Origin of the sequence: Pseudomonas batumici (assembly GCF_000820515.1) — a bacterium.
GTDB classification, from domain to species: Bacteria; Pseudomonadota; Gammaproteobacteria; order Pseudomonadales; family Pseudomonadaceae; genus Aquipseudomonas; species Aquipseudomonas batumici.
The window spans coordinates 1-57,671 of record NZ_JXDG01000082.1; the positions used below are offsets into that span (position 1 = coordinate 1).

At 62.8% G+C, this 57,671-nt stretch carries 45 protein-coding genes, 1 tRNA gene and 2 pseudogenes (1 of these 48 running past the window's edge); 38 read left to right on the forward strand and 10 right to left on the reverse strand.

Going from position 1 to position 57,671, the window contains the following annotated elements; genetic code table 11:
• From UCMB321_RS31120 to UCMB321_RS28030, 4 genes are all read left to right on the forward strand, one after another.
• The coding region (locus UCMB321_RS31120) for an Ig-like domain-containing protein (protein ID WP_040071944.1) at positions 1 to 2,384 on the forward strand (2,384 nt) is incomplete at its 5' end.
• 76 nt (positions 2,385 to 2,460) lie between these two features.
• Positions 2,461 to 3,975, forward strand: a complete 1,515-nt coding sequence (locus UCMB321_RS28020; protein WP_040071945.1) for a TolC family protein — start codon at positions 2,461 to 2,463, stop codon at positions 3,973 to 3,975.
• A 93-nt stretch (positions 3,976 to 4,068) separates the two neighbouring features.
• Entirely contained in the window at positions 4,069 to 4,860 is a 792-nt protein-coding gene (locus UCMB321_RS28025) for an aspartyl/asparaginyl beta-hydroxylase domain-containing protein (RefSeq protein WP_040071946.1), read from the forward strand.
• On the forward strand, positions 4,848 to 5,837 hold the full coding sequence (locus UCMB321_RS28030; RefSeq protein WP_052451375.1) for a sulfotransferase family protein: 990 nt from the start codon (positions 4,848 to 4,850) through the stop codon (positions 5,835 to 5,837). Before UCMB321_RS28025 ends, UCMB321_RS28030 begins: the two co-directional genes overlap by 13 nt.
• A 155-nt stretch (positions 5,838 to 5,992) precedes the next feature.
• Here the strand turns inward: UCMB321_RS28030 and UCMB321_RS28035 are convergent, their stop codons facing one another.
• Positions 5,993 to 6,760, reverse strand: a complete 768-nt coding sequence (locus tag UCMB321_RS28035; RefSeq protein ID WP_040071947.1) for a slipin family protein — start codon at positions 6,758 to 6,760, stop codon at positions 5,993 to 5,995.
• An 11-nt stretch (positions 6,761 to 6,771) separates the two neighbouring features.
• A complete protein-coding gene (locus UCMB321_RS28040; RefSeq protein WP_052451376.1) occupies positions 6,772 to 7,347 on the reverse strand; it encodes an NfeD family protein in 576 nt (191 codons plus the stop codon).
• A 250-nt stretch (positions 7,348 to 7,597) separates the two neighbouring features.
• Here UCMB321_RS28040 and UCMB321_RS28045 point away from each other — a divergent pair, with 250 nt between their 5' ends.
• The 14 genes from UCMB321_RS28045 (at position 7,598) to UCMB321_RS28110 (ending at position 28,115) form a co-directional block, all read left to right on the forward strand.
• On the forward strand, positions 7,598 to 8,059 hold the full coding sequence (locus UCMB321_RS28045) for an aminoacyl-tRNA deacylase (RefSeq protein ID WP_040071948.1): 462 nt from the start codon (positions 7,598 to 7,600) through the stop codon (positions 8,057 to 8,059).
• Positions 8,060 to 8,170: 111 nt separating this feature from the next.
• Positions 8,171 to 8,416: a DUF2789 domain-containing protein gene (locus UCMB321_RS28050; protein ID WP_040071949.1), complete on the forward strand. Its 246-nt coding sequence runs from the start codon at positions 8,171 to 8,173 to the stop codon at positions 8,414 to 8,416.
• A 91-nt stretch (positions 8,417 to 8,507) separates the two neighbouring features.
• Positions 8,508 to 8,966: a MarR family winged helix-turn-helix transcriptional regulator gene (locus tag UCMB321_RS28055; protein WP_040071950.1), complete on the forward strand. Its 459-nt coding sequence runs from the start codon at positions 8,508 to 8,510 to the stop codon at positions 8,964 to 8,966.
• Entirely contained in the window at positions 8,963 to 11,047 is a 2,085-nt protein-coding gene (locus UCMB321_RS28060) for an FUSC family protein (protein WP_040071951.1), read from the forward strand. The genes UCMB321_RS28055 and UCMB321_RS28060 overlap by 4 nt, the downstream gene beginning before the upstream one ends.
• A complete protein-coding gene (locus UCMB321_RS28065; RefSeq protein WP_040071952.1) occupies positions 11,044 to 11,253 on the forward strand; it encodes a DUF1656 domain-containing protein in 210 nt (69 codons plus the stop codon). Before UCMB321_RS28060 ends, UCMB321_RS28065 begins: the two co-directional genes overlap by 4 nt.
• Positions 11,250 to 12,149: an efflux RND transporter periplasmic adaptor subunit gene (locus tag UCMB321_RS28070; RefSeq protein ID WP_040071953.1), complete on the forward strand. Its 900-nt coding sequence runs from the start codon at positions 11,250 to 11,252 to the stop codon at positions 12,147 to 12,149. Before UCMB321_RS28065 ends, UCMB321_RS28070 begins: the two co-directional genes overlap by 4 nt.
• Positions 12,146 to 13,594 carry an efflux transporter outer membrane subunit gene (locus tag UCMB321_RS28075; RefSeq protein WP_040071954.1) on the forward strand — a complete coding sequence of 483 codons (1,449 nt, stop codon included), beginning with the start codon at positions 12,146 to 12,148 and terminating at the stop codon, positions 13,592 to 13,594. The genes UCMB321_RS28070 and UCMB321_RS28075 overlap by 4 nt, the downstream gene beginning before the upstream one ends.
• A 102-nt stretch (positions 13,595 to 13,696) precedes the next feature.
• Positions 13,697 to 14,332: a hypothetical protein gene (locus UCMB321_RS28080; RefSeq protein WP_040071955.1), complete on the forward strand. Its 636-nt coding sequence runs from the start codon at positions 13,697 to 13,699 to the stop codon at positions 14,330 to 14,332.
• 118 nt (positions 14,333 to 14,450) lie between these two features.
• Entirely contained in the window at positions 14,451 to 15,962 is a 1,512-nt protein-coding gene (locus UCMB321_RS28085) for a YdgA family protein (protein WP_040071956.1), read from the forward strand.
• A 370-nt stretch (positions 15,963 to 16,332) separates the two neighbouring features.
• Positions 16,333 to 18,816: a poly-beta-1,6 N-acetyl-D-glucosamine export porin PgaA gene (gene pgaA / locus UCMB321_RS28090; protein ID WP_040071993.1), complete on the forward strand. Its 2,484-nt coding sequence runs from the start codon at positions 16,333 to 16,335 to the stop codon at positions 18,814 to 18,816.
• Positions 18,817 to 18,828: 12 nt separating this feature from the next.
• Positions 18,829 to 20,826 (forward strand): poly-beta-1,6-N-acetyl-D-glucosamine N-deacetylase PgaB, encoded by a 1,998-nt coding sequence (pgaB, locus tag UCMB321_RS28095; protein ID WP_040071994.1) that lies wholly within the window; start codon positions 18,829 to 18,831, stop codon positions 20,824 to 20,826.
• Between the two features lie 3 nt (positions 20,827 to 20,829).
• The gene (pgaC, locus tag UCMB321_RS28100; protein WP_040071957.1) at positions 20,830 to 22,185 is read left to right on the forward strand and encodes a poly-beta-1,6-N-acetyl-D-glucosamine synthase; all 1,356 of its coding nucleotides are present in this window, start codon (positions 20,830 to 20,832) and stop codon (positions 22,183 to 22,185) included.
• Positions 22,182 to 22,694 carry a poly-beta-1,6-N-acetyl-D-glucosamine biosynthesis protein PgaD gene (pgaD, locus tag UCMB321_RS28105; protein ID WP_040071958.1) on the forward strand — a complete coding sequence of 171 codons (513 nt, stop codon included), beginning with the start codon at positions 22,182 to 22,184 and terminating at the stop codon, positions 22,692 to 22,694. Before pgaC ends, pgaD begins: the two co-directional genes overlap by 4 nt.
• A 135-nt stretch (positions 22,695 to 22,829) precedes the next feature.
• Positions 22,830 to 28,115 (forward strand): dermonecrotic toxin domain-containing protein, encoded by a 5,286-nt coding sequence (locus UCMB321_RS28110; protein ID WP_040071959.1) that lies wholly within the window; start codon positions 22,830 to 22,832, stop codon positions 28,113 to 28,115.
• A 179-nt stretch (positions 28,116 to 28,294) separates the two neighbouring features.
• On the opposite strand, the gene UCMB321_RS28115 is transcribed toward UCMB321_RS28110, so the two are convergent.
• Positions 28,295 to 29,302: an Abi family protein gene (locus UCMB321_RS28115; protein ID WP_040071960.1), complete on the reverse strand. Its 1,008-nt coding sequence runs from the start codon at positions 29,300 to 29,302 to the stop codon at positions 28,295 to 28,297.
• A gap of 448 nt (positions 29,303 to 29,750) precedes the next feature.
• Between UCMB321_RS28115 and UCMB321_RS28120 the strand changes: the two genes are divergently transcribed.
• On the forward strand, positions 29,751 to 30,011 hold the full coding sequence (locus UCMB321_RS28120) for a hypothetical protein (protein ID WP_040071961.1): 261 nt from the start codon (positions 29,751 to 29,753) through the stop codon (positions 30,009 to 30,011).
• Between the two features lie 225 nt (positions 30,012 to 30,236).
• On the opposite strand, the gene UCMB321_RS28125 is transcribed toward UCMB321_RS28120, so the two are convergent.
• Positions 30,237 to 30,313, reverse strand: a tRNA-Arg gene (locus UCMB321_RS28125).
• A 252-nt stretch (positions 30,314 to 30,565) separates the two neighbouring features.
• On the opposite strand from UCMB321_RS28125, the pseudogene UCMB321_RS28130 reads away from it, so the two are divergent.
• The 4 genes and pseudogenes from UCMB321_RS28130 to UCMB321_RS28145 all read left to right on the forward strand — a co-directional run bounded on the left by UCMB321_RS28130 (position 30,566) and on the right by UCMB321_RS28145 (position 35,426).
• Positions 30,566 to 30,861, forward strand: a pseudogene (locus UCMB321_RS28130) (RebB family R body protein).
• Positions 30,862 to 31,181: 320 nt separating this feature from the next.
• Positions 31,182 to 32,624: an NADP-dependent succinate-semialdehyde dehydrogenase gene (gabD, locus tag UCMB321_RS28135; protein ID WP_040071962.1), complete on the forward strand. Its 1,443-nt coding sequence runs from the start codon at positions 31,182 to 31,184 to the stop codon at positions 32,622 to 32,624.
• Between the two features lie 174 nt (positions 32,625 to 32,798).
• The gene (gene gabT, locus UCMB321_RS28140) at positions 32,799 to 34,082 is read left to right on the forward strand and encodes a 4-aminobutyrate--2-oxoglutarate transaminase (RefSeq protein WP_040071963.1); all 1,284 of its coding nucleotides are present in this window, start codon (positions 32,799 to 32,801) and stop codon (positions 34,080 to 34,082) included.
• Positions 34,083 to 34,214: 132 nt separating this feature from the next.
• Positions 34,215 to 35,426, forward strand: a complete 1,212-nt coding sequence (locus UCMB321_RS28145; protein WP_040071964.1) for an HDOD domain-containing protein — start codon at positions 34,215 to 34,217, stop codon at positions 35,424 to 35,426.
• Positions 35,427 to 35,442: 16 nt separating this feature from the next.
• Here UCMB321_RS28145 and UCMB321_RS28150 read toward each other — a convergent pair whose 3' ends face one another.
• The gene (locus UCMB321_RS28150; protein WP_040071965.1) at positions 35,443 to 36,432 is read right to left on the reverse strand and encodes a GGDEF domain-containing protein; all 990 of its coding nucleotides are present in this window, start codon (positions 36,430 to 36,432) and stop codon (positions 35,443 to 35,445) included.
• A gap of 148 nt (positions 36,433 to 36,580) precedes the next feature.
• Positions 36,581 to 37,765: a delta-9 fatty acid desaturase DesA gene (gene desA, locus UCMB321_RS28155; protein ID WP_040071966.1), complete on the reverse strand. Its 1,185-nt coding sequence runs from the start codon at positions 37,763 to 37,765 to the stop codon at positions 36,581 to 36,583.
• A 167-nt stretch (positions 37,766 to 37,932) separates the two neighbouring features.
• Between desA and dibA the strand changes: the two genes are divergently transcribed.
• The 9 genes and pseudogenes from dibA to UCMB321_RS28200 form a co-directional block, all read left to right on the forward strand.
• Complete coding sequence (gene dibA / locus UCMB321_RS28160; protein ID WP_040071967.1) at positions 37,933 to 39,852, forward strand: phosphodiesterase DibA; 1,920 nt, start codon at positions 37,933 to 37,935, stop codon at positions 39,850 to 39,852.
• 304 nt (positions 39,853 to 40,156) lie between these two features.
• Entirely contained in the window at positions 40,157 to 40,339 is a 183-nt protein-coding gene (gene oscA / locus UCMB321_RS28165) for a sulfur starvation response protein OscA (RefSeq protein ID WP_040071968.1), read from the forward strand.
• A 155-nt stretch (positions 40,340 to 40,494) separates the two neighbouring features.
• Entirely contained in the window at positions 40,495 to 41,505 is a 1,011-nt protein-coding gene (locus tag UCMB321_RS28170; RefSeq protein ID WP_040071969.1) for a sulfate ABC transporter substrate-binding protein, read from the forward strand.
• Positions 41,506 to 41,665: 160 nt separating this feature from the next.
• Positions 41,666 to 42,484, forward strand: coding sequence for a sulfate ABC transporter permease subunit CysT (gene cysT / locus UCMB321_RS28175; RefSeq protein WP_040071970.1), 819 nt, complete (start codon positions 41,666 to 41,668; stop codon positions 42,482 to 42,484).
• A gap of 12 nt (positions 42,485 to 42,496) precedes the next feature.
• Complete coding sequence (gene cysW / locus UCMB321_RS28180) at positions 42,497 to 43,369, forward strand: sulfate ABC transporter permease subunit CysW (RefSeq protein WP_040071971.1); 873 nt, start codon at positions 42,497 to 42,499, stop codon at positions 43,367 to 43,369.
• Between the two features lie 3 nt (positions 43,370 to 43,372).
• Positions 43,373 to 44,362, forward strand: coding sequence for a sulfate/molybdate ABC transporter ATP-binding protein (locus UCMB321_RS28185; RefSeq protein WP_040071972.1), 990 nt, complete (start codon positions 43,373 to 43,375; stop codon positions 44,360 to 44,362).
• A 259-nt stretch (positions 44,363 to 44,621) separates the two neighbouring features.
• A complete protein-coding gene (locus tag UCMB321_RS28190) occupies positions 44,622 to 45,989 on the forward strand; it encodes a hypothetical protein (protein WP_040071973.1) in 1,368 nt (455 codons plus the stop codon).
• Positions 45,986 to 46,498 (forward strand): sorbitol dehydrogenase, encoded by a 513-nt coding sequence (locus UCMB321_RS28195; RefSeq protein ID WP_040071974.1) that lies wholly within the window; start codon positions 45,986 to 45,988, stop codon positions 46,496 to 46,498. Before UCMB321_RS28190 ends, UCMB321_RS28195 begins: the two co-directional genes overlap by 4 nt.
• Positions 46,495 to 48,366, forward strand: a pseudogene (locus UCMB321_RS28200) (GMC family oxidoreductase); the annotation flags it as partial. The gene UCMB321_RS28195 and the pseudogene UCMB321_RS28200, both read left to right, overlap by 4 nt.
• A gap of 80 nt (positions 48,367 to 48,446) precedes the next feature.
• On the opposite strand, the gene UCMB321_RS28205 reads toward UCMB321_RS28200, so the two are convergent.
• A complete protein-coding gene (locus tag UCMB321_RS28205; protein ID WP_040071976.1) occupies positions 48,447 to 48,971 on the reverse strand; it encodes an Mpo1 family 2-hydroxy fatty acid dioxygenase in 525 nt (174 codons plus the stop codon).
• An 81-nt stretch (positions 48,972 to 49,052) separates the two neighbouring features.
• Between UCMB321_RS28205 and UCMB321_RS28210 the strand changes: the two genes are divergently transcribed.
• Positions 49,053 to 49,739: a Crp/Fnr family transcriptional regulator gene (locus tag UCMB321_RS28210; RefSeq protein ID WP_040071977.1), complete on the forward strand. Its 687-nt coding sequence runs from the start codon at positions 49,053 to 49,055 to the stop codon at positions 49,737 to 49,739.
• A gap of 47 nt (positions 49,740 to 49,786) precedes the next feature.
• On the opposite strand, the gene UCMB321_RS28215 is transcribed toward UCMB321_RS28210, so the two are convergent.
• Entirely contained in the window at positions 49,787 to 50,791 is a 1,005-nt protein-coding gene (locus UCMB321_RS28215) for an AraC family transcriptional regulator (protein ID WP_040071978.1), read from the reverse strand.
• A 96-nt stretch (positions 50,792 to 50,887) separates the two neighbouring features.
• Here UCMB321_RS28215 and UCMB321_RS28220 point away from each other — a divergent pair, with 96 nt between their 5' ends.
• The 5 genes from UCMB321_RS28220 to UCMB321_RS28240 all read left to right on the forward strand — a co-directional run bounded on the left by UCMB321_RS28220 (position 50,888) and on the right by UCMB321_RS28240 (position 55,613).
• Positions 50,888 to 51,961, forward strand: coding sequence for a fatty acid desaturase (locus UCMB321_RS28220; protein WP_040071979.1), 1,074 nt, complete (start codon positions 50,888 to 50,890; stop codon positions 51,959 to 51,961).
• Positions 51,962 to 52,262: 301 nt separating this feature from the next.
• Positions 52,263 to 52,586, forward strand: coding sequence for a hypothetical protein (locus UCMB321_RS28225; RefSeq protein ID WP_040071980.1), 324 nt, complete (start codon positions 52,263 to 52,265; stop codon positions 52,584 to 52,586).
• Positions 52,587 to 52,996: 410 nt separating this feature from the next.
• On the forward strand, positions 52,997 to 53,578 hold the full coding sequence (locus UCMB321_RS28230; protein ID WP_040071981.1) for an alpha/beta hydrolase: 582 nt from the start codon (positions 52,997 to 52,999) through the stop codon (positions 53,576 to 53,578).
• 58 nt (positions 53,579 to 53,636) lie between these two features.
• Entirely contained in the window at positions 53,637 to 54,545 is a 909-nt protein-coding gene (locus tag UCMB321_RS28235; protein WP_040071982.1) for a sigma 54-interacting transcriptional regulator, read from the forward strand.
• A 285-nt stretch (positions 54,546 to 54,830) separates the two neighbouring features.
• Complete coding sequence (locus tag UCMB321_RS28240) at positions 54,831 to 55,613, forward strand: MetQ/NlpA family ABC transporter substrate-binding protein (protein WP_040071983.1); 783 nt, start codon at positions 54,831 to 54,833, stop codon at positions 55,611 to 55,613.
• A 292-nt stretch (positions 55,614 to 55,905) separates the two neighbouring features.
• Here UCMB321_RS28240 and mgrA read toward each other — a convergent pair whose 3' ends face one another.
• Positions 55,906 to 56,943: an L-glyceraldehyde 3-phosphate reductase gene (gene mgrA / locus UCMB321_RS28245; protein WP_040071984.1), complete on the reverse strand. Its 1,038-nt coding sequence runs from the start codon at positions 56,941 to 56,943 to the stop codon at positions 55,906 to 55,908.
• A 103-nt stretch (positions 56,944 to 57,046) separates the two neighbouring features.
• On the reverse strand, positions 57,047 to 57,671 hold the 3' portion of the coding sequence (locus UCMB321_RS28250; protein WP_040071985.1) for a LysR family transcriptional regulator. The gene runs 266 nt beyond the window's last position; only the last 625 of its 891 coding nucleotides appear in the window; its start codon lies beyond the right edge, outside the window; its stop codon occupies positions 57,047 to 57,049.

Here is a 57,671-nt window from a genome sequence, read left to right on the forward strand (position 1 = left end):
CCGTGCTCCCCACGGCGACCATCGTGGTGGCGAATCCGGCGTTGAACATCGGCTCGAGCTCTCTGGTGACCATTACCTTCAGCGAAGCGGTGACCGGCTTCAGCAACGCCGACCTGACGGTGGCCAACGGCACCTTGAGCGCGGTGAGCAGCAGCGACGGCGGTATCACCTGGACGGCGACCTTCACCCCGACCAGCAATATCACCGATACCAGCAATGTCATCGCCCTGGACAACACCACGGTGCACAACGCATCGGGCAACGCCGGCAGCGGCATCACCGACTCCAACAACTACAGCATCGACACCCAGCGGCCGACGGCGAGCATCGTGGTTGCCAACAACGCCCTGAATATCGGCGGCACGTCCCTGGTGACCATTACCTTCAGCGAGGCGGTGACCGGCTTCAGCAATGCCGACCTGACGGTCGCCAATGGCACCCTGAGCGCGGTGAGCAGCAGTGACGGCGGCATCACCTGGACGGCGACCTTCACCCCGACCAACAACATCACCCACACCGGCGACGTGATCAGCCTGAACAATACGGCTTACACGGACCTGGCCGGCAACACCGGGACGGGCACCACCGATTCCAACACCTACGCCATCGACACCCAGCGTCCGACGGCGAGCATCGTGATGGCGAATCCGGCGTTGAACGTCGGCTCGAGCTCCCTGGTGACCATTACCTTCAGCGAGGCGGTGACCGGCTTCAGCAACGCCGACCTGACGGTATCCAATGGCACCCTGAGCGCGGTGAGCAGCAGCGATGGCGGCGTCACCTGGACGGGGACCTTCACCCCGACCAACAACGTTCACGCCACCAGCAACGTCATCAGCCTGAACAACACGACCTATACCGACCTTGCGGGCAACGCCGGCACTGGCGTGACCAACTCGGCCAACTACACCATCGATACGGTGCGGCCGACGGCGACCATCGTGATGGCGAATCCGGCGTTGAACATCGGCTCGAGCTCTCTGGTGACCATTACCTTCAGCGAGGCGGTGACCGGCTTCAGCAATGCCGACCTGACGGTCGCCAATGGCACCTTGAGCGCGGTGAGCAGCAGCGACGGCGGTATCACCTGGACGGCGACCTTCACCCCGACCAACAACATCAGCCACAGCGGCAACGTGATCAGCCTGAACAACGCGGCCTACACGGACCTGGACGGCAACGCCGGGGCGGGCACCACCAACTCCAACACCTACGCCATCGACACCCAGCGTCCGACCGCGACCATCTCCGTGGCGAACAACAACCTGGGCATCGGCCAGACCACCACGGTGACCATCGCCTTCAGCGAAGCGGTGACCGGCTTCAACCTGTCCGAGCTCAGCGTGCCCAACGGCACCCTGTCCAACCTGGCCAGCGCCGACGGCGGCAAGACCTGGACCGCGACCTTGACGCCGACGGCGAATATCACCGATGCCACCAACCTGATCGTGCTGGACACCAGCCTGGTCAGCGATACCGCCGGCAATGCCGGGAACAGCATCGCGATTTCCAACAACTACGCGGTCGATGGCGATCGGCCAACGGCGACCATCAGCGTCGCCAACCCGAACCTGACCGCCGGCCAGACCACCGTCGTGACCTTCACCTTCAGCGAGAAAGTCAGCAACTTCGACCTGTCGGAGCTGAGCGTGGCCAACGGCGTCCTGTCCAACCTGGTCACCCGCGATGGTGGCAAGACCTGGACCGCGACCCTGACGCCGACGGCGAACATCAACGACCCGAGCAACTTCATCACCCTGGACAACAGCCAGGTCACGGACCTCGCCGGCAACGCCGGCACCGGCTTCGCCAACTCCAACAACTACACGATCAACACGATCTCGTTGGGCGGCGATCCGCAGTTCCGGGTGGATGGATCGGCGGCGCAATCGGTCGGGCCGAACCAACCGTTGCTGCCGTCGATCAGCATCGTGCCGACCGGCAACCTGGGTGCGCCGTTGGGCTTCCCGCCGTTGTTCGAACAGCGCACCTCGGGCGATGGCCTGCCGCCAGTGGGCAATATCTTCATCAACCACAACGCGCTGGCGCCGAGCTATATCGCCCAGGTGTTCAGCACCGACGGTGCCGGCAATGGCAACGCCAGTGGCTTCCTCGGTTTTGGCGGCGGCGATGGCGGGGTGTTCGGCAACAGTACCGTGTCGACGGTCTTCCACCACGAATCGACCAGCAACGATATCTCCAACGGCCAGGTCTTCGACCGCAACGGCAAGGGTCTGGGTGATCCGGCCCAGGGCGGGCGCGGCGCTTTCGGTGCGCCAACCCTGGGGCAGCAATTGCAGAAGATCAAAGATAACGAGCAGAAACAGCTGCATGAACTAGCCTGGGCGTTGGAACAAGTCGGCATCAGCGAAATGTCGGCCTGAACAATTTTGGGGATCTGCGCCGACGGTTGTCGGCGCCTATAAAAAAGAATGCGGTAGTCAGGGGGCGGTGCAAGGGATGAGAAGAAGTCATAAGTTGTTCAGCGTCAGTATGCTGGCGCTGGTAGTCAGTGGTTGTGCCGTCACCAGCCAGCCGATCGATCGTAGCGTCAGCGAACAACGCGCCAAGAGTGATATGCAGACCATGTTCAAGGATCAGGAGCCGTTGAGCGGCCCGCTGACCCTGCACGAAGCCATGGCCCGCGCGGTGAAGTACAACCTCGAAGGCCGGCTCAAGGTCATGGAAGAGGCCCTGGCCAAACGCCAGCTCGACCTCGCCAGCTTCGACATGCTGCCGCGCATGGCGCTGGACGCCGGTTATGCCGGGCGTAACAACGTCAGTGCCTCCAGCAGCCAGAGCGTCAGGACCGGGACCCAGTCCCTGGAACCGTCGACCTCCCAGGACCGTGACCGTCGCGTCGCCGACCTGACCATGGTCTGGAACGTGCTCGACTTCGGTGTGAGCTACATCAACGCCAAGCAGCAGGGCGACCAACGGCTGATCGTCCAGGAACGGCGGCGCAAGGTGGTCAACACCATCGTCCAGGACGTGCGCTCGGCCTACTGGCGTGCGGTGGCCGCCGAACGCCTGCTCAAGCAGATCGACAGCCTGATGGCGAGGGTCGAGCAGGCCCAGGGCAACAGCGAGAAAATGAGCGAACAGCGTATCGGCGATCCGGTCCAGGCCCTGGGTTACCAGCGTGCGTTGATCGTCGCCACGCGCGAGTTGGAAGAACAGCGCAAGGCGCTGACCCTGGCCAAGACCGAACTGGCGACCCTGATCAACCTGCCCATGGGCACCGAGCTGACCCTGGCGACCCCGGACAACTACGAGATCCCGGAACTCAAGGTCGACATGGCCAAGCTGGAACAGGAAGCCCTGGCCAGCCGTCCGGAACTGCGTGAACAGGACTACCAGACCCGCATCAGCGCCAACGAAACCCGCAAGGCCATGCTGCGCCTGCTGCCAGGCCTGGAGTTCTCCGCCGGCGGCCATTACGACAGCAACTCCTTCCTGGTCAACGACAAGTGGGCCGACTACGGCGTCAAGGTCACCTGGAACCTGTTCAACGTGATCTCCGCCCCGGCGGCCATCGACGTCGCCAAGGCCGGCGAAGAAGTGGCCACGGCGCGCCGCCAGGCCATGTCCATCGCGGTACTGGCCCAGCTTTACGTGGCCAATGCCAACTACCGTGAAGCGCTGCGCCAGTTCAATACCAGCCAGCAACTGTCGAGCATCGACGGGCAGATCGTCGGGCAGCTGCGCAACCGCTACAAGGCGGCGGGGTTGGGCGAACTGGACCTGATCCAGGGCGAACTCAACACCTTGCAGGCCGACCTGCGCCGCGACCTGGCCTATGCCGACCTGCGCAACGCCTACGGGCAGATCTTTGCCAGCGCCGGGCTCGACCCGCTGCCGCCGGAGGTGTCCTCGACCAAGATCCAGGCGATTGCCGGGGCCTTGGCCGCGCGTGAATCCGAGTGGGCGGCGGGCAAGATCGATGAGCCTGTGAGCCATGCCCAGGGGCAATGACCGACTGGCCCCGGGAGCCAGCCTCCAGCTTGGTCCGCGCGAGGCCCGTGGCGGGTGCCGACTCGACGGCGCACGCGCGGACGGAGCCGGCTTTTGAGCCTGCCGGCGTTTTCCCGCCTGCCTGTCGCCGTGGACCTGCCACTGTTGCTGCAGGCCTTGACGCAGTTGGGTGAGAGCGCCTGGGTGGCGCATTTCAATAGCGATTACTACGCGGGCGAGTGGAGTGGGGTGGCGCTGATTTCCGCCAGCGATGCCCTCGGCGAACTGGCGCCGGGCAAGGGCGAAGCCGTTGCGCGCAAGCCCTGGCTGGAAGACCCGAAATGGTCCTATGGCTTGCAGGGCCTGCCCCTGGAAATCCGCTCGGCGCGCCTGCTGCGACTGGGGCCAGGCGGGCGGATCCATGAACACCGCGATTATGATCTCGGTGCCCCGGACGCCGATCGGCGCCTGCATATTCCCCTGCTCAGCCCGCCCGACGTGGAGTTCATGCTCGATGGGCAACGCATTCCCATGAAGGCCGGCGAATGCTGGTTTCTCGATCTGTCGCGGCCCCACAGCGTCGACAATTGGGGGGATCGGGCGCGGGTCCATCTGGTGCTCGACTGTCGTCCGAATGCCTGGCTGGAACAGCAGATCGCCGCGGGCTTGCCGAGTACCCCGGCCCCTGGCCTGGGGCGGGCCGCCGTGGCGCTCGAGCAGTTTCGCCAGTGGCTGGAGCGTGACCCGCAACTGTGTCGGGAACTCCAGGCGCAAACGGACAGCGAGGGCTTTATTACCCGCACCCTGGAGCGAGCCGCCGCCCACGGCCTGCATTTCGCCCGTTCGGACCTGTGCGCGGCCATGGCCCGGGGCCGTCGCAACTGGAATCAACCATGGACGGCCTGAAGGACTGGTTGCCGATTCGCGTCTGGCGCGAAGACGCGCATTGGCGTGTCGACTGGTGCTGGTTCGGTGAGCACCGGCTGGACCAGCCGTTCTTTGGCGATTCGGTGGACGACGCCCTGCAGCTGCCGTTCAACCAGGCCTTCCGGCGTGAAACGCCGCTGGCGGTGCTCAGCGAATGGCAGGTGCCGGCCGTGGCGCCGAGCGCATTCATCTACCACGCCTCGCGGTGCGGTTCGACGCTGATCGGCCAGATGTTGGCGCAGTTGGACAGCCATATCGTGATCAGCGAGCCGCCGCCCCTGGACCGGCTGTTGCGTGACCACCTCGATCCGCAGGAGCGGCGTGCGGCGTTGCACGGCCTGCTGGCGGCCTACGGCCAGCGGCGGCGTGGCGGCGAGGAGGCACTGGTGATCAAGCTGGATGCCTGGAATATCGGCGAGTTGCCGTTGTTGCGCGAATGCTTTCCCGAGACGCCCTGGCTGTTCCTGTACCGCGATCCGCTGGAAATTGCCGTGTCCCACGTGCGCCGGGCCGGCATGCACATGGTCCCGGGGATGCTCGGCAGCAGCTCGCTGGACACCCCGGGGCAGGACGATTCGCGGGAAGACTATATCGCCGCGCGCCTGGGGCGGATCCTCCAGCAGGGCTGGGAGCACTGTGTGGCCTTTGGCGGTTTGCCGGTCAACTACAGCGAGTTGCCGGGGGCGTTTGACGGACACCTGGGGGCGTTCTTCGGGCTCGATTCCGGGCAACGCGACCAGTTGTTTTCCGTGGTACGGCAGCATGCCAAGCAGCCGGACCAGGTGTTTGTGCCGGATGGTCAGGACAAGCACCGGGAAGCGTCCGAGCGGCTCAGGGAACGGGTGGCGCACTGGGCCGAGGGGCCTTATCAGGCACTGGAAACCTTGCGAGCGGAACGCAACCCTCCAGGTGCAGCCGGCCGACGCCCTCTTGTGCGCAATGGCCGTCAACGCTGACCCGGGCTTTCTTTGTGGGAGCCGGCTTGCCGGCGATGGCGGCCGGACAATCGACGCAAGACTTGCGGGCCTCATCGCTGGCAAGCCAGCTCCTACAGTGACCGCGTTCGCCGTAGCTGCGAGTTAAGGGGCAATACCGTATCTCCAAGGTGGCGTCAGGCCTGACCTTTCGCCGACAAATCCGCCATGCCTTTGAGCAACTCGATCGGCAGCGGAAACACGATGGTCGAACTCTTGTCCCCGGCAATCGACGACAAGGTCTGCATATAACGCAACTGCATGGCCCCCGGCTGGCGCCCGAGCATCTCGGCGGCCTGCATCAGTTTCTCCGAAGCCTGCAATTCACCTTCGGCATGGATCACCTTGGCCCGCCGCTCCCGTTCGGCCTCGGCCTGCTTGGCGATGGCGCGGATCATCGATTCGTTGAGGTCGACGTGCTTGATCTCGACGTTGGCCACCTTGATCCCCCAGGCATCGGTCTGGGCGTCCAGCACCTGCTGGATATCGGCGTTGAGCTTTTCCCGCTCGGCCAGCAGTTCATCCAGTTCGTGCTTGCCCAGCACCGCGCGCAACGTGGTCTGGGCCAGTTGGCTGGTGGCGGCGAGGAAATTTTCCACCTGGATAATCGCCTTCTGGGGATCGAGCACGCGGAAATACAGCACCGCATTGACCTTCACCGAGACGTTATCGCGGGTGATCACGTCCTGCGGCGGGACATCGTGGACCACGGTGCGCAGGTCGACCCGGACCATTTGCTGCACCAGCGGAATCAAGATGATCAGTCCAGGGCCCTTGACCTGCCAGAAGCGTCCGAGCTGGAACACCACGCCGCGCTCGTATTCGCGCAGGATGCGAAAGGTCGACGCCGCGAGCATCAGCAGCAGGAACGCGAGTAGCGCGCCTGAACCCAATTGCAGGACCATGATCAATCTCCTCACCCGGGCGGGTCGTCAACGGCTTTCACTTCCAGCAGCAGGCCCTTGCGCGCGATCACCTGGACTTGTTGGCCGGGATGCAGCGGGGTTGGGCTCTGGATCTGCCAGTTTTCGCCTTGCAAGCGCACCCAGCCGGCACAGGCATTGTCGGTTTTCAGGGCGGTCACCAGGGTCCGGCTGCCTTCCAGCCCGGCGTCGCCGCTGACCACCTGGCGCTGGCGGGCCTTGTAGACCGCGCCGATCAAGCCGACCAGCAAGAGCACCGCGATCAGCAGCAGAGTGAGTTTCAACGGGCGCGAGGTGTTGTCGCCGAATACCTGTGGGTCGAGCAGGATCAGCATGCCCATCACGACCGCGACGAGACCGCCGAAGCCGATTGCGCCGAAGCTTGGCATCAGGGCTTCGGCCACGATAAGGGCGATGCCCAGCAGGATCAGCCCGGCACCGGAGTCGTCGATGGGCAGCACAAGCAGGGTCACGACGGAGTCGGCCCCTTCGGCAAGCTGGGGCCCGACCGGCCAGACGATCAGCCACCCGAACAACAGCCAGGCCCACCAGTAGTAACGATGGCTCACTTGAGTTCTCCGCGAGTTTCGTCACCCCCATTAGTCAAAGTCTAGTCGAGCCGTGGTGCTGCGCCGGATAAACGCCGGCCCACGGCCTTCCACCGGGCTTTTAGACCTGACCCGACTATCGAGCGGCGGTGATAGCGAGAACGGTTACTGAGGTTAAGCCGACGCCTGGCGATGAACTGCCTAGACTCTTATCCAAGGAATGCAGCAAACCCATCGCCCTGGGGCATTCGGCAGGGCTCGGAGGTGCATCATGCGCATGGCAAAAACTGTACAACGCAGCCTGGAACAGGCGCGTTGCGAATTCGACATCGTCACTCACCCTCATTCGTCCAGCAGCCTGGAAACTGCCCGTTTGGCGGGTATTCCGGCCGAACGCATGGCCAAGTCGGTGGTGCTCGACGACCAACACGGTCATTACCTGATGGCGGTACTGCCCGCCAGCCAGCACCTGGACCTGAGCAAGGTCCGCGGTGCCAGTACCTGGCAGATCAGCCGGGAAAGCACCCTGGCCTATCTGTTCCAGGATTGCGAACGCGGGGCCGTGCCGGCGCTGGGTGAGTCCTATGGCCTGAAGATGGTGGTCGACCCGATGCTGACCCGTCAGCAGGACATCTACCTGGAAGCCGGCAATCACAACAACCTGGTGCATATGCAAATGGACCAGTTCCTGAAACTGGTGCCCCATGCCGAGGTGTGCGAGCTCTCTCAATGAGCCTCGTACGCTGTCGGCTTTCCACTCACGCGGTGCTGCACGGCGGGGACGCGCTTGTTCGCGAAACCGCCTGACCGGCATCGCCCTTTCCTTGAATCCCGGAGCCCCCCGATGGAATCACCTGAGCACAGCCTGCCGTCCCTGTTCAAACAACTGGGCCTGCCCGATGACCCCGTCAGCATCGACCGCTTCATCGCCACCCATTCGCCGCTCAAGCCGGAGCTGCATCTGGCGGATGCCTTTTTCTGGACCCAGTGCCAGGCGGACTTCCTGCGTGATGAGATCCTGGACGATGCCGACTGGGCGGAAGTGGTGGACCAGTTGGATGTGTTGTTGAGGAAGGGGCGAGGCGTTTGACGCGCAGGATGAAGTAATTGTTTCAAAACTTGACGACCCACCGGCTGATGCGAGATATTGATAGTTAGCAAACTAACAATGCGAATCTGCCGTGTCCAAGCCCCTCGAACAGCTGCACAAGCACATCAGTGCCGGCCTCGTTGTCGCCTCGCGCCATTGGCGCCGGGTGTGCCAGGCCACGCTGGTCAACTATGGGATCTCCGAAGCCTGTGCCATGCCGTTGTTGCTGGTTGGTCGCATGGGGCCGGGCGTACGCCAGGTGACCGTGGCCCAGGAGGCGGGGATGGAAAGCCCGTCGTTGGTGCGCCTGCTCGACCAGTTGTGCAATGCCGGCTATGTGCTGCGCAGCGAAGACCCCAGCGACCGCCGGGCCAAATGCCTGAGCCTGACCGAGGCCGGCGAGCGCCTGATGCAGGACATCGAAATCGAATTGATACGCCTGCGCTCTGAAGTGCTCGACGGTATCGAACCGGGCGACCTGGAGGCGGCGCTGCGGGTGATTCGCGCCTTCGAGGCGGCCGGGCAGAACCTGGGAGTGGCGAACCCGTGAACGGTTTCTGGACCGGCATGCCCCCCGCTCGCGACTGGTTCTACGGCGTGCGCACCTTCGCCGCCTCGATGATCGCGCTGTATATCGCCTTGCTGATGGAGTTGCCACGTCCGTACTGGGCCATGGCCACCGTCTACATCGTCTCCAGCCCCTTTGTCGGCCCCACCAGCTCCAAGGCCCTGTACCGTGCGGTCGGGACCTTTCTCGGCGCCTCGGCGGCGGTGTTTTTCGTCCCGCTGTTCGTGCAGACCCCGTTCCTGCTGGCGGTGGCGATCGCGCTCTGGACCGGCATCCTGCTGTTTCTCTCGTTGCACCTGCGCACCGCCAACAGCTACGCGCTGATGCTCGCCGGCTACACCATGCCGATGATCGCCCTGCCGGTGGTGGACAACCCCCTGGGAGTGTTCGATGTGGCGGTGTCGCGGACCGAGGAAATCTTCCTCGGCATCGTCGTGGCGGCGGTGGTCGGCAGCATGTTCTGGCCCCGGCGCCTGGCGCCGGTGTTCATCGATGCGGCCGGCAAATGGTTCGGCGACGCCTCCACCTACAGCCTGCGCTTTCTCTCGCGCAACGTGCAGACCGATGAAGTCAGCGCCCTGCGCGCGTCGATGGTCGCCACCTTCAACAGCCTGGAGCCGATGATCGGCCAGTTGTCCCACGAAGGCGCCAGGCCGCAGACCGTGCGCAACAGCAAGGAACTGCGCGGACGGATGATCCACCTGCTGCCGGTGGTCGATGCCCTCGACGACGCCCTGTACGCCCTGGAACGCCGCACGCCGGAACTGGTGGCGCGTTTCACGCCCTTGCTCGAAGCCGCCGGCGAGTGGCTGGCGGGCACTGTGCAGGACGCCTCGGTCGAGCGTTGGCAAGCCTTGCGCGGCCAGTTGGAAAGCCTGCAACCCAGCGCGGTCGAACTGGACGACCGGCGCCAGTTGCTGTTCTCCAATGCGCTCTACCGCCTCGGCGAGTGGATCGACCTGTGGCAGGACTGCCGCAGCCTGCAACACGCCATCCAGTGTGAAAGCCAGGACAACTGGCGCGCGGTCTACCGGCACTGGCGCCTGAGCCGGCTGACCCCCTTCCTCGACCGCGGGCTGATGCTCTATTCGGTGGCCTCGACCGTCGCTGCGATCATCCTCGCCTCGGTGCTGTGGATCCTGCTGGGCTGGACCGACGGTGCCAGCGCGGTGATCCTGGCGGCGGTGGCCTGCAGTTTCTTCGCGGCGATGGACGACCCGGCGCCGCAGATCTACCGGTTCTTTTTCTGGACCGCGCTATCGGTGATCTTCGCCAGCCTCTACCTGTTCGTGGTGCTGCCCAACCTGCACGACTTCCCGATGCTGGTGCTGGCCTTCGCCGTGCCCTTCATCTGCGTCGGCACCCTCACCGTGCAGCCGCGTTTCTACCTGGGCACCCTGCTGACCATCGTCAACACCTCGTCCTTCATCAGCATTTCGGGCGCCTACGACGCCGACTTCCTCAACTTCGCCAACTCCAACCTGGCCGGTCCCGTGGGGTTGCTGTTCGCCTTTGTCTGGACCCTGGTGGCGCGACCCTTCGGCGCCGAGTTCGCGGCCAAGCGCCTGACCCGCTTCAGTTGGCGCGACATCGTCGGACTGACCGAGCCCGCGACCCTGGCCGAGCACCGGCACATGGGCGTGCAGATGCTCGACCGCCTGATGCAGCACCTGCCGCGCCTGGCCATGACCGGCCAGGACACCGGCGCGGCGCTGCGTGAGCTGCGGGTGGCGCTCAACCTGCTCGACCTGCTGGCCTACACGCCGCGCGTGACGGGGGTGGCCAATGGGCTGCTCAAGCAGGTTGTGGAGGAGGTCGGCGAGTATTTCCGTGCCTGTCTCAAGGCTCGTGAACGTCTGCCGGCGCCCGCCGCGCTGCTGATGACCATGGACCGCACCCGCCGGGCCCTGGGTTCCCAGGGGCTGGACGACGGCGAAACCCGCCTGCACCTGCTGCACGCCTTGAGCGGACTGCGCCTGGCGTTGCTGCCGGGGGTCGAGTTCGTGGCGAGCGCCGAGCAACAGGAAACCCTTCCCCATGGGATCGATGGAGCGCCTTTATGATCGGTGACCTGGATATCAGCGGGGTGTTCCTGCCCACGCTGCTGGTGCTGATGGGCATTACGTACGCGCTGTACCTGGTGGTGCACGGGCTGTTGACGCGCCTCCACTTCTACCGCCTGGTCTGGCACCGGGCCTTGTTCAACGTCGGTCTCTACGCTTTGTTGCTGGGCGTTGTGGATTCGTTCAGTCGATACCTGATGACATGAAAAAACCTCTTTTGACCATTGGCCGTGTAGTCCTGACTTCGCTGGTGGTGATCTTCGCCTGCCTGGTGGTCTGGCGCATGGTGATGTACTACATGTTCGCGCCCTGGACCCGGGACGGGCATATCCGCGCCGATATCGTGCAGATCGCCCCGGACGTGTCCGGCCTGATCCAGCAGGTGCAGGTGCGCGACAACCAGCCGGTGAGCCGCGGCCAGGTGCTGTTCAGCATCGACCAGGACCGCTTCAAGCTGGCGCTGCGCCAGGCCAAGGCCGCCGTGGCTGACCGTCAGGAAACCCTGGCCCAGGCCCAGCGCGAGAACAAGCGCAACCGTGGCCTGGGCAACCTGGTGGCCGGCGAGCAGCTGGAAGAAAGCCAGTCGCGGGTCGCCCGCGCCGAACTGGCCCTGGCCGAGGCCCAGGTGGCGGTGGACGCCGCGCAGTTGAACCTCGACCGCTCGGTGATCCGCAGCCCGGTGGACGGCTACGTCAACGACCGCGCACCCCGTGAACAGGAGTTCGTCACGGCCGGGCGGCCGGTGCTGTCGGTGGTGGACAGCAGTTCCTTCCATATCGATGGCTATTTCGAGGAAACCAAGCTCGATGGCATCCAGGTCGGCCAGGCCGTGGACATCCGGGTGATCGGCGACAATGCGCGGTTGCGCGGGCATGTCGAAAGCATCGTCGCCGGTATCGAGGACCGTGACCGCACCAGTGGCTCGAACCTGCTGCCCAACGTCAACCCGGCGTTCAGCTGGGTGCGCCTGGCCCAGCGGATTCCGGTACGGATTGCCTTCGACGACGTGCCGGCGGACTTTCGCATGATCGCCGGGCGTACGGCCACGGTGTCGATCATCGATGACGCCAAGGTCGCGCCGAAGAAAGAGGCCGCGCAATGAAACCGTTGGCGCAAGTCGCGACCCTCGGCCTGGGCCTGATGTTGTCGGCGTGCTCGATCGTCGGCCCGGATTATCACCTGCCCGCCGATTCGGCGATGCAACGCAAGGACCTGCAAGGGAACATGGCCGGCGAAGGCGACAATGTGGTGTCGGCGCCGGTGCCGAGCGATTGGTGGCGCCTGTACCAGGACCCGCGCCTGGATGAGCTGGTGCGCCAGGCGTTGGCGTCCAACACCGATCTGCGGGTGGCGGCGGCGAGCCTGTCGCGGGCCCGGGCCCAGGTGGAAGAGGCCGAGGCGGCCGGCGGCTTCAGTGCCGGGGTGAAGGCCGGTGCCGAGCGTTTGCAGGAGTCCGGCCAGGCCTTCCTGCTGCCGGAAAAGGTTCCTGTGGCCAACGTCGGCGATATTGCGCTATCCGTGTCCTATCAGTTCGATCTGTGGGGGACTTTGCAACGGGGTATCGAGGGGGCGAAGGCCAATGCCGACGCGACCCAGGCGGCGGGCGACGTGGCCCGGATCACCCTGGTGGCGGATGTGGTGCGTTCCTATACCCAGATCTGCGCGGCCAACGAAGAGCGCGAGATCGCCGAGAAGTCCGTCGAGCTGCAAGCCCAGAGCACCGAGCTGACCAAGCGTCTGCGTGATGCCGGGCGCGGCGACGAAACCCAGGTCACCCGGTCCCAGACCCAGTTCAAATCCCTGCGCGCCGAACTGCCGCGCTACCAGGCCGCGCGCCAGGCCGGCTTGTTCCGCCTGTCGATGTTGCTGGCCAAACCCCTGGACCAGTTGCCGGCCGGTGTCGCCGATTGCGCGTCGCTGCCGCATATCGCCCAGTTGCTGCCGGTGGGCGACGGCGCCGAGCTGCTCAAGCGCCGTCCGGATATCCGCCAGGCCGAACGCCGGCTGGCGGCGGCGACGGCCGGTATAGGCGTCGCCACGGGCGAGCTGTACCCGAACATCAGCATCGGCGCCACGGTGGGCTCGGTCGGTATGCTGAAGGATCTTGGCCAGCCGTCGACCAATCGCTGGGGCTTCGGACCGGCGATCAGCTGGACGGTGCCGACCAACGGCGCGCGGGCGCGCATCCGCGAAGCCGAGGCCACCACCCAGGGTGCCCTGGCGCATTTCGACGGCGTGGTGCTCAATGCCGTCCGCGAAACCCAGACCAGCCTGGCCCAGTACACCGCGCAGCTCGACCGCCGCGATGCCCTGGCCGATGCCGAGCAGTCGGCCAGGCAGGCGGCGGACCAGACGCATCGCTTCTACACCGCCGGTCGCGCGTCATTCCTGGCGGACCTGCAGGCGACCCGCACCTACACCGATGTGCGGGCACAGCTGGCGGCGGCCAACACCCAGGTGGCGATGAGTCAGATCGAACTGTTCCTGGCCCTCGGCGGCGGTTGGGAAAGCGGACGAACGCCACCTGCCGAGCACGCGAAACCCTGAGTCCGTTGCTATGCTCCTAACTATCGGCTGGTCGCCGTTGGTTGGGAGTGTTGGGTGAATCCTAACCATCGTGGTCAGCATGGCTCGATGGGGATTCTCATAATGAAAAACCCTTATGCTCCTGGTTTCTGGTGTGCCGTGGTGGCACTGGTTCTGCTCTCGGCGACGTATTTTTATGGCGTCATGCTGGCGCAGCAGATCGATAAGGCGTTGATCTTTCTCGACAGCGCCACGGCGTTGATCGCGGTGATGTCCATCAGCATGGTGGCCTGGGCCAGCTACCAGGCGCAGCAGGTGAAGAAACGCCAGTTGTCCCAGAGCAAGACCCTGGTGTTGGTCTGGGACACCAAGGTCGCCCTGCGTCGTGTCGAAACCGTCTTCGACCGGTATTTCTGGGGCAGCTATTGGCAACCGGGCCGGACCTTCCAGGAGGTCATGGGCGAACTCACCGGGACCCCGCTGGAAAAAAGCCTTGAAGCGCTGAAAAGCCAATGCCTGAAACTCGACCGCGAAGTGGCCCATGACGAGCGCCACTGGCTGAGCAACGCCCGCGAATTGTCCGATGTCGCCACGGCCATGGCCCGCGAACGCTATCAGCTGGACGTCTGCGACCCGCGTAACGACTCGCCGAACGGGGTGGTGATCAACCGCGACTTCGAGGTGCTGGTGTACACCTGGACCGCACGGCTGAAAACCTTCGATCATCAGTTGGATGAGATGGAAGTCCAGTATTCCTGAGCAACCCCGTCTCGGCAAATGCTACCCTAGGCGCCTTCGGGCATTGTCGAGCCGGCTCCGATCAGGGGTCAGGAAGACCAGCATTTCTCCATGCAACGGATATCGATCGGATCAATTCATGAATAAATCAGCAGGATTGCTTTTAGGTTTTGTCGTGGTGGTCGGCGCGGTGAGCAGCGTCGGCGCGTGGTACACCGGCAATCAGTTGGAAGGGGTACTGAACACCTCGATCCAGGATGCCAACCAACAGTTGAAAATCGCCCTGGCCAGCACCGGCGGCAGCGCGAATGTCGAGCTGGTGTCGCTGGATCGCCACCTGTTCAGCAGCACCGCGCACTACCGCGTCAAGCTGCAGAACCTGCAGGCCGGTGAACAGAAGAAGGACATCGAGCTGCTGTTCGTCGACCATATCGAGCACGGGCCGTTGCCGTGGTCGCGTCTCAAGGCCCTGAAGCTGGCGCCGGTGATGGTCTACAGCAACTACGAGCTGGAAAAGAGCGACACCACCGCCCCGTGGTTCGACGCCGCCAAGGGCGCCGCGCCGCTCAAGGGCCAGATTGCCCTGGGCTACAACCGCTCGGTGGAGGGCAATATCGAACTGGTGCCGCTGGACTTCGCGCCGGACGCCACCACCCACCTGAAATTTTCCGGGCTGAGCCTGGCGCTGAGCGCCAGCGACCAGGCGGCCAAGATCAAGCTCAACGGCTATATGGACAACCTCAAGGTGTCCGCGGTGTCTCCAGAGCAGGGACCGGTACAGGTCGAACTGAACGGCCTGACCCTGGCCAGCGACCTGGCCAAGAGCGGTTTGGGTTTCTACCTGGGGCAGAACATCCTGGAGCTGAGCGAGACCAAGGTGACCTACGGGGTCAAGCCGGCGGTGGTCACGATCAAGGGTTTCGAGCAGAAGGACTCGACGGAAGCGGCGGGCAATGTGCTCTCCGGACGACTGGCCTATAACGTGGCCTCCATCGACTACAACGACAAGCCGGTGGGCAGCGCCCAGATGAGCTGGACGGCGAAGAACCTGGATTTTCCGGCGATGCAATCGCTGATCAAGCTGTACCAGGTCCAGTTGGAGGCGCTGCAAAAGGCCCAGGCGGCAGGGGTTCAAGACCCTGAGGCGGCGGTACCGGAACTGACCCCGGCCCAGCAGACCCAGGCCGAAGCCGACATCAAGCAATTGTTGGCCGGCAAGCCGCAGATCGCCCTGGAAAACTTCTCGTTCAAGACCGCCAACGGCGAGAGCCGCGCCAGCCTGCTGGTGGACCTGACCAACCCGTCCTCCACCGAGCTGCCGCCGGTGGAGTTGGGCAAGCAACTGGTCTCGCAGCTGGATGCCAAGGTGTTGCTGTCCAAGCCGATGATCTCCGACCTGGCCGGCCTGCAGGCGCAGATCCAGGGCCAGAGCGACCCCAAGGCCGTCGCCCAGCAAGCCTCGACGGCCAGTGAAATGGCCGGCACCATGGCGTTGTCCACGGAGATGGCGACCGTGCAAGGCAACGACATCGTCTCCGCGCTGCACTACGCGGGCGGCCAGGTGGACTTCAACGGGCAGAAGATGCCGGTGGAAGACTTCATCACCCTGCTGCTGACCAAGTTCGGCGGCCAGGGTGGCGAACAGCCTTGAGCCTGGTGTCCAACTTGGGGGTGACGCTGTCCAGCCGATACCCATAGGGCACCCTCGGCGCAACTCAAGGGCATCGAGTTGCGCCGTCGGCTCGACGAGGCCGATGAAAGCCTGGTCCGGGCCGATGGCCCACTGCTGACCCTCTTCGATCCCTACAGACGCTTTGCCTGCCACTGTGGCAGGACTGACGCAGAGGCGCTCCAGGTCTTTTTGGCAACGATGTCCGAATAACGCTTGGCGCTGATTTTTTCGTCTAACCTTCGTGATAGGCAGTGGGGGGGCTGCATGGCCACTGTCGTTAAGCTCCATGCTGAGTTTCTGGATCAGGCAGGAGCATTGGACTCCGGCTATCACTGGGGAAATGGACGATATGCCGCGTAACGCTCTTTTCTGCCTGGGGGGCAGATTGCACCCGTTGCTGGGGGTGGCGCTGTGTAGCCAGCTGCTGTGGCCTCTCAATGCCTTGGCCGACACGGCCTACGACCAACTGATCCGGCAAGCCCGTGACGGCAGTTACACGCCGGCGCTGGTGCACTTGCGGCAACTGCCCGCCGCACAACAATCCACCGGTCAGATCAGCGATCACCTGCTGATCGCCAGTTGGGCCGGGTTGGATGCCGAAGTGGTCAGCGTCTATGAAACCCAGGGCGCCCAGCGGACCCTGCCGACCCAGGCCCTGAGCGCCGTCGCCCATGCCTATCGCAACCTGAAACGCTGGAATGATGCCGAGCGCCTTTATCGCCTGGCCCTGCAGCGCGACCCGCAGAATGCCGACCTGCAACTGGGCCTGGCGGTTACCGAGGCCGATGGCGGTGATCCCCAGGATGCAGTGCGCCGGGCGCGCGAGCAGGTCGCCAGGCAGCCCAATGATCCGGCCCGGCGCATGGCCCTGGGGTACGCGCTGACCCGTTCGGGTGCCAACAATGAAGCCTTGTTCGAGTACGACCAGGCCTTTGTCCGCGCCTCGGACAAACCCGAGGTCATTCGTGAATACCTGTTCGCCCTGGAGCGCGTGCGCATGCCGGAACCGGCCTTGCGCCTGGCCCAGCGGTATCCCGGGCTGATCGATGCGGCGGCGACCCGACGCCTTGAAGGCGAACTGGCTGCCGAGCGCGTGCGCCTGGCCGAATTGCCGACCCGCAGTGAGACAGAACGGTTTGTCATCGCCGATCGGGCATTGGCCGACTATGACCATTTGCTCGCCAGCGCGGCCGCGGACCCGCAAGCCCATGACGATGGGGTGCGCTGGCGGATTGACCGCTTGGGCGCGCTCAAGGCCAGGGCACGCAACGCCCAGGTAGTGGCCGAGTACCAGGCTTTGCTCGACGAAGGCGTGACGATCCCGGTCTACGCCCTGCGCTGGGTGGCGGCGGCCTATCTTGGGGTCCGCCAGCCGGAGCAGGCCGTGGTGCTGTATCGCCAGGTCCTCGCGTCGCCGGAGGCGGATCCCGCAAACCGGGTGGAGGACACCTCGGCGCTGGCCTATGCATTGGTTGAAACCGACCAGCCGGATGCAGCGCGTACGGTGGCGGACGATCTGGCCAAAGAGGTGCCGCCGCGCCATTTCCTCAAGGGTGGACCGGATGGCGTGGCCAACGACGAGTGGGTGGATGCCCGGCAGCTGGCGGCCCAGATGGGGCTCCATGACGGAGCCCTGCCAACCAGCGAGAAAAACCTGGAGGAACTGGCCGTGCGGGCGCCAGGGGCGGTCGGCATGCGTGCGGCGGAGGCCGACATGTACCTGGCGCGTGACTGGCCGCGTCGTGCCGAGGCGCTGAACAAGGAAACCGAAAGTGCGGTACCGCGCGACCTGTCGCTGGAAATCTCCCAAGGCAATACCGCACTGGCGTTGCAGGAGTGGCGTCAGCTCGACGTGCTCACCGACGACGTCTCCCAGCGCTTTCCAGAGAGTCCGCGGGTCCAGCGCCTGGAGCGTCTGCGTGACGTTCATGATATGGCCGAACTGCGGGTGGAGGCCTATACCGGCAAGAGCTTCGGCGGCGGCAACGGCACCGATCCCGGGGTGGTCACCGGCACCCGTGACTACGGTATTGAAAGCGTGCTCTACAGCCCGCCGATCAACGAAAACTGGCGACTGTTCGCCGGGGCCGGCTACGCCTTCGCCCGCTTCTCCGAAGGCGACGCCCGGCGTCGCTGGCAACGCCTCGGGGCGGAGTATCGAGCCCGCGACATGACCCTCGAAGCCGAGGTCTCCAACCAGTCCTTCGGCTACGGCGACAGGCTCGGGGCGCGCCTGGCGGCTGCCTTCGATATCGACGATCACTGGCAATACGGCGCCAGTCTCGAACGTCTGGCGGCGGCCACGCCCTTGCGTGCCTTGAAGCACGACATCACGGCCGACTCGGCGAGCGGTTTCCTGCGCTGGCGCGCCAACGAAAGCCGCGAATGGAAGCTGGCCGTGACGCCCTCGCATTTCAGCGATGGCAACAATCGCACCGAGGTGCTGTTGACAGGGCGCGAGGGCATCTACAGCACGGCTCATGTGCACGTGGATCTGGGTCTGGAGGTCAGTGCCAGTCACAACAGCGAGAACCAGGACGTGCCGTACTTCAACCCCAAGTCCGATTTCAGCGTGTTGCCGACGGTGAATGTCGACCACGTTCTTTATCGCCGTTACGAAACCCAGTGGAGCCAGCAGTTCCAGGTGGGGGCCGGGAGCTACAGCCAGCGCGACTTCTCGACCGGGGCGATCGCACTGTTGGGCTATGGCCAGAAGGTGAGCTGGAACGATGTGCTTGAGGTCGGGGCGAACCTGAGCTGGATCAGCCGCCCCTATGACGGCAACCGCGAACGCGACGTGCGGTTGCTCGTCGACTTGACCTACCGTTTCTAGGAGGGGTTGATGATGCCCACGTTGATGCGTTGCATCCTGCTACTGGGAGCCTTGCTGGTCAGCGCCTGCGCCCAGAAGCCGATGCTGTTCGTCGAACCCGCGCAGCGGCCGGTGCCGATCAATCAAGCCCCCTGGCCGAAGAACCAGGTGCTGGCCCTCACCTACCATGACATCGCGGACAGCGATCCCGATCAGGCCGTGGTGGGCGTGCGGACCGAACGGCTGATCCAGCAGCTTGCGTGGTTGCGGGAGAACAACTATCGGCCGGTGAGCGTGGATCAGATCCTCGCGGCCCGCAAGGGCGGCCCGGAGTTGCCGCCCAAGGCGGTGCTGTTGACCTTCGATGACGGTTATTCGAGCTTCTATACCCGGGTGATGCCGGTGCTCAGGAGTTATCAATGGCCTGCCGTGCTGGCGCCGGTGGGGGTGTGGATCGATACCCCGGCGGACAAACCGGTGGATTTCGCCGGTCAGTTGCGTCCGCGCTCCGAGTTCCTGACCTGGGCGCAGATCAAGGAAGTCGCGGCTTCCGGGCTGGTGGAAATTGCCGCTCACACCAACGCCGGCCACCATGGCATGGTTGCCAACCCCCAGGGCAGCCTGCAACCGGCCGCGACGACCCGTGGTTATGACATGGCAACCGGTCGTTATGAAAGCGAGGCCGACTTCCGGAACCGTCTGCAGGAGGACGTTACGGCCATCTCGACGAAGATCCGTGCGGCCACCGGTTACTCGCCGCGTGTCTGGATCTGGCCCTATGGTGCCGCCGACGGCACCGCGTTGAGCGTGATCGCCGACCAGGGCTACACGATGGCGCTGACCCTGGAAGACGGCCTCGTCCGTCCCGATCAACTGATGAACAGCCCGCGTTTTCTCGTGGCCGCGGACCCCGATGGCGCCAGCTTCGCCAGCAATATCGTGGCGGTGCAGACCGTGACGCCGCTGCGCGTGATGCATATCGACCTGGATGATGTCTACGACCCGGACCCGGCCCGGCAGGAGATCAATCTGGGCAAGATGATCCAGCGCGTCGTGGACATGGGCGCCAATAGCGTTTTCCTGCAAGCGTTCGCCGATCCCGAAGGCGACGGCCTGGCGCGCTCGCTGTACTTCCCCAACCGTCATCTGCCGGTGCGCGCCGACCTGTTCGACCGTGCCGCCTGGCAACTGCGCACCCGCGCCCACGTCAAGGTCTTCGCCTGGATGCCGGTGCTCGCTTTTGCCCTGGATGAAAAACTCCCCCGCGTGACGCGCTGGGACCCGGCTAGCGGGCAGACCTCGATTGACCCGAAACAGTACAAGCGCCTGTCGCCGTTCGACCCGAACGTACGGCGGATCATTGGCGAAATCTACGAAGACGTCGCCCGCCTGTCCTCGGTCGACGGCATTCTCTACCATGACGATGCGCTGCTGTCGGATTTCGAGGATGCCGGCCCTCAAGCGCTGCGCACCTATGCGGCCAACGGCCTGCCAGGCTCGATGAGCGCCTTGCGCGCCGACCCGGCGACCCTTCAGCGCTGGAGCCGTTTCAAGAGCCGCTACCTGGTCGACTTCACCGACGAGCTGACGGCCAAGGTCCGCGCGATTCGCGGGCCCCAGATCCAGACCGCGCGTAATCTGTTCGCCGAACCGGTGATCGATCCGCAAAGCGAAGCCTGGTTTGCCCAGAACCTCGATGACTTCCTGGCCAGCTACGACTGGACCGCGACCATGGCCATGCCGTTGATGGAGGGGCAGAGCGAGAAACACTCGGGTGACTGGCTGGAGGCATTGGTCGGTAAGGTCAAGCAACGCCCGGGTGCCCTCGACCGCACCGTGTTCGAACTGCAGGCCCGGGACTGGCGCCACAAGCCCGCGACGGACCTTGACGGCGAACAGCTGGCGGAGTGGATGGGCCAGCTCAAGCGCCAGGGCGCCACCAGTTTCGGCTACTACCCGGACAACTTTCTGGACGGCCGCCCGGCTGTCGATGTCGTGCGCCCCGCGCTTTCCAACTACTGGAATCCTTAGATCATGATGGATCGAATCCTGGCACTGATCGTCCTGGCGCTCGTCCTGGGGGTTCCCCTGGGCGTGGTTTTCCTGGTCACCGGACAATTCCTGATGGACTTCGTGTTCTTCTACCCGTTGTTCATGTCGGGGTTGTGGATTGCCGGCGGCTTGTACTTCTGGCTGCACTGGGAGCGCCATTGGCCCTGGGAGGCCGATACCTTGCCACCGCCGCTGCCGGGTGAACCGCTGATCTCGATCCTGATCCCTTGCTTCAACGAAGAGGATAACGTCGCCGAGACCATCGAGGCCGCATTGGCCCAGCGTTACCCGAACATCGAAGTGATCGCCATCAATGACGGTTCCAAGGACAACACCGGCCAACTGCTGGATGAACTGGCGTTGCTGGACCCGCGCTTGCGGGTCATCCACTTGGCGCAGAACCAGGGCAAGGCGGTGGCCTTGCGGATGGGCACCGTGGCGGCGCGCAGCGAGTATTTGCTGTGCATCGACGGCGACGCCTTGCTGGCGCCGAACACGGCGGCCTACATGGTGGCGCCGTTGCTGCAGAACTCGCGCCTGGGGGCCGTCACCGGCAACCCGCGGATCCGTACCCGCTCGACCCTGGTCGGGCGGGTCCAGGTCGGCGAATTTTCCTCGATCATCGGCTTGATCAAGCGCACACAGCGGGTCTTGGGGCGGATCTTCACCATCTCCGGGGTGATCTGCGCCTTCCGCCGCACCGCGCTGGACCGGGTGGGCTACTGGAGCCCGAACATGATCACCGAAGACATCGATGTCAGTTGGAAGCTGCAACTGGACCACTGGAGCATTTTCTACGAGCCGCGGGCCCTGTGCTGGATCCTCATGCCGGAAACCGTGCGCGGGCTGTGGAAACAGCGGTTGCGCTGGGCCCAGGGTGGGGCAGAAGTGTTGTTCAAGAACATCCGGGGTATCTGGCAGTGGCGCCATCGTTACCTGTGGCCGCTGTTGTTCGAATACTGCCTGTCGACGGGCTGGTCGTTCATCCTGCTGTTGTCGATCGTTTTCTATTGCCTGGGGCATTTTATCGAGATACCGGCCGCGATTGCCGTGCATCGCATTGTGCCACCGGCCTTTACCGGGCTGCTGCTGGCGACGGTCTGCCTGGGACAGTTTGCGGTCAGCGTGTTGATCGACCGCCGCTACGAAAGAGATCTCTGGAAAATCATGTTCTGGGTGGTCTGGTATCCGCTGGTGTTCTGGTTCATCAGCTTTTTCACCACCCTGGTCAGCTTTCCCCGGGTGTTGTTCGGTCAGACCAACAAGCGAGCCCGCTGGGTCAGCCCGGATCGGGGGATCAAGCCTGTCGATGATGACAAGCAGAAGGTGCGCTCATGAAAATCATCAGAACCCGCCAGCGGCCTTTCCTGGTGGTAGTCGACACGATCCTGACCCTGCTGGCCTGGACCGGCCTGTTGTATCTGCTGATCCAGGGGTTGTGGCCGTTGTTCGACGGGCATACGGGGCCGCGAATCGATGTCTCGTTCTTCGATGCCCTCAATACCCTGGAGGTTTATCTGTGGATCGGCCTGTTGAATGCGGTGGTGTTGGTCAGCTGGGCGCGGTATCAACAGCGCAAGAGCCGTAGTTTCTCCCAACGCCGTTTGCCGGCGCCGGTGGTCGGGGATGAGGGGTTGAGTCGCAGCTTCAAGCTCAGTGAGGACAAGTTCGCCCGGATGCGCCAGTCCGCAAGGATGGTCGTGCACAACGATGAGCAGGGCGGGGTGCGTGAAGTGTTTACACACCTGTATCGTGTTGAGCCGCAGGAGCAACCGCGGCCGCTGGCGCCGCCGGCTCATCCTCACGTCATCCGGCTGTCGTCGGAGGATGAAGGCGACCGCGCCTGAGATTGTTCCAGGCTTGACCCGAATGCCATGGGCACCGCGCAGTGAACTCGAACGCGGTCCTTAACTATCTAATGCACGGGCACGATAGGCTGCGCTCTACGCTTTTCCCTTTTTCCATGGAACAAGGGAAACCGTATGAACACCCGCGTAGAGGATCCTCGCAGGGAGGCCGCCGAGTCGGCCAATGAGGATGCAACGGCGGTTTTACCCGCCCCTGACGCCGCGCTGAAGCGCTTGGCCGAGAAACTCTCGGAGCGTCTCGCAACCTCGGAACGCCCCAGTCTGCTGCTCAACCGGCTCCAGGCGGCGCTGGTGCGTGGGCTCGATAGCCAGCACCGGCTCAAGAGGCTCTTCGAGCGGGCGCCGCAGATCGGCGCCGTGCTCAAACACTTATTGACCGAGACCTTCGGCCACGATCCGCACCGGCTCCTGTTCACCCCGCCATTGCGCAGCGGCGACGGGCAAACGGCGCGGACCCTGGCGCAGGTGGCCATGTCGCTGTTGCGTAATCCGTTTCTGTCCCTGGAGCCGGGCCATGGGGTTCGATTGAGCCTTGCCGACGAACCGGACAGCGTCCTGCGGCTGGACCCGGAGCAGGTCCTGGGGAGTCTGAAGGCCCTGGGGCTGTCTTCCAGGATCGACAACGCCCTGCGCAGCTATTGGCATCAGCCGGCCGACGATAGCAATGTCTCGCGGCGGGACCGGCTGATCGAACTGCACAAGCTGCTGTTTCACGACAAGGCCTTGCTGGCCTATGGCGTCGACGAGTTGTCCATTGCCGGGTTCAACATGCTGATGGGCTTGCTGGATGCACCGACCCCCGAAGCGCGGACGCTGGCCGGTGGTCGGTGGGCCCGTCTTGCGGTGTCGGAGCTGGTCTGGCCGGGAAAGGCGCAGGCGACGGTGGCGTTGAGCGGAGCCTTGCACTTGCAGGATGCCAGCAGGGCCGAGCGTGGCAGGCAGGTGGTTTTCGTACCCGGTATGTCGGCGGAGTTCTTCGAGTTTGCCAGCCCCGCCGAGCTGCAACGCGGGCTTGCGCAACTGTTCAACGCACCGGGCAACTATCGGCTCTGGCAGTTGCTGGCGTTGTCAGAGCGTCATCAGCTGTTTCCCCAACCGGATGGCCCGGCCCTGGCCTACCACTTCCAGGCCTGCGCGGCGCTCGCCGGCGATGCCCTGGCCCATAGCGCCCTGAGTCGGCTGGATACGCAATTGGCTAATGAATGGGCCGCCGCGCTGTTGCTCAACACGGTGTGCATGCTGCCCGGGGGATTGACCGATGCCGGGCGTCTGACGCCGCTGCAGGCGGTCGAGGCCATGCAGGAGTCGCGCACGGCATTGACACGCTTGCCGCCCCTCGGGACGACGCTTGCGCATCTGCTTCGGCGCGACGAACTGCGCAGAATGTTCGAGATCACTTTCGGCAGCCTGGTGGCGGATCTTCCCGTGCGCCTGCGCCAGGGCAAGGTCCGGCAGCAGGAACGCGGCCTTCTCAAGCTGCTCGATGAGCAAGACCCGGGACGCGACACCCCGGCCTATAGCGAGCTGCTGGCGCGCCATAAGCTTTGGCGACAGCAGGCGGCTGATGTCCAGGGTCTGCTCCAGAACCGGGAAGGGCATTTCCAGTCGGCATTCTGGAGCACCCGGGACCAGGAGGGCCACGATCTTCCCGGCCAGTTGTTCAAAAGGCGCAGCCAGGGGCTTTTGCACGAGGCGCAGATGCAGCATCAGCTCGGGTTGATCGATCAGAAGGAGTTGGAGCGTGTGCTCGATGTGCTGCCGCCACCCCTGGTGGAGGTGCGGGTTGCCAATGACACACGGATCGCCGCCATCAGCCTGGGGCCAGCGAACTCGCCCTGGTCGCTGACGGGGGCCTGCGTCATCAGTACCCGGCAAGCGTTGGCCGATCCGCGCGCGGGCACGTCGGCGCTGCTGTTTGTGCCGGGCCGGCTGGGCGGGCTGCAACGCTTCATGAGCCTCGACAGTCTCTCGCAACGGCTGGAGATCACCTTGCGCAGTCCGGAGTGCGACACCCTCTGGCCACTGATCCCCCGGGACCAGCGTGGCGAGGCGCGCAGTTGGGTGCGGAGTCGGCCTGTCGGCGAACCGATACCCATCCACTATCAGTCCATTGAAACGGACGCCCTGCGGCAGGGACTCCAGCAACAGGTCCAGGACCACCTTCGGGTTTGTCGGCTGATCGAGGGTGGCTTGCGGCCCTTCTCGGAAATCGGCGACGCCCGCAGCTCCCTGCAAATGCTGGCCCATGAGTTGGAGGAGAACCTCGGCGTCCCGGGTCACGATGCCCGGGAGCGCGCGCTGGACAAGGTGGCCGTCCTGCAACTCGGTGCCGTGCAGGCGCAGGGGCTTCCCGGCTGGTTGTCCGCGGCATCACGCGCGGACCGCCAGCAGTACGCACGACTGCTGGCCCGTTACCAGAAACATGTGCAGGCCCTGGAGCTCAAGCTGGAGCGTCAGTTGCCGGATCTGGATGACTTTGCCCGTGGGAAAATCATCGAGCGGCTCAAGCAGGACGGCTTTTATCCGGGGCTGGATATCGACAAGCCGCTGTTCGATCTGCCCGACAGCGTCGAGCGGGTGTGGGTCGGGCATCCTGAACGCACGGTGGCTGAGGCGGGTCCGAAGACGGTGGTCAGTGAGGCGCGCACTACCTACAGCCTCTTGCGCCTGGCCCTGGAAAACCTCGACCCGCAAGCGCCCTGGAGCAAACGTCGGTTGCAGCACGGACGGGTACTGGATCGTGCCTGGCAGCAGCGACTGACGCCGGGTTATCTGATGAGCACGATTTCGGCACTCGATCTTGGCGGCCACTACGACACCCTGATCCAGCGGGCTTTTTACGGTGTCGATGATCCCAGGCTCGAACCGCTACGGGCGTTCGATCAGGCGCTGCTGTACCGGCTGGTCAGGCAACGCGCCCGAATGGAGTTGTTCAGTGCCCGGCAACAGGGATTGAGCGACTGGGCCGCCGAGGTGTTCGAGAGGGCCCTGAGTGCGGAGTGCGCCACGGACCTGCGCAACGAGCGCCTTGAACTCGAATTGCACTTTGTCACCTTCGCCGGCCGGGCGTTTGCCCGGGCCCGGCATGTGGGCAATGCCGTGGCCATCCACGACAAGGTTTGCGCAAGAACGCTCATCTATTTGCCGGGCGCTGCGCATGAGCAGGTGCTGACCGAGCACACTGACCTGGCGGCGGCGCAACGGGCACTGGTCGATATCGGGCGAGCGCCGCAGCGGGTGGTGGACGTTGTGCAAAGGCTGGCGGTCGGCTGGGAGGCGGAAGTCATCGAGGGTTATCCTGCCGAGCGAGACCCGGAGGCGGTGCGCTCAAGGCTCCTGAGTCCTGCGCGCGATGATGGGCTTCCAAACGACCTGATGCCTTTGGGGGCCGATCCGATTGCCACGGTCAATTCCACGTTCAAGGTGGCCAAGAGCTGGTGGACGAGCGAGCCGGAGCAACCGGTGCCGGATCCTGCGGCGCTGGAAAAGGAGGTCAGGCGCGAGATCGCGGAAAATCCCGAACACTGGTTGCGGCTCAGGAAAACCCAACGCTGCGACCTGTCGCTGGTGCTGGCGCATGCCTTTGTCCTGCGGGCGCAGCAACGGGCCCGGACGCTATCGAACTCGGCTCGGCAATTGGCGCAGCTACGCGAGATACGTGAACGCGAACAGCGCTCGGCCTACTGGCTCAGGGTGTTGTCGGTGGTGCCGGTCGTCAGTATTGCGGTCAATGTGCATGAGACGGCCGTGGCTTTGCGCCGGCTTCACCGCAGCGGTGATCCGCACGATGCCTTCGAACTCTTCAAGGCGGCGCATATGACGCTGGTCGATGCCGTGCTGACGTTCTACCCGATGGGCAAGGTGGGCGGTGCGGTCTCCCGGCCGCTACGGGTCGGTCATGGGGGCTGGTCGCGCGCGGCCTTGCGGACCCTCGATCGGCGGCAGAGCCTGTCTCACAAAGGCGCGATGGCCCTGAAAACGAAGGTTGCCGCAAAGCCCAGACCCCTGCTACCCGGGTACGAAGCGACGATTACCCCGGACGATGCGGTGGCCCTGCAGGGTCCGACCAATGCCGGCAGCTATGTGAAAAACGGTGTGCAGTTCATCACCGATGGCAGCAACCGCTACGAGGTCTACCGGCCGAAGGGCGAGAATGCCTTGCGCTTGAAGAAAACCGCTGCCCAGGACAATGAGCTGGTTCTGTATATCCACGAGCCGGGCGAATACCTGTTGCGTGCCGATGCGCCTGAGCCCCAGCCGGGTCCCAGTCGCGCGATGTGGCAACCCTGGACGCGGCCTGCGTTGCCCGAGGCGGTGGGGGCGCCCGTGTTGCAACTGGAGTGGATGACGCGCCGGCCGGCCCTGTTGTCCACGGACTGGAAGGCGTGGGGATTGGCACTGGAGAACGAACAGGTCCTGGAGTTGTCGGCGAGCCGAGGGATGTATGTGAGGCGGGGGGCTGAACACGTTCGGCTGCTGAAGCTCGATGATCGTTATTTCGAACTGCTTCCCGAGGGTTCCCGGATCCATCCCGATATCGTTTTTCTGAAGCGTTCCGTTCCGTTGTCCACCTATGCCGAGGCGGACTTCAAGCTTTGGTGGAGGCACCTGGACGAGCAGCCGATACCGGCCACTTTTGATCAACGCCGCCAGGCCTGGACAGTGCGTGCCCCCTTGTTCAACGAGCCTCTGGAGCGGACCCTGGCGCAACCCCTGGAGGGCATGACGCCGGCCAGCCTGCAGAGGACGATCAGCCGGCTGATCGAGCGAACCGATGTGGAACATACGTCGGTTACGGCAACCCGGATGGTAGCGCTCAAGCGCACGCAGGAAGCCTGGAGTTCACGGGGCGTGCACCTTGATGTGCTGTTGCGCGAACTCGATGCCCAGTCCCTTGGGCGGACTCACTTTCCCATCGGTCGTGCGACCGGTACAACGAGCTTTTACCGGTTGGACTTTGATCCGCCCCAGGCCGTGGACCCTCGGCTTTTCGACACCAGGGGGGCGGCGCGCATTGCCGAGTTGGCCTCGAACAGCGAGAACGCCGTTATCGGCGTCTTGCGTCGTCATGGCTTTGTCGTGACCGAGATCCCGAAATCCCAATCCTTCAACACGGTCAACCTGTTCTGTACCCACCCTGGCTCGGACCATCTCTACTACATCATGCTCAAATGGACCGACAAGCTCTCGGTGCCCATGACCCGCTACCAAGGGGGCCCACGGCAGTTGACGGATGGCTGGTTCAACCGGCATTTCGACCTGAGGCCCCTGGGTCAGCGCGCGCTGCTCAAACCGGTCAAGGAGGCCCTGAACCAGGGGCGTTTGGTGAAGATCATCGCGGGGTTGCAGCGGTCGGGGGATACCGGGCTGGTGACGGTGTTTTTTGCCAGGGCGCAATAGGGGGGCAGTGTGCGGCAGCCATAGCGGTTACCCGAGGTGGGTTTGCTGGAGCGATTGTGTTTACTGGTGTTGACGGGAGGGCTCTCGCCTTTATAATCGTCCGTAACACGGCCCCTCTCGGTTGATGCGCTTCGGTGCTGAGACTGCTTAGGGGTTTTTTATTGCCTGGATTTTTCCGTTTACCAGCCATGCCTCTGCCAATCGTGGTTGACCCCTATGCCCTCCAGATTGAGATCGAGGTGGGACAAATTCGGGAAATCATTCTCCAGCAGCGCTTTTAGTCGTCTCCCCCAGCTTGATGAAGGGTTAATGACTTTCATCAGATGTTGGGTGATGCACAAGAGCATGAACGGACGAGCACGTCGGTGTGGGTCGTCATGGAACGCGGATAACGAAGGAACCTGCTCTGCAGGTGGCAGCTTCGGTTGATCAACGATGTTCCGGTTCCACAGGCGACTGTGATGGGCGCATACGTTTCGCAGATAGTTTAGGCTGCGCAGCCAACTGGCGAAGATCCTGCCGTTGCTGATGCCGTATGCCTGAGATATAGCGTCTTGATCAGCCTCGGTCATGCCTGCATAAAGGGTCGATAACGTACCAAAGTCCCAAACCTCGCAGGCTACCCAGACAGCCAGCGGAAGGCCGTATTTTTCCTTGTTGTGACGGATAAAATCTTCGTTCGAGCGGTTGATCAAAGCGGCGTGTTTACCTACCCAGACATGATGCTTGGTTAACCCGGTTTTACCATCCAGCCGGGTGGAGAAGCTCTCATGGAACAGCTCCGGCTTTAGATAGGCAAACTTTTCGTGCTTGCCCAGCCCATGGGATATGTCGACTCGTAAGGCGATTTCGATGCGTTCCAGCGCGTCCAGGGTCAGTAGGCGAAGTTTCTTATCGAAGACATAAAGGTCGACTGCATTTTGGAAAGTGGTACCGGGTTTGAAATTCTCCAGGGGAAACCGGGTAGGTTTGGTCTTGGATGGCTTCTGATTTTTATGCTGGACCAGTGGGCAGCAGATCTCCGTGCGCTCGCGAAAGGCGAACCAGTAACCGCTGAGGCGGTAATAACCGATGCGTTCCAAGTACTCCAAAGCTTTGGGTTGATCAGTCACGACCACTCCCCGAGTCATCAGCAATTCAAGCTGCTCTTGATAGCTCTGCCAAGGTTTGGGATAGCCCTGCGTCATCTGTAAATCATCCTGGTAGTCCTTTTGGCAGCCTTACGTTTTTTAATCGATGGCTCAACACTTGGGAGCGTCAATTGTGTTTCGCAGGATGTCGGAGATGTAACCGCCAGGGACGCCTGGTGAGAATGGTCGCGGGCTTGTAGCGTGTGCTGGTTACGGATCGGGTAGTGGTGTTTTTCGTCAGGGCGCTATAGGTCGTTCAGCGGGCAGCGGTCATCGACGTCGCCCAAGTTGACTTGCGTACTTTGGGTACTGGCCCCTATAGTTCAGTCTGTCACTACACAAGTCAGTGACCGGATTTGGCGATCCGAAACAAGTTAGGTGCAGTCCTGTTTTCTCCTTTCGTAAGTGCTATTGGCATGAGAGGTTTATCGCGGCTGTTCGGGGAGACCTTCGAGTCTGCCGGGTTTACTCACTTGCCGGATCGTCAATTCAGGAGTTACGCAATATGACGCAATACATTTCGCTGCAAACCAACTTCCCCGACCGCCCCGTCCTGCTGATCGACAGCCGCGCTCCTATGGCACAGTTGTTGGAGTGCGCGCAGCAGCGCATCAAGGCGGGTACCGATCTGCTGGAAAGCATCACGTCCGTGAGCATCACCGGCCTTGAAGATAACGACCTGTACCGATTCACCAGTGCCGCGTATCTGCTGCTCCGGGAGGGGGCGGATTTGCTGGAGGTGGTGAGGCGGCGGATTGACGAATAGCCGGCGTTCACCGCTCGTCACAGATTTGAAAGCAAGCTCTGGCGTTTTTTCAGTTTGATAAGCACCAGAACGTCTTGACCCTTCATCGTAGCCTCTGTTAGCGACTGTCCTTTGTCCTAGGACAAAGGACAGTCGCTAACACTGAGGACAGATAAATGCAAAATCCCGATTCTGAAAACCAAAAAAGCCCCAGGTCATCGACCTGAGGCTTTTCGTTGTTGCGTATGGTGCACCAGGCGGGATTCGAACCCACGACCCCTGCCTTCGGAGGGCAGTACTCTATCCAGCTGAGCTACTGGTGCTTATGCGGGCGACATCATACCCATGTCGGCTCGGGGCGTCCATTCAGGTTTTGTCGGGAAATTCTCTTCTTCGGTTTTCAGCGCTCATGGCCCCGGCCCGCCTCGGTTCGAGCAGCCCGTCTGGCAACCATTGACGCCCTCCAGATCCGGGATCACCCTCAGGCAACGCCGGTTTTGCGTGCCGATCCGGCGCCCGCTCCGGTTTCACCCCTGAACCCGGCACGTACTCGTACTGACAAAGGAAGTTAAAGTATGGCTACCGTTAACGATCAAATCACCGATACCGTGACCCAGAGCAACGTCAAGGTGCTGGGCGAAGCCCCTGCCGAGGTGCTGGGCAACCTCTATCAAACCGCGGCCCACTCCACCGGCATCCGGCTCGAAAACGCCGCTGAGGAACAGCAACAGCTGAGCACCGACAGCCAGGCCGCCACCAATCAGGGCGTGATGCAAATCTACAGCCTGGATACCACCGAGAAGATCGCCCAGGCCGGTGTCGCGGATAATCCACCAGCCCGCTGACAGTACTGAAGCCATTCAAATCTTGAACCCATGGCCGGCCACCCCGCCTTCGCGATTTCGAAAGGCATCGCGAAGGCCCCGGGGTACGTTGATCAGAAAAACTCCGCAAAAGCGTCTTTTTCGTTCTTTTTTTCGAACAGACTATTGTCCTTTACCCTAGGCGGCCCTAGGATTCGTTTGAGATTTCAAACGCTCTTGTCTGGGTGCTGAACCGCACATCCATCTCATGTGCGCTATTTATGTGCTTCGGCCCGGTGAATGAATTTCCTGACGGCAGCCCCCAAGGCGCCTTTCTACAATCAATAATTCGCTGCGCGCAAGCGCGGTGCTGTTAAGGAAAGCCTACATGCAGCTCAAAGACACCCAGTTGTTCCGCCAGCAAGCCTTCATCGATGGGGCTTGGGTCGATGCGGACAATGGTCAGACGATCAAGGTCAACAACCCGGCCACCGGCGAAATCCTCGGGACCGTGCCGAAAATGGGCACTGCCGAAACCCGCCGTGCCATCGAAGCCGCCGACAAGGCCCTGCCGGCCTGGCGTGCACTGACCGCCAAAGAGCGTGCGAACAAACTGCGTCGCTGGTTCGAACTGATCATCGAGAACCAGGACGACCTGGCCCGCCTGATGACCCTCGAACAAGGCAAGCCATTGGCCGAAGCCAAGGGCGAAATCGTCTACGCCGCCTCCTTCATCGAATGGTTCGCCGAAGAAGCCAAGCGTATCTACGGCGATGTGATTCCGGGCCACCAGCCGGACAAGCGCCTGATCGTGATCAAGCAGCCGATCGGCGTCACCGCCGCCATCACCCCGTGGAACTTCCCGGCCGCGATGATCACCCGTAAAGCCGGCCCGGCCCTGGCCGCCGGTTGCACCATGGTGCTCAAGCCCGCTTCGCAAACCCCGTTCTCGGCCTTCGCCCTGGCCGAACTGGCCCAGCGTGCCGGTATCCCGAAAGGCGTGTTCAGCGTGGTCACCGGCAGCGCCGGCGACATCGGCAGCGAACTGACCAGCAACCCGACCGTGCGCAAGCTGTCCTTCACCGGCTCGACCGAGATCGGTCGCCAGCTGATGGCCGAATGCGCCAAGGACATCAAGAAGGTTTCCCTGGAACTGGGCGGCAACGCGCCCTTCATCGTGTTCGACGACGCGGACCTGGACAAGGCCGTCGAAGGCGCGATCGTCTCCAAGTACCGCAACAACGGCCAGACCTGCGTCTGCGCCAACCGCCTGTACATCCAGGATGGGGTCTACGACGCCTTCGCCGAGAAACTGAAGGCGGCTGTGGCCAAGCTCAAGATCGGCAACGGTCTGGAAGAGGGCACCACCACCGGTCCGCTGATCGACGAGAAAGCCGTGGCCAAGGTCCAGGAACACATCGCCGATGCCCTGGGCAAGGGCGCGACCCTGCTGGCCGGCGGCAAGTCCATCGAAGGCAACTTCTTCGAGCCGACCATCCTGGTCAACGTCTCCAAGGACGCCGCCGTGGCCAAGGAAGAAACCTTCGGTCCATTGGCCCCGCTGTTCCGCTTCAAAGACGAAGCCGAAGTGATCGCGATGTCCAACGACACCGAGTTCGGCCTGGCCTCGTACTTCTACGCCCGTGACCTGGGCCGTGTGTTCCGTGTGGCCGAGGCCCTGGAATACGGCATGGTCGGTGTCAACACCGGGCTGATCTCCAACGAAGTCGCGCCGTTCGGCGGCATCAAGGCTTCGGGCCTGGGCCGTGAAGGCTCCAAGTACGGCATCGAAGACTACCTGGAAATCAAATATCTCTGCCTGGGCGTGTAATCCAGTCAGGTGGTTCAGCGAGAGGGGCACGAGAGCGCTGCCCCTGTCGCGTTTCAAACGATACTTCAGTGTGGCCGGAACGCTGTGCCAGTCGATCATCGTATGCTGGTGCAGTGCCTCCCTGCCGCGTCATCCTTGAATCACGCCGCCCGATGAGCGGTGAATGAGGACACCATGAGCAAGACCAACGCATCCCTGATGAAACGCCGCGAAGCCGCTGTACCCCGCGGTGTCGGCCAGATCCACCCGATTTTCGCCGAGTCGGCGAAGAACGCCACTGTGACCGACGTCGAAGGCCGCGAGTTCATCGACTTCGCCGGCGGTATCGCCGTGCTGAACACCGGCCACGTGCACCCGAAAATCATCGCCGCCGTGACCGAACAGCTGAACAAGCTGACCCACACCTGCTTCCAGGTCCTGGCCTACGAACCCTACGTAGAGCTGTGCGAGAAAGTGAACGCCAAGGTGCCGGGTGATTTCGCCAAGAAAACCCTGCTGGTCACCACCGGTTCGGAAGCTGTGGAAAACGCCGTGAAAATCGCCCGTGCCGCTACTGGCCGTGCCGGCGTGATCGCCTTCACCGGCGCCTACCACGGTCGCACCATGATGACCCTGGGCCTGACCGGTAAAGTCGTGCCTTACTCGGCCGGCATGGGCCTGATGCCTGGCGGCATCTTCCGCGCGCTGTACCCGAACGAACTGCACGGCGTGAGCATCGACGACTCCATCGCCAGCATCGAGCGCATCTTCAAGAACGATGCCGAGCCACGTGATATCGCCGCGATCATCATCGAGCCGGTCCAGGGCGAAGGCGGTTTCTACGTCGCGCCAAAAGAATTCATGAAGCGCCTGCGTGCCCTGTGCGACCAGCACGGCATCCTGCTGATCGCCGACGAAGTGCAGACCGGCGCCGGTCGTACCGGTACCTTCTTCGCCATGGAACAGATGGGCGTTGCCGCCGACCTGACCACCTTCGCCAAATCCATCGCCGGCGGCTTCCCGCTGGCCGGTGTCTGCGGCAAGGCCGAATACATGGACGCCATCGCCCCAGGCGGCCTGGGCGGCACCTACGCCGGTAGCCCGATTGCTTGCGCCGCGGCCCTGGCCGTGATGGAAGTGTTCGAGGAAGAGCACCTGCTGGATCGCTGCAAAGCGGTCGGCGAGCGCCTGGTGACCGGCCTGAAGCGGATTCAGGCCAAGCACCCGGCAGTGATCGGTGAAGTGCGTGCCCTGGGCGCGATGATCGCCGTGGAACTGTTCGAAGGCGGCGACAGCCACAAGCCGAACGCGGCCGCCGTGGCCCAGGTCGTGGCCAAGGCCCGTGACAAGGGGCTGATCCTGCTGTCCTGCGGCACCTACGGCAACGTGTTGCGCGTACTGGTCCCGCTGACCTCGCCGGACGAGCAACTGGACAAGGGCCTGGCAATCATCGAAGAGTGCTTCGCCGAGCTCGCCTGAGTTGTGACGTGATCAACAAAAGGACCCGCTTCGGCGGGTTTTTTTGTTTTCTGGCGTCGCAATAGTGGCTTTTGGCTGTATCTGCCCGCGCGCATTGACTAAGGTATCAGGACTGCCCTCGGAGAGTGCTTGATGACTGCTGTGGATTTACCTGCTGCACCCCGTGTATTGATTGCCGAGGCGGACCCTTGGCCACGGGATTTGCTGAAGCAGGTGCTGTTGAGCGTGCGTTGCGATGCACAACTGGAAATCTGTGCCGATGGCCACGAGGCGCTGGAGCTGCTTAACGAGCAAGCGTTCGACCTGGTGATCGCGGACTGGGAGCTGCCGGGTGTCGACGGCCTGAGCCTGCTGCGCGGCTTGCGCCAGAAGAAACGCAATCCGCCGCTGCCGTTCATTCTGGTGGGTGCGCGCAACGACGTGGCCAGCGTGCGGGAAATCCTGCCGCTGCACCCGACTGCCTACCTGACCAAGCCCCTGAGCATGGAAAGCCTGACCCAGCGCCTCCAGGATCTGCTGCTGGATGCCGGGCAGGCGGTCTCGTGCGAAGTTCCGGCGCTGGGGCCGGGCATGAGCCTGGAGAAGTTTCTCGAACACCGCCGCGGGGAGTCGGACGGTGCGCCGTTGATGGCGGACGTGCAGATGGCGGTCAATCGCAGCCTCAATCCCGGCGACCTCGACCTGAAGGCGCTGGAGCAGGATGTTCGCACCGACCCGCAAATCACTGCGGTGTTGATCGCCGCCGCCAACAGTGCGGCGCAGCATCACGGCAGTGGGGTTCAGACCCTGGCCCAGGCGTTGCAACGGCTCGGTGTGGCGCAGAGCATGAACCTGATCCTCGGCCTGACCCTCAAGCGCAGCGCCCGGCTCAGCGACGCGGCCCTGGGCGACTACGCCGAGCGCTACTGGGACCTGTCGCTGCACACGGCCGAATACGGCTACTCCCTGGCACGCTTGCTGGATCTGGACCCGGAGCGTTGTTACTGCGCCGGGCTGTTGCATCGTCTGGGCGACCTGGCCTTGCTGCGTTGTCTGCAAGAGTGGCTGAGCGCGGGAGGTGAGCTGGATGACGAACTGATCGGCGAATCGCTCCATGCCCTGGGCGCGAGCTTCGGTTCGGCGCTGCGCACGCGCTGGCGCCTGCCGCTGGAGCTGCGGGAGCTGATTGCGGCGGTCTACCAGCTTGGTGGCGGGGTTTACTCACGCGAGGCCCTGGTGATGAACCTGGCGGCGCAATTGGCGCGGCTGACACCCCATGAGGGCGTTGAGGACATCGCCAAGGGGCGCACGGCCCGCTTGCTGAAGGTCGGGTTGCCGGAGCTGGTGCGTTTGCGCAAGAACTGACGCTCGCGCCGCCGTGCTACGCCAGCACGATCTGGTTCTTGCCCTGGCGCTTGGCCTGGTACATGGCGCTGTCCGCCCGGGCGAACAGCGGGTCGAGGGTTTCATCCTCCGGCGTCACCCCGGCCAGGCCCTGGCTGACGGTGACGCCAAAGCCCTTGCCATCATGGCTGAAGCTCAGGCGCTGGATTTCCCGTTGCAAACGTTCGGCGATCTGCCGGGCCATTTCCGGTGTGCAACCGGGCAGCAGGGCGGCGAATTCTTCACCGCCGATGCGCCCGAACAAATCCCCGACCCGCAACGCTCCGCGCCCGGTTTCAGCGATCCGTTGCAACACCAGGTCGCCTTCGGGGTGACCGTAGGTGTCATTGATCAGCTTGAAGTCATCGATGTCCAGCAGCAGGAACGCCAGGGGCGAGTCTTCCAGCCGTGCCTCTTCGAAGGCCCGCTGGGCGCTGTCGAAGAAGTGCCGGCGGTTGCTGCTGCCGGTCAGCACATCGGTGCTGGCCAGGCGCTGCAACTCATCCTCCAGCGCTTTCTTCTCGGTGATGTCCTCGGCCATGCCGACCACGATCAGCCGCTGTCCCGGTTCGGCGTGGCGACTGATGAAGCACTTGTCGCTGAGCCAGCGCAGCTGCCCGTCGGCACTGATGATGCGGTACTCGCGGTCTTCCACCGCCCCCGTTTCCAGCACCTGGGCCAGGCTGCGTTCGGCATAGTCGAGGTCGTCGGGGTAGATGCTGTTGCGCCATTCGTTGTAGTCGGCCAGCAGCAGGCCGGCCGAGCGGCCGAAGATCCGCTCGTAGGCGGGGCTGACGTAGAGCATCTGCCGGGTGTTCCAGTCGAGGGCCCAGAGCACCGCATTGACGCTGACCAGCAGGGAACTGAAGAGCTGTTCGCGTTCGCTCAGGCGCGCGACTTCACCTTGTGCGTGCATCAAGGCCAACAGGGTTTCAGCGGCTTCAGGCCACTGGTGAAGGGAAGGCGGTTTCGGGTTCTTGTTGACCATCGGCACTGATCTCACAGGGCGTGCCGTACGTTATGGAGCAACGGCCACGCTACAGCCCGCCGGGACGGCGACGTGCAGTTTGAGATAGGGGCGGGGCCGCTAAGTTCCCGATCGGCACGCCCTGGAAGGGGCGCGCCGATCAACGGCATCAAGCGACGGTAGGACGCAGCGAGTAGGTTTTCAGCTGGTTGGCGAAGTCGCGCAACGACTGGATGCCGCTGGCTTCGGCCTCGTGGACCCAATCCTTGATCGCGGCGAGCATGTCGTGGCCATTTGAGCTGGTCTTGACCCAGATCTGTTGCAGGGCCAGGCGTTTCTCGTAAATTACCTTGAGTGCCTGGCTGTGGGCCAACATGGTTTCGATGCGGTCCTGGTGTTTCTCGCTGAGCAGGCTGGTTTCCCGCGACAGCAGGCGCTTGGCGCGATGGAACTGATGGCGGACCGAATGATCGACCTTGGCCAGCTCCTGTTTCACCAGCGGCGCGATCACCAGCTTGCGGTACTGGGCCATGATCTGGAAACGGTTGTTGAGGATCGCCATGGCCGTGTCCATGTCCAGGTGGCCCTTGCCTTCGACCCGGTGGGCGATGGGCGCCACGCGTTGCACCTTGGCCAGGCGCAGGAAGCTGAAGACCTGGATCCAGGCCCAACCCAGGTCGAACTCCCACTTCTTGACCGACAGCTTGGCCGAATTGGGGTAGGTATGGTGGTTGTTGTGCAGCTCTTCGCCGCCGATCAGGATGCCCCAGGGCAGCAGGTTGGTGGCGGCGTCACGGCATTCGAAGTTGCGATAGCCGACCGCGTGGCCCAGGCCGTTGATCACGCCGGCGGCCCAGAACGGAATCCACATCATCTGGACGGCCCAGACGGTGATGCCGATGGCGCCGAACAGCAGCAGATCGATCACCGCCATGAGGGCGACGCCGAGCAGTTTGTAACGCGAGTAGAGGTTGCGTTCGAGCCAGTCGTCCGGGCAGTTCTTGCCGTAGATGCGCAGGGTCTCGGGGTTGCCGGCCTCGGCCCGGTACAACTCGGCGCCGGTGCGCAGGACGGTGGACAGGCCGAGGATCACCGGGCTGTGGGGGTCGTCGACGGTTTCACATTTTGCGTGATGTTTACGGTGGATAGCCGTCCACTCGCGCGTATTCTGTGCCGTGGTCAGCCACAGCCAGAAGCGGAAAAAATGTTTCAGGCCGCCGTTGAGCTCCAGGGAGCGATGGGCCGAATAGCGGTGCAGATAGACCGTGACGCCGACAATGGTCACGTGGGTCATCAACAGGGTGACCGCCACCACTTGCCAGGCTGACAGGTCAAGAAAACCGTTGTACCACATAGGCTGTATGGCCCTCGATAAAGTAAAGAACAGCGAGTGCATTATCACCGAGCCCACAGAGAAAACCAGTCGCTGTTTCAGATAAGAGTGGCGGGATGTTTCTTACTCTATAATTCCGGCCAGTTTGTAGGGCAATTTGGCGTTTCTAGAGGGAATTAGTACCGTTTATGTCGATTTCAAATCGTAATGCTCTGAAGGTGGGCCTGTTGTACCTGCTGTTGTCGATCCTCTGGATCCAGGTCAGCCAGCAGCTGTTGAGCAGCTTTTTCGATGACCCCGAGCAGTTGGAGCACTGGCAGATCGTTCGCGGCTACCTGTGGGTGAGCGTCAGTGCCGTGCTGATCTTCCTGATCCATGCGCGTTACCAGGGTTTCATCCATGCCGCCCAGGCGTTGAAGCCCAGGTCCGAGGATCGCGAGCGTTTGCGCCAGGCCGCCGCGGTGTTCGATTGCACCCGCGAGGGGGTGCTGGTCACGGACAAGGAGGGCTTGATCGTCCACGTCAACCGCGCCTTTGTCGCCATTACCGGTTATCAGGAAGCCGAGGTGCTGGGGGAGCGGCCGAACCTGTTCAAGTCCGGTCGGCATTCGGCGGAGTTCTACCAGAAGGTCTATCAGGCGCTGGAGGCCACGGGCGAGTGGAGCGGCGAGATCTGGAACCGGCGCAAGAGCGGCGAAATCTACCCGCAATGGCAGACGATCCGGGCGATCCGCGACGACCATGGGCAACTCAGCCAGTATGTCGCGGTGTTTTCCGATATCAGCGCGATCAAGGACTCGCAGCACGAGTTGGCGCAGCTGGCGAACTACGACCCCCTGACCGGCCTGCCCAATCGCCTGCTGTTCACCGACCGCGCCACCCAGGCGTTGGCCTCGGCGCAGGTGCACAAGCGCGGTTGCGCCTTGCTGCTGATCGACCTGGATCACTTCAAGATCATCAACGACAGCCTCGGTCACAACATTGGCGACCAATTGCTCAAGGCGGTAGGCGAGCGCCTGCAACACCTCTTCGGCAGCGGTATCAGCCTGGCCCGCCTGGGCGGTGACGAGTTCGCCGTGCTGGCGGAGAACTGCCCACAGGTGGTGCAGGCGGCAGCCCTGGCGCAGCGGGTGATCGAGGGCTTGAAGGAACCGTTCCTGCTCGACGGGCATCAATTGTTCATCAGCGCCAGTATCGGCATCAGCCTGTTCCCCAGCGACTCGCTGAATGCCGAGCAACTGCTGCGCAATGCCGACTCCGCCTTGTTCAAGGCCAAGAGCGCGGGTCGCGAAGGCTATGCCTTGTACACCGAGGAACTGACCGCCCACGCCCAGCACCGGGTGGAAATGGCCGGCGAGTTGCGCCGGGCGCTGGAGCAGGACGAGCTGCGGGTGTATTACCAGCCGGTGCATGAATTGGGCAGCAGCCGGCTGATCGGGGTCGAGGCCCTGGTCCGTTGGGAGCATCCGCAGCGCGGGCTGGTGTCGCCTGGCGAGTTCATTCCGATTGCCGAGCGCACCGGGCTGATCGCCGAGATCGATGCCTGGGTCATGGAGCAGTCCTGCCGGCAGATGTGCCAGTGGTTGCGGGAGGGGGTGGTGTTGTCCTTTATCGCGGTGAACGTCTCCAGCCGCCTGTTTGCCCGTCGCGAGCTGTACCAGCAGGTGGCGAAGGTGCTGGACGACACTGGCCTGGACCCGGCGCTGCTTGAGCTGGAGGTGACCGAAAGCGCGGTGATGGACGATCCGGAGGTGGCGTTGGAGCAGTTGCATCGCCTGCGCGAGTTGGGCGTGAGCCTGGCGATCGACGATTTTGGCACCGGTTATTCCTCACTGTTGCGGCTCAAGCGGTTGCCGGTGCAGAAACTCAAGATCGACCAGGGTTTCGTCGCCGGCTTGCCGTGGGACGAAGACGATGCGGCGATTGTCCGGGTGGTCATCGCCCTGGCGCAAAGCATGGGCATGCAGGTGCAGGCCGAGGGCATCGAACAGGCCGAGCAGGCGCGGTTCCTGCTCGATCAGTCCTGTGATCTGGGGCAGGGCTACTGGTTCGGGCGGCCGATGCCGGCGCAGAAGCTCGATTGGCAGTGTGCGCCGGTGATTGCGTGACTATCTGAGCCTTGCGGCGCCTATCCGGACGCTATCGCCACGGTGCGGCGTCCCGACAAGCCGGCTCCCACACGGGATTTGTGCCATACGCAAGTCCCGTGTTCGACACGATCTCCTGTAGGAGCCGGCTTGCCGGCGATCCGACGCGCAGCGGCGGCCATCCTTCACATTCCCCATAACGAAAATTTGGTTATATTAAAATTCTTAAATAGTATTTTTAAGAATAACATGGCCTGTCTAAGATTGCCTCACGCCACAAGCAGTGCCCCACTGCCGGGGCCACTCTCATTTCAGGAGCACGACCATGAGCGCATCTCTGCGTAGCGTTGACGGCCAGGACGAAGCAACCATTCTGCGTGAGATCCAGAGCGCCTTGCGCGATCTGCGTTTCGGCGCCGTCGAGATCACGGTGCACAACGCTCAAGTGGTCCAGATCGAACGCAAGGAAAAATTCCGCCTGCAAAACCCGGGCAGCAAACCCAGCTGACCCCTGCGTCTTCCTCTGTTCAAGCAGAGGCCCGACGGGTCACCTGCGGGCGTCATCCATGACCCCCAGCCAGAACCAGAGCGTTCGCGCCCGAATGCGGGCCTGAAACGCCATAAGAAAAAAGCCGATACACCAGAATTTTCGGGAGCTTCACCATGTCGTCGATTCGCCGTTACGCCCTGGCCGCGCTCGCCAGTGCCGTGTTTGCCGGTTCCGCGGTTGCCAAGGATTACGAACTGCTCAACGTGTCCTACGACCCGACCCGTGAGCTGTACCAGGACTACAACGCCGAATTCACCAGCTTCTGGAAGCAGGCCCACCCCGGCGACAACGTGAAGATCCAGCAATCCCATGGCGGTTCGGGCAAGCAAGGCCGCGCCGTGATCGACGGCCTGCGCGCCGACGTGGTGACCCTGGCCCTGGCCGGCGACATCGACGAAATCGCCAAGCTGGGCAAGACCCTGCCCGAGGACTGGCAAAAACGCCTGCCGGACGCCAGCACGCCCTACACCTCGACCATCGTGTTCCTGGTGCGCAAGGGCAACCCCAAGGGCATCAAGGACTGGGGCGACCTGATCAAGAAAGACGTCTCGGTGATCACTCCGAACCCGAAAACCAGCGGCGGCGCGCGCTGGAACTTCCTCGCCGCCTGGGCCTACGGCCTGAAGGCCGGCGGCAGCGAAGCCAAGGCCCAGGAATACGTGAAAGAGCTGTTCAAGCACGTGCCGGTCCTCGACACCGGTGCTCGCGGCTCGACCATCACCTTCGTCAACAACGGCCAGGGCGACGTGCTGCTGGCCTGGGAAAACGAGGCTTTCCTGGCCTTGAAGGAAGACGGCGGCGCCAACAAGTTCGATATCGTTGTGCCGTCCCTGTCGATCCTCGCCGAGCCGCCAGTGGCCGTGGTCGACAAGAATGCCGAGAAAAAGGGCAACAGCGAAATCGCCGAGGCTTACCTCAAGCACCTGTACAGTCCGGCCGGCCAGGAAATCGCGGCGAAGAACTTCTACCGTCCGCGTGACGAGAAGGTTGCCGCCCAGTACGCCAAGCAGTTCCCGAAACTGGACCTGGTGACCATCGACAAGAACTTCGGCGGCTGGAAATCGGCGCAACCGAAATTCTTCAAGGACGGTGGCGTGTTCGACCAGATCTACCAGGCCCAGTAGGAGCGAGCTTGCTCGCGAAGAACGTCAACGATAACGCGTATATTCTGGATGAACGCGGTGCCCTTGAGATCTTCGCGAGCAAGCTCGCTCCTACAGTGGCCACGAGAGCCCGCATTCATTTGCGGGTTTTGCATGTCCGTTCCGCTAACCAAGGACTTCTATGTCGCGTCGTATCTCCCCCGTCATACCCGGCTTCGGGCTGACGCTGGGCTACACCTTGGTGTACCTCAGCCTGATTGTGCTCATTCCCCTGGCGGCGATGTTCGTGCACGCCGCCCAACTCACCTGGGAGCAGTTCTGGGCGATCATCTCGGCCCCGCGCGTGGTCTCGGCACTGCAACTGAGCTTCGGTACCGCGCTGTATGCGGCGATCATCAACGGCATCATCGGCACGCTGCTGGCCTGGGTGCTGGTGCGCTACAGCTTCCCGGGGCGCAAGATCATCGATGCGATGATCGACCTGCCGTTCGCCCTGCCCACCGCCGTGGCCGGTATCGCCCTGACCGCGCTGTACACGCCCACCGGGCTGGTCGGGCAGTTCGCCGCCGACCTGGGCTTCAAGATCGCCTACACCCCGCTGGGGATCACCCTGGCGCTGACCTTCGTGACCTTGCCGTTCGTGGTGCGGACCGTGCAGCCGGTGCTGGCCGACATCCCCCGGGAAGTCGAGGAAGCCGCCGCCTGCCTGGGCGCCAAGCCGCTGCAGGTGTTCCGCCATATCCTGGTGCCGGCCTTGTTGCCCGCCTGGTTGACCGGTTTCGCCCTGGCCTTTGCCCGTGGCGTCGGCGAGTACGGTTCGGTGATCTTCATCGCCGGCAACATGCCGATGAAGACCGAGATCCTGCCGCTGCTGATCATGGTCAAGCTCGACCAGTATGACTACACCGGCGCGACCTCCATCGGCGTGCTGATGCTGGTGGTTTCCTTTGTCCTGTTGCTGCTGATCAACTTGTTGCAGCGGCGTATCGAAACCCCATAAGGAGGCGCGAACATGTCCCAATCGTCCATTAGCGCCGCTTCCTCGGCCAACGCTGCCCGGCGTGGCAGTGCCACCTCGCGGCGGGTCCTGATCGGCCTCGGCTGGCTGATCTTTGCGCTGTTTTTACTCCTGCCGCTGTTGATCGTGGTGTCCCAGGGCCTGAAGCTCGGTCTCGGCGCGTTCTTCACGGCGATCTTCGAACCGGATGCCCTGTCGGCGCTGAAACTGACGGTGATCGCCGTGCTGATTTCGGTGCCGCTGAACCTGGTGTTCGGCGTCAGCGCCGCCTGGTGCGTGAGCAAGTACAGCTTTCGCGGCAAGAGCATGCTGGTGACCCTGATCGACCTGCCGTTCTCGGTGTCGCCGGTGATCGCCGGTCTCGTCTACGTGCTGATGTTCGGCGCCCAGGGGATCTTCGGGCCCTGGCTGGCGGACCACGATATCCAGATCGTCTTCGCCTTGCCGGGCATCGTCCTGGCGACCATCTTCGTTACCGTGCCTTTCGTCGCCCGTGAACTGATCCCGCTGATGCAGGAGCAGGGCACCCAGGAAGAAGAGGCGGCGCGCCTGCTGGGCGCCAACGGCTGGCAGATGTTCTGGTATGTCACCGTGCCGAACATCAAGTGGGGCCTGATCTACGGCGTGGTGCTCTGCACCGCGCGGGCCATGGGCGAGTTCGGCGCGGTGTCGGTGGTTTCCGGGCACATTCGCGGGGTGACCAACACCCTGCCGTTGCACGTCGAGATCCTCTACAACGAATACAACCACGTGGCCGCGTTCGCCGTGGCGAGCCTGTTGCTGATCCTGGCGCTCTTCATCCTGCTGCTCAAGCAGTGGAGCGAAAACCGTATCAACCGCCTGCGCGCCAGCGTCGCGGAGGAATAAGTCATGTCGATCGAAGTCCGTAATGTCAGCAAGAACTTCAACGCCTTCAAGGCCCTGGACAGCATCAACCTGGATATCCAGAGCGGCGAGCTGGTGGCCTTGCTCGGCCCGTCCGGTTGCGGCAAGACCACTTTGCTGCGGATCATCGCCGGGTTGGAAACCCCGGATGACGGCCGCATCGTGTTCCACGGCGAAGACGTTTCCGGCCACGACGTGCGCGATCGCAACGTCGGTTTCGTGTTCCAGCACTACGCGCTGTTCCGCCACATGACGGTGTTCGACAACGTCGCCTTCGGCCTGCGCATGAAGCCGAAGAACCAGCGTCCGAGCGAAAGCCAGATCGCGACCAAGGTCCATGAGTTGCTGAACATGGTGCAGCTCGACTGGTTGTCCGATCGTTACCCGGAGCAGTTGTCCGGTGGCCAGCGCCAGCGGATCGCCCTGGCCCGGGCCCTGGCGGTGGAACCCAAGGTGCTGCTGCTGGACGAACCCTTCGGCGCGCTGGACGCCAAGGTCCGCAAGGAGCTGCGGCGCTGGCTGGCGCGGTTGCACGAAGACATCAACCTGACCTCGGTGTTCGTCACCCACGACCAGGAGGAGGCCATGGAAGTCGCCGACCGCATCGTGGTGATGAACAAGGGCGTGATCGAGCAGATCGGCTCACCGGGCGAGGTGTATGAAAACCCGGCCAGCGATTTCGTCTACCACTTCCTCGGTGACTCCAACCGCCTGTACCTGGGGGACGATCATCACGTGCTGTTCCGGCCCCATGAAGTGTCGCTGTCGCGTCATGAGCTGGCAGATCACCATGCCGCCGAGGTTCGCGATATCCGCCCGTTGGGCGCCACCACGCGGGTGACCTTGAAAGTCGAAGGCCAGAGCGAACTGATCGAGGCCGAAGTGGTGAAGGATCACGACAGCCTGATCGGTCTGGCGCGGGGCGAGACCCTGTTCTTCAAGCCCAAGGTCTGGCAGAAGCTGGCGTCTCTCTGAAACGATCGTGCGAGCCATCGACATTTCGATGGCTTGTCGTCCTCCCTCCATAGGGCGCTATATGGCATGTTGCTGTGCAGGGCTACTGCTGTAGATATGGCGATTGGCTATTGTTTTTAGTCTCTTTCGATCTAACGGACAACTTATGTAATTTCTAATCCTTATCTACGCTGGATGTGCCAGGAGGGCGCAGTCTAAAGAGTCCATGAAGGGCCAGCGTTTTGCCTCCTGGTTAGCCTGATGCCAAGGAGATGCACGTATGAAAATGGAAGCCCATCGACCCTGTCGAGTCCTTGGTGGCGCATTGTTTTGCGCGCTGTCGAGTTCGATGACCTTCGCCGCCCCCACGTTGTCGCCGCAAATTCCCTTCGATGTCACGGTGACTACTCCCGTCAGCCTGGATAGCCTGCAACAGAACTTCGATCAACTCTCCTGGCAGACCTTCATTGCCTTGAACTGGCCGGCGCAGGCGAACGGTAATCCGGCGGCCGGCACCCAGATTGGCAAGCAGGACGGCGCCACCGTCTGGGAAAGCTGGCGCGAGAGTTATCAGATCTTTCTGCCCAAGGGCCAGCCCCCCGCCGGCTGGAACACCGCGCCAGCCATCCCCAAGGCCTGCGAAGGCCTCAAGCCCGGACGCCTGTTGCAACAGATGGGCAAGGTTCCGGATGTGCTGGATGAATTTATCCAGCCGTTCCAGAGTGGCCCGTTGGTGGACCAGAATGGGGTCTATACCCGCAACGAGATCGTGGTGAACCAGTCGATGTTCAACGACATCACCAGCAAGGGGCTCTACAGCGTCGAGGGGCAGCAGGCGTACCTCACGAAAAACCAGAACAACCATGTGGCGTTCAGTTGCGGTTCGAACAAGACCCAGCAAGTCGGGGCGGTCATGGTCAAGGCTTCCTGGAAGGTGCTGGGTGGCAATGACCAGCGTTCACGCTTTCATACCGTCGATGCCTTGGTCTATACGCCTGGCAACAGCGACCCGACCCGTGGGCCTATCGTCGCGGAGTCCTGCAAGGCCGAACCCGTGGGGCTGGTGGGGCTGCATATCGTGCACAAGACCGCCGGCGCGCCGCAGTGGGTCTGGTCGACCTTCGAGCATGTCGACAACGCACCGGAAAAGACCACACCGCTGAAGCAGCGCAAAGGACCTTACCTGTTCTACAACGTGACCAGCAGCACGCCGGCCAATCAACCGCCAGCGCGCCCCTGGAACCCGGCGGTCAAGGCCACGCCTTCGCAAATAGTGCGCGTGATCCCATTGACCGCCGCGACCAAGACCTTGAACGCCTCCTATCAGAAGCTGCTGAGGACGGTGAACGCCAACAGTGTCTGGGCCAATTACCAGTTGATCAGCACCCAGTGGCCCACCCAGCCCGCCACCGATTGCGAGTTGCCGTCCCCGACCAATCCGTTGGGCAGTCCGGCCCCGACCTTCCTGGCCAACACCACCCTGGAAACCTTTATCCAGGGATCGGTGCCGCAGACATCGTCCAGTTGCATGGAATGCCATAACAACGCCACCACCCGCGTCACGCAGAACCCACGGACGGCCTTTGCCGATTTCACCTATTTGCTTGAGCGTGCCCAATCCTCCAAGGGCACAGGGAGTAAGCCATGAGCACTGATCTGGAAAATTTCGTCGGTTTGTCCTCGGCGCTGCTGGGGATTGCCGCCGACAGGCTGGCGCCGCCGATCGACTCCACCCAACTGGCGTCGAAGTTTCTCGCCTACACCCGGCCCAAGGTCACCGTGCAGGTGTTCAATGCGCTGCTCAGCCAGTATGCGACGATGGTGGCCGATCAACTGACGCCCGACCAGATCGCCGTGGCGATCCTGATGAGGCTCGGGCAGCCGGCCCCGACGCAAACGGCCCAGGCGGCCCGTGCGATCATGAAGCTCTGGCTGTTGGGCGTCTGGTACCAACCCTATGATGTTGGCGTTTTCAAGCAGGGCCAGCAATGGGTGGTCTCTGACCTGGCCTATCAGGAGAGTTGGGCGTGGAAGGTCGCGCAAGCCCATCCGATGGGGTACAGCCAGTTCCATTTCGGTTATTGGAGCGAGACACCGCCAAGCCTGGCGGCGTTCACCGGCGTTTCGGGCAGTGGCAATCAAGGAGGCTGGTCATGAGCACTGAACAGGCAGATGTCGTTATCGTCGGTGCGGGCCTTGCGGGCAGCATCATCGCCTACCAACTGGGGCTGGCCGGGAAGAAGGTTCTGGTGTTGGAGGCGGGGCCGTCGGTGCCGGCCAATCGCAGCGGATACATGGAGCGTTTCTATACCTCCACCCTGAAAACACCTGAGTCGCCTTATCCACCGGCCAGTACCCTGGAGCCTGCCAAGCATCCGAAGCTTAAGCCCAGCGAGCAAAATGCGCCGCGACCCACCATCGCCGACCTGATCAATGGCTGGAAAGACCCGGATATCAGCTATCTGGTGCAGAAGGGGCCGTTACCCTTCACCAGTACCTACGAACGTGTCGGTGGCGGCACCACCTGGCATTGGGTGGGCACCTGCCTGCGGATGCTGCCCAATGATTTTCGCCTGAAGAGCCTTTACGGGGTGGGTGTTGACTGGCCGATTGGCTATGACGATTTGCAGAGTGCCTATTGCCGGGCCGAGGAGGAGATTGGCGTATCGGCCAATGTGGCCGATCAGGCCTACCTGGGCATGACCTTCCCCAAAGGTTATGAGTTCCCGATGCACAGCATCCCCCTGTCGTTGGTCGATGGCAGCTTTGTGAACGCGGTACAGGGCAAGTCGTTCGCCGGCTTGCCGCTGGTGGTAAGTCCTACCCCTGCCGGACGCAACTCCGAACCTTATGCCGGCCGACGGGTGTGCGCGGGCAATACCAATTGCACGCCGATCTGTCCGATCCAGGCCAAGTACGATGCCACGGTGACCCTGAACAAGGCCCTTGAAACCGGCAATGTGCGGGTTCTTTACCAGACCGTGGCCAGTCGGGTGACGGTGGCGGCGGACAAGAGCATCAGCGGTATCGAGTTCATCCAGTATCAACTCGGCGATGGCCCGCCCACCGGGACCGGCGTGGCGACCGCGAAACGTTATGTCATCGCCGCGCATGCCATCGAAACCCCCAAGTTGTTGCTCAACTCCGCCTGTGCCCAGTGGCCCCAGGGTGTTGCCAACAGCAGTGGGCAGGTGGGGCGCAGCCTGGCGGACCATCCGATCTATCTCGCCTGGGGACTGATGCCGGAGGGGAAATCGGTGTTTCCCTATCGTGGACCGGTGTCCACCGCCGGCATCGAGAGCCTGCGCGATGGGCCGTTCCGCAGCCAGCGCGCGGCCTGGCGGATAGAGATCGGCAATGAAGGCTTGAACTGGCCGATCGGTGATCCCTATACCACGGTTGCCGACCTGATCGATGGCCAGAATAACAGCAAGACCAATCCACTGCTGGGCACAAATAATCCACTGCTGGGCACGGTTGGCGAGCCACAGGCGCTCTATGGCAGTACCTTGATCAAGGCCCTCAACGACCGGTTTATCCGTCAGTTCCGCATCGCCTTCCTGGTGGAGCAAGTGGAAGATGATCCTGACCAGGCCAGCAGTTATATCGTTCCTTCGGCCGTTTACAAGGACCGGTTGGGTATCCCGCGACCCGAGATCCACTACGACCTGTCCAAGTACACCAAGGAAGGCTTCAAACAGGCGCGTAAGGCCGCCAGCTACATCATCACCGAGTTGTTGGGGGCCACCGAGTTGACCGACCTCAAGCCGAAGCCCTCAGATACCGGTTATTTCACCCACGATGACCAGCCCTACGTTTTTCAGGGGGCTGGGCACTTGATGGGCACCTATCGCATGGGAAGCGATCCGCGGACCTCAGTGGTCAACAAGGATCAGCGCAGTTGGGATCACAGCAACCTGTTCCTGGTCGGAGATGGGGTATTCCCTAGCAGCGGTACCTCCAACCCGAGCCTGACTATCGCCGCGCTGTCGTTCCAGGCTGCCGATGTACTGATCGGCGATCTCAAGTGATGGAGTGGGTGGCGCCTGGTCGCTACTGATGGACCGAACCGGAGCGAGTGTTCAGCGCTCCGGTTCCCGCTGTTTCATACCGAGATATTCTTGCCACGCAAAGTGACCGGGCCTGAGCGTTGCTCGATGGCCTGTTTCAAGCCCTGACGCAGCCCCAGCAGGAACAACAATTCCACCACCACGAACAACGGCCCGATGATCAGCCCGCTGAGGTCATCGACAAATGCCGGTTTGCGCCCTTCGTAGTAATGCCCGACGAACTGGATCGCCCAGCCGATCACGAACAGGCCGATTCCGCTCGCCAACCACACTGGCGTGTTCTGCGCCGCGAGCATTTGGCCTGCCCAAACGGATAGGCCGAGCAGCACCGTCATCAGTAGCCCGAGGGCCCGTTCCAGACGCAGATAAAACACCGCCGAGGCCACCGCCAAAAGCACCGCGGGACTGATCCCGAGCCCGGCCACCGGCCATTGCGGGCGTGACAGCAACACCGCCACGGCGACCACGATCAGTGGAATCCCGATGAAGTGGCTGGCGATATTGCGCGGGTCACGGTGATAGGCCGCGTATTGACTGAGGTGCTCGACGAGGTTTTTCATTGTTATTCCTCCTGTAGGGTGATGGGATCATGCCCTGCGTGAAATATTTACTCTGTCAGCTACACGACAATCGGAGTTTTCATGGACGTATCTGCCTGGCGCTCGCGCCTGCTGACCGGACACTGGTTCAACCATCTGCCCGCTCATTTGCAGGATAGCCTGCTCGCCGCCGCCAAGGGCCGTCGCCTGACACCTGGCCAGCGCCTGTTCCAGCGCGGTGATCCGCCTTGCGGGCTGTATGCGGTGCTGGAAGGTTCGGTCAGGGTCGGAGCCGTCAGCGAGAAGGGCAAGGAGGCGTTGCTGGGGGTGATGGAGTTGCCTTACTGGTTCGGCGAGATTTCCCTGTTCGATGGCCTGCCGCGTACCCACGATGCCTATGCCGTGGGGCACACCATCCTGTTGCAGGTGCCGCAGGACGTGTTGCTCAAGCTGCTCGACGAGCACCCCGAATACTGGCGGCATTTCGCCTTGCTGATGAGCCAGAAACTGCGCCTGACCTTTATCGGCCTGGAACAGTTGAGCCTGATGCCGGCCCCGGCGCGCCTGGCTCACCGGCTGTTACTGATTGCCGAAGGCTACGGCGAGCTGCACCGTTCGCGGCAGTTGCTCGAGGTGTCCCAGGAGCAGTTGGCGGCAATGTTGTCGCTGTCGCGCCAGAGCATCAACCAGATCCTCCAGGACTTCCAGCAGCAGGGCATCCTGAGCACCCACTATGGCGGGATCGAGATCCTCGATCCGGAACGTCTGCGGGCTACGGCCAGCGCCTGAGTCGCCCCGTTAGCCCAGGCTGAGCGAGATTTCTGTGGCGAGCGGGCTCAACGCAGCCCGTCGCGGAACTGCCCCGGGGTGATTCCAGTCCAGCGCTTGAAGGCCCGGCTGAAGCTGCTGGTGTCGGCAAAGCCCAGCAGATAGCTGACTTCGCTCAGCGAACATTGCGGGTCGCGCAGGTGCAGCAGCGCCAGGTTTTCCCGGCATTCATTAAGCAGGGTGTCGTAGCGCGCGCCCTCGTCGGCGAGGTGCCGCTGCAGGCTGCGCAGACTCAGGTGCAGCGCCTGGGCGATGCGCTCCGCCGACGGCTCGCCTTCCGGCAGCTGCGCTTCGATGGCTTCGCGGACCCGGCGCTCCCAGGTCAGGGGTTTCAATTGCGCGAGCGTGCGGTTGAGCACCGCCTCGTTGTGCTCGGCCAGTTCCGGGTTGGCGTCGTCCAGGTGGCTGTCGAAATCCGCACAGGCGAACTCCAGCCGATCCTCCTCGGCTGCGAAGAACACCGGCGCGCGGAACACTGTGTGCCAGGGGGTCGGATCGGCCGGCGCCGGGCGTCGCAGATGCACCGCCAGCGGCGCGTAGTCGCGGCCCAGGCGGTTGCGGCAGGTCCGCACATAGATCGAGGCGAAGGCGTCGATGGCTTCGGGGGCCGGTGATGGGCTGTCCTTGGGCACCCGCAGGCGAAAACGGTAGCGTTCGCCCTCGCGGCTGAGCTCCAGCTCCAGCGCATCGCTGACCACCTGGTGATAGCGCACGATCCGTTCGAACACTTCCCGCAGGCTGCCGCTGGCCACCAGCGCATAGCCGAGGGCGTGAAAGGTGGTCGGACTGACAAACCGTGAGACCCGCAAACCGATGGCCGGATCGCCGCTGTGGGTGACGGCCAGTTGCCACAGGCGCGTGGTGGCCGACAGCGGGTAGCGGGCGTTGGGATCGTCCATCAGTTGCGGATCGAGCCCGGCTTCCCTGCACAGGGCGGCGCTGTCGAGACCCAGGGCGTCGAGCTGCTTGCGCAGGGCGCGGGTCCAGCTGGAGAGAGAGGTCGGTTCGGGCATGTTGGCGTATCCGGTCAACGGGTTGGCGTTCGCGGCTACGACCTTTGATGCTGCAACGGCGCAGGATACGAACATCAATAACAAGAGGATGGGATCATGGAAGGTGTTTGCGCAAGTCCCGAGCGCTTGAATGCGCAGCAACGTTCGGCGCTCATTCGTGAAAGGGTCATGGCCCGGGGCGTCGAGTTGCGGCGGCGTTATCCGCTGCTGAACCATCAGGACGCCCTGGGGGCGGGCATCCTGGCCGTTGCCCTGGCCGGCATGATCGGATCGGCGGCGCTTTATATGGGTGGCTATCTGGCCGGGTGGGCGTGTTTGTTACTGAATGCTTTTTTTGCCTCGCTGACCCACGAGCTGGAGCACGACCTGATCCACAGTATGTATTTCCGTAAACAAAGGGTGCCGCACAACCTGATGTTGGCGCTGGTCTGGCTGGCGCGGCCGAGCACCATCAACCCGTGGATTCGTCGCCATCTGCACCTCAATCATCACAAGGTCTCCGGCACCGAGGCGGATATGGAAGAGCGCGCCATTACCAATGGCGAGCCCTGGGGGATGGCCCGCCTGCTGATGGTCGGCGACAACCTGATGTCCTCGCTGATCCGCATGCTGCGAGCCAGGACCTGGGCGCACAGGTTCAACATTCTCAAGCGCACGCTCAAGGTCTATGCACCGCTGGCGTTGCTGCACTGGGGCACGTGGTACCTGTTCCTCGGGTTTCATGCGGCCAACGGAGTGGCCGGCCTGCTGGGCACGTCCATCGACTGGTCGGCCCATACCCTGGCGGCGATGCAGGTGATCGACATCGCGGTGGTGGTGATCATCGGGCCGAATGTGCTGCGCACGTTCTGCCTGCATTTCATCAGTTCGAACATGCACTACTACGGGGATATCGAGCCGGGCAACGTGATCCAGCAGACCCAGGTGCTCAATCCCTGGTGGCTGTGGCCGCTGCAGGCGTTCTGCTGCAACTTCGGCAGCACCCACGGGATCCATCATTTCGTGGTCAAGGAGCCGTTCTACATACGCCAGCTGAGCGCGCCGGTGGCGCATCGGGTGATGGCCGAGATGGGTGTGCGCTTCAATGATTTCGGGACGTTCGGGCGGGCGAACCGGTTTGCCCGGCGGGAGCGGCAGAGCTCACGAGAGGTGAGTACTGCACAAGGCTGAGGGTGGCAATACAAAACTTGTGGGAGCCGGCTTGCTGGCGATAGTGGCCGACCAGACGATACAAGGCTCACGGGCCTCATCGCCAGCAAGCCGGCTCCCACGAATCGAGGTTTACCTATAAGTAAGTTTTTCGTCGGGCAAGTTATTCACAATGATGGGGTTCATATAGCCAATCGATTGAGAAATAACCGTTGATGCAGTTGGACAGAACTTTGAAGTCCTACCATTCTGGAAGTCGTGAGTTTCAGGAGAACCTCACATTCATTGGAAGAGTGTATTAACGGCATAAGGAGAACGCATCATGTCGAGCATCAATGGAACTTATGTAAGCTACAACTCGGACGCCAAGCTGGTCGTGACCGACGGCAACGACTCGAACGGCTCCTTCGGTGGGCAGCTCACCCAGGCCGGTGTGAACTACAACGTGACCGGGCACTACCACTTCCAGAACAGCACCGGCCAGCCTACGATCATCGCCTTCACCGGCTACAATGATGGTCACGGCTATGTCACCTTCGCCGCCTTCTCCCCCGACCACAACTACGGGAAACTGAGGGCCAGCGGCTCACGCACCACCTTCGACGGCCAAGTCGTCGGTCTGGGTGGCGAGTTCGTCAAACAGTAATAAAGGCAACACAACCATACTGCCAGGCCAACAATCGAATGAGTGGACGCTTCCGCTCATTCGCTTGAAGTTCTGGTGGTATGTTTTGTTGTTCTTGCTAGTCATGAAAGTGCATTATTCCTGTTTAATTTTTTCATCTTCCTGTCATCCGGATCGCCTTCCTTGTTTCTTGATTATCCGCACTGTTATCGATGTGGCGACAGCCTCTGCTTTACAGAGGGAACACATCATCAGGTGATTGGCATCTCCATTCCAATCTCAACAAGGACGAGATCAAGACCCGCGGCACAAGGCGGTGATCGGCCTTATATTCATTTTTAGTCTTAATAAATAGCTTCTTATTCCTTAACGGATATAAATCTCCTCCCTATACTCGCTCGGGAACGCAAACGCTGGAGGAGGTGTACCCCATGCGCAACGAGTCGATTCGCTATCTGATCGTGCCGGGCTGGCAAGGATCGCCAGAAGATCATTGGCAAACCCACTGGCAGAACAGCCTGCCCAACAGCGCGCGGGTGGAACAGGCCGACTGGCTGACGCCGCGCCGCGAAGACTGGGTGGCGGCCCTGGCCGAAGCCATTGCCGCGGACGACACGCCGGTGATCCTGATCGCCCACAGCCTGGGTTGCATCACCGTGGCCCACTGGGCGCAAACCGCGCCGCTGCACCTGCTGCGCCAGGTCCAGGGTGCGTTGCTGGTGGCCCCGGCCGATGTCGAGCGCCCCGCCTGCGCCCCCGCCTTGCGTAATTTTGCACCGATTCCGACTGACCTGTTGCCGTTCCCCAGCCAGATCGTCGCCTCCGACAACGACGCCGCCATCAGCGCCCCGCGAACCCTGGAACTGGCCCGCGACTGGGGCGCGCAAGCCAGCATTCTCAGCGGCGCCGGGCATATCAATGTGAAGTCCGGCCACCAGCGCTGGGAACAGGGCTTTGCCTACCTGTACCGCCTGCAAACCCGGATGGAACAGCATTCCCTGCGGCGCGCCTGAATTTTTTCCTTTGCTTGAACGCCCCCCGCCGGTTGGCGGTCTGGGGCGGGAGTCTGCCATGAGCCTGCATGAAACCTTCGGTCAGCCATTGCTGACCTTTCCCGATTCGGAAAAGAGCCCGCTGAGCATTCGCGCCAAGGCGCTGGTGTTCGTCGATCCGCGTTCGCGGCAACTGCGTGAAGAACTCGAAGCGCTGGCACCCAAGGCGCTGCCGGTATTGATCCGTGGCGAAACCGGGACCGGCAAGGAATTGCTCGCCCGGCATATCCACCGCGCCAGTGACCGTACCGGGCTGTTCGTTTCGGTCAACTGCGGCGCGATCAGCCCGACCTACGCCGACGCCGAGCTGTTCGGTTATGCAGCGGGGGCCTACAGCGGCTCGGCCAGCAGCCGCGCCGGCTGGTTCGGCTCGGCCAACGGCGGCACCTTGTACCTGGACGAGATTGGCGACCTGCCGCTGCCGATCCAGGTGAAATTGCTCGCCGCGCTGGAGAATCACGAAGTCACCCGGGTTGGCGCCTTGCAACCCAGCCCGGTGGATGTGCGCCTGGTGGCAGCCACCAGCATCGATCTGGCCCAGGCGGTGGCGGTGGGGAAATTCCATGAGCGCCTGTATCACTACCTCAGCGAAGGCCGGCTGGAGTTGCCGGCGTTGCGCGAGCGGGTCGGCGACATCCTGTCCCTGGCCGAGTATTTCCTCGGCATCTACAGCCAGCGCCTGAGCCTGCCGGTGCCGCTGATCAGCGACAGCGCGCAGCGTGCCCTGGAGCGGCATACCTGGCCGGGCAACACCCGGGAGCTGGAGAACGTCATTCACTTCGCGCTGCTGGTCAGCAGCGGCGACGAGATTCTGCCGGAGCATCTGAACCTGCCGACGCCGCTGGCCCTGATCGAGCAATTTATCGGCGGCAGCTCCGCCGAAGAACTGGCGGCTCTCAAGCGCCTGCTGGAGCAAACCGGCAACTGAGCAAATTTTGTAGGAGCCAGCTTGCTGGCGATGAACGTCGCCACACCGCAATCAGTCTGATGCCCCGCGTTATCGCTGACGACCATCGCCAGCAAGCTGGCTCCTACAGGAGATCGTGCAGGGCAGGGAACATGAACAAAATGGAATATGAAGATGAATAAAAGATATTGTTCTGGAATAAAAAATATCGGTATCTTCTGCTCCATGCCGGCGATATCACTTTACTGGCACCTCCCTCTCAAGGCTGTCGTCGATGACGACCGTGATTTTCGATAAGGACACTGCATGAAAAAGGTTCTGTTGTTTACCGCATTGGCGGCCGCGCTGACCGCAAGCCTGGCCCAGGCCGGCGAGAAACTGGTGGTGGCCGCGACGCCGATCCCGCACGCCGAGATCCTCGAGCTGATCAAGCCGACCCTGGCCAAGGAAGGCGTGGACCTGGAGATCAAGGTCTTCACCGACTACGTGCAGCCGAACACCCAGGTGGCCGAGAAACACCTGGACGCCAACTATTTCCAGACCAAGCCGTACCTGGATGGCTTCAATAAAGGCAAGGGCACCAACCTGGTCACCGTGATCGGCGTGCACGTCGAACCTTTCGGTGGTTACTCGAAGAAAGTCAAAAGCCTGGCTGAGCTGAAAGACGGCGCCACCGTGGCGATTCCGAACGAAGGCAGCAACAGCGGCCGTGCGCTGCTGCTCCTGCAGAAAGCCGGTCTGATCACCCTGAAAGACCCGACCAACGCGTTGTCGACGCCGAAAGACATCGTCAAGAACGACAAGCACCTGAAGTTCAAGGAGCTGGAATCGGCCCTGCTGCCACGGGTTCTGGACCAGGTCGACCTGGACCTGATCAACACCAACTACGCGCTGGAAGCTGGCCTGAACCCGGCCAAGGACGCGCTGTTGATCGAGGGTGCCGATTCGCCTTACGTGAACTTCCTGGTGGCCCGTCCGGACAACAAGGACAACGCCGCGGTGCAGAAACTGGCCAAGGCCCTGACCAGCCCGGAAGTGAAAGCCTTCATCGCCGAGAAGTACAAAGGCGCGGTATTGCCGGCGTTCTGATGCGCGAGTAAGCCCTTCAAGGTTTGAACGCCGACGCGCGACCCGCGTCGGCGTTTTTCATTGCCCGATGCAACGCCACCAGCAGTTTCACAATGTCCTGGGGATCGAGCTTTTCCGGCGGATTTTCCTGGGCCATAGGTGCTTTCCTTGTAATGGGGTGGCCATCGAATCCGGCCATGGGCGTCCGTACCTGGAGCCCCCCTCGGGTCAAAAAGATCCATGCTGCAACCCGATCAAAGTAGCCGCCCATCCCCCATCCGGCAATTCCCGGTGGTCAGGTTCCTGGCGGGGATTATTCCGCCGTCGAGGGCTTCTCCCACAGGTTGATCCCGCCTTCCTGGGCGAAGTGGTCGATTTGGGCCAGTTCTTCCTGGGTGAAACTCAGGTTCTTCAGCGCCCCGACGTTCTCGATGATCTGCTCCGGCCGGCTCGCACCGATCAGCGCCGAGGTCACCCGTGGGTCGCGCAAGGTCCAGGCCAGCGCCAGTTGCGCCAGACTCTGGCCACGACGCTGGGCGATCTCATTCAACGCCCGCACATGGGCGATGTTGGTTTCGGACAAGTGCGACGCCTGCAACGAATCGCCGCCCGGACGATTGACCCGCGCATCCTTGGGGATGCCATTGAGGTATTTGTCGGTCAGCAGGCCCTGGGCCAACGGAGTAAAGGCGATCACCCCGGTACCCAGCTCGTCGACGGTGTCCAGCAGGTCCTTTTCCACCCAGCGATTGAGCAGGTTGTAGGCTGGTTGGTGAATCAGCAGCGGGACTTTCCATTCTTGCAGCAACGCCGCCATCTCGCGGGTTTTCACCCCGGAATACGACGAGATGCCGATATACAGCGCCTTGCCCTGTTGCACGGCGGTGGCCAGGGCGCCGGCGGTTTCTTCCAGCGGGGTGTCCGGGTCGAAGCGGTGCGAATAGAAGATATCCACATAGTCCAGGCCCAGGCGTTGCAGGCTCTGGTCGAGGCTGGCGAGCACGTATTTGCGCGAGCCGCCGCCCTGGCCGTAAGGGCCGGGCCACATGTCCCAGCCGGCCTTGCTGGAGATGATCAGCTCATCGCGATACGGCTTGAAGTCTTCGCGCAGCAGGCGCCCGAAGTTGATCTCGGCGCTGCCGTAGGGCGGGCCATAGTTGTTCGCCAGGTCGAAGTGGTTGATGCCCAGGTCGAAGGCGGTGCGCAGCAGGGCGCGCTGGGTGTCGATCGGCGTGCTGTCGCCGAAGTTGTGCCACAGGCCCAGGGACAGCGCCGGCAGCACCAGCCCGCTGCGTCCCACGCGGCGGTAGGGAATGGAGTCGTAGCGGTTTTCGGCAGCTTGGTAAGTCATCGAATCCTCTCTCGGTGGGCAGTTTCAGCGAAGTGGTCCAGCATACGCCGAACTCGGACCCGCGCCGACAGCGCTTCTATCCGTGGCTGAAACCTTTCATGTTCTACATCGCCTTGGCAAAAATCTCGCTGATCCAGTCCACGAATACCCGCACCCTCGGCGACATATGGCGGTTCTGCGGATAGAGTACCGACACCGGCATCGGCGGTGGTGGGTGGTTCGGCAGGACTTCCTTGAGCAAGCCCTGCGCGATCTGCTCCGCCACCCGGTAATGCGGCACCTGGATCAGCCCCAGTCCGGAGACGGCCGAGGCGACATAGATCTCGGCGCCGAATACCGACACCCGGCCCGCCAGGGGCACTTCGAGCAGCTCGCCCGCCTCGCTGAACTCGAACGGGAATACTTTGCCGGTGGCCCTTGAAACGTAGTTGACGCCCTGATGCCGGCTCAGGTCCGCGAGGCACTGCGGCTCGCCATGTCTGCGCAGGTACGCCGGGCTGGCGCAGGTCGTCTGGCGCAAATTGGCGACCCGGCGACCGACCAGCGAGGAGTCACCGAGATTGCCTGAACGCAACACGCAATCCACGCCTTCGGCGATCAGGTCGATAAACTGGCTGGCCTCGCTCATCGACACCTCGATATCCGGGTAGCGTTCGAGAAACTGCGGCAGCGCCGGGATCACGAAATACCTGGCCAGCGCCCCCTGCAAGTCCACCCGCAACCGGCCC

Excerpts from the sequence above, each read along its gene's own strand:
- UCMB321_RS28205 (WP_040071976.1), bottom strand. The coding sequence starts at position 48,971 with ATGAAAAACCTCGTCGAGCACCTCAGTCAATACGCGGCCTATCACCGT.
- pgaA (WP_040071993.1), top strand. The coding sequence starts at position 16,333 with ATGCCGCGTAACGCTCTTTTCTGCCTGGGGGGCAGATTGCACCCGTTG.
- UCMB321_RS28085 (WP_040071956.1), top strand. The coding sequence starts at position 14,451 with ATGAATAAATCAGCAGGATTGCTTTTAGGTTTTGTCGTGGTGGTCGGC.
- UCMB321_RS28240 (WP_040071983.1), top strand. The coding sequence starts at position 54,831 with ATGAAAAAGGTTCTGTTGTTTACCGCATTGGCGGCCGCGCTGACCGCA.
- dibA (WP_040071967.1), top strand. The coding sequence starts at position 37,933 with ATGTCGATTTCAAATCGTAATGCTCTGAAGGTGGGCCTGTTGTACCTG.
- UCMB321_RS28020 (WP_040071945.1), top strand. The coding sequence starts at position 2,461 with ATGAGAAGAAGTCATAAGTTGTTCAGCGTCAGTATGCTGGCGCTGGTA.
- UCMB321_RS28115 (WP_040071960.1), bottom strand. The coding sequence starts at position 29,302 with ATGACGCAGGGCTATCCCAAACCTTGGCAGAGCTATCAAGAGCAGCTT.
- UCMB321_RS28230 (WP_040071981.1), top strand. The coding sequence starts at position 52,997 with ATGCGCAACGAGTCGATTCGCTATCTGATCGTGCCGGGCTGGCAAGGA.
- pgaC (WP_040071957.1), top strand. The coding sequence starts at position 20,830 with ATGATGGATCGAATCCTGGCACTGATCGTCCTGGCGCTCGTCCTGGGG.
- desA (WP_040071966.1), bottom strand. The coding sequence starts at position 37,765 with ATGTGGTACAACGGTTTTCTTGACCTGTCAGCCTGGCAAGTGGTGGCG.
- cysW (WP_040071971.1), top strand. The coding sequence starts at position 42,497 with ATGTCCCAATCGTCCATTAGCGCCGCTTCCTCGGCCAACGCTGCCCGG.
- UCMB321_RS28210 (WP_040071977.1), top strand. The coding sequence starts at position 49,053 with ATGGACGTATCTGCCTGGCGCTCGCGCCTGCTGACCGGACACTGGTTC.
- UCMB321_RS28190 (WP_040071973.1), top strand. The coding sequence starts at position 44,622 with ATGAAAATGGAAGCCCATCGACCCTGTCGAGTCCTTGGTGGCGCATTG.
- UCMB321_RS28185 (WP_040071972.1), top strand. The coding sequence starts at position 43,373 with ATGTCGATCGAAGTCCGTAATGTCAGCAAGAACTTCAACGCCTTCAAG.
- UCMB321_RS28195 (WP_040071974.1), top strand. The coding sequence starts at position 45,986 with ATGAGCACTGATCTGGAAAATTTCGTCGGTTTGTCCTCGGCGCTGCTG.
- UCMB321_RS28050 (WP_040071949.1), top strand. The coding sequence starts at position 8,171 with ATGGAATCACCTGAGCACAGCCTGCCGTCCCTGTTCAAACAACTGGGC.
- UCMB321_RS28170 (WP_040071969.1), top strand. The coding sequence starts at position 40,495 with ATGTCGTCGATTCGCCGTTACGCCCTGGCCGCGCTCGCCAGTGCCGTG.
- gabD (WP_040071962.1), top strand. The coding sequence starts at position 31,182 with ATGCAGCTCAAAGACACCCAGTTGTTCCGCCAGCAAGCCTTCATCGAT.
- UCMB321_RS28150 (WP_040071965.1), bottom strand. The coding sequence starts at position 36,432 with ATGGTCAACAAGAACCCGAAACCGCCTTCCCTTCACCAGTGGCCTGAA.
- oscA (WP_040071968.1), top strand. The coding sequence starts at position 40,157 with ATGAGCGCATCTCTGCGTAGCGTTGACGGCCAGGACGAAGCAACCATT.
- UCMB321_RS28080 (WP_040071955.1), top strand. The coding sequence starts at position 13,697 with ATGAAAAACCCTTATGCTCCTGGTTTCTGGTGTGCCGTGGTGGCACTG.
- UCMB321_RS28035 (WP_040071947.1), bottom strand. The coding sequence starts at position 6,760 with ATGGTCCTGCAATTGGGTTCAGGCGCGCTACTCGCGTTCCTGCTGCTG.
- UCMB321_RS28145 (WP_040071964.1), top strand. The coding sequence starts at position 34,215 with ATGACTGCTGTGGATTTACCTGCTGCACCCCGTGTATTGATTGCCGAG.
- pgaD (WP_040071958.1), top strand. The coding sequence starts at position 22,182 with ATGAAAATCATCAGAACCCGCCAGCGGCCTTTCCTGGTGGTAGTCGAC.
- UCMB321_RS28215 (WP_040071978.1), bottom strand. The coding sequence starts at position 50,791 with ATGCCCGAACCGACCTCTCTCTCCAGCTGGACCCGCGCCCTGCGCAAG.
- UCMB321_RS28070 (WP_040071953.1), top strand. The coding sequence starts at position 11,250 with ATGAAAAAACCTCTTTTGACCATTGGCCGTGTAGTCCTGACTTCGCTG.
- UCMB321_RS28120 (WP_040071961.1), top strand. The coding sequence starts at position 29,751 with ATGACGCAATACATTTCGCTGCAAACCAACTTCCCCGACCGCCCCGTC.
- UCMB321_RS28235 (WP_040071982.1), top strand. The coding sequence starts at position 53,637 with ATGAGCCTGCATGAAACCTTCGGTCAGCCATTGCTGACCTTTCCCGAT.
- gabT (WP_040071963.1), top strand. The coding sequence starts at position 32,799 with ATGAGCAAGACCAACGCATCCCTGATGAAACGCCGCGAAGCCGCTGTA.
- UCMB321_RS28110 (WP_040071959.1), top strand. The coding sequence starts at position 22,830 with ATGAACACCCGCGTAGAGGATCCTCGCAGGGAGGCCGCCGAGTCGGCC.
- pgaB (WP_040071994.1), top strand. The coding sequence starts at position 18,829 with ATGCCCACGTTGATGCGTTGCATCCTGCTACTGGGAGCCTTGCTGGTC.
- UCMB321_RS28065 (WP_040071952.1), top strand. The coding sequence starts at position 11,044 with ATGATCGGTGACCTGGATATCAGCGGGGTGTTCCTGCCCACGCTGCTG.
- UCMB321_RS28225 (WP_040071980.1), top strand. The coding sequence starts at position 52,263 with ATGTCGAGCATCAATGGAACTTATGTAAGCTACAACTCGGACGCCAAG.
- mgrA (WP_040071984.1), bottom strand. The coding sequence starts at position 56,943 with ATGACTTACCAAGCTGCCGAAAACCGCTACGACTCCATTCCCTACCGC.
- UCMB321_RS28075 (WP_040071954.1), top strand. The coding sequence starts at position 12,146 with ATGAAACCGTTGGCGCAAGTCGCGACCCTCGGCCTGGGCCTGATGTTG.
- UCMB321_RS28220 (WP_040071979.1), top strand. The coding sequence starts at position 50,888 with ATGGAAGGTGTTTGCGCAAGTCCCGAGCGCTTGAATGCGCAGCAACGT.
- cysT (WP_040071970.1), top strand. The coding sequence starts at position 41,666 with ATGTCGCGTCGTATCTCCCCCGTCATACCCGGCTTCGGGCTGACGCTG.
- UCMB321_RS28030 (WP_052451375.1), top strand. The coding sequence starts at position 4,848 with ATGGACGGCCTGAAGGACTGGTTGCCGATTCGCGTCTGGCGCGAAGAC.
- UCMB321_RS28045 (WP_040071948.1), top strand. The coding sequence starts at position 7,598 with ATGCGCATGGCAAAAACTGTACAACGCAGCCTGGAACAGGCGCGTTGC.